General features: G+C 48.3%; 44 protein-coding genes and 4 tRNA genes (2 of these 48 cut by a window edge). 28 read left to right on the forward strand and 20 right to left on the reverse strand.

All coding sequences use genetic code 11. The annotated features are described in order from the left end of the window. A protein-coding gene (locus B153_RS0118110; RefSeq protein WP_020598157.1) for a hypothetical protein crosses the window boundary here: on the reverse strand, positions 1-187 show its 5' portion. Its footprint begins 185 nt before the window's first position; the window shows 187 of its 372 coding nt (coding positions 1-187); it begins with the start codon at positions 185-187; its stop codon lies off the left edge, out of view. 73 nt (positions 188-260) lie between these two features. Between B153_RS0118110 and B153_RS0118115 the strand changes: the two genes are divergently transcribed. Further along, positions 261-1337: a Gfo/Idh/MocA family protein gene (locus tag B153_RS0118115; RefSeq protein ID WP_020598158.1), complete on the forward strand. Its 1077-nt coding sequence runs from the start codon at positions 261-263 to the stop codon at positions 1335-1337. A 118-nt stretch (positions 1338-1455) separates the two neighbouring features. Here B153_RS0118115 and B153_RS0118120 read toward each other — a convergent pair whose 3' ends face one another. Continuing rightward, positions 1456-2760: a RagB/SusD family nutrient uptake outer membrane protein gene (locus tag B153_RS0118120; protein WP_020598159.1), complete on the reverse strand. Its 1305-nt coding sequence runs from the start codon at positions 2758-2760 to the stop codon at positions 1456-1458. A gap of 3 nt (positions 2761-2763) precedes the next feature. Beyond that, entirely contained in the window at positions 2764-5907 is a 3144-nt protein-coding gene (locus tag B153_RS0118125; protein ID WP_040761652.1) for a SusC/RagA family TonB-linked outer membrane protein, read from the reverse strand. Positions 5908-6123: 216 nt separating this feature from the next. Between B153_RS0118125 and B153_RS0118130 the strand changes: the two genes are divergently transcribed. Both B153_RS0118130 and B153_RS0118135 read left to right on the forward strand, forming a co-directional pair. Further along, positions 6124-8355 (forward strand): S9 family peptidase, encoded by a 2232-nt coding sequence (locus B153_RS0118130; RefSeq protein WP_020598161.1) that lies wholly within the window; start codon positions 6124-6126, stop codon positions 8353-8355. 181 nt (positions 8356-8536) lie between these two features. Beyond that, positions 8537-8857: a hypothetical protein gene (locus B153_RS0118135; protein ID WP_020598162.1), complete on the forward strand. Its 321-nt coding sequence runs from the start codon at positions 8537-8539 to the stop codon at positions 8855-8857. Positions 8858-8953: 96 nt separating this feature from the next. Here the strand turns inward: B153_RS0118135 and ruvA are convergent, their stop codons facing one another. The 5 genes from ruvA to B153_RS0118160 form a co-directional block, all read right to left on the reverse strand. Next, positions 8954-9547: a Holliday junction branch migration protein RuvA gene (gene ruvA, locus B153_RS0118140; protein WP_020598163.1), complete on the reverse strand. Its 594-nt coding sequence runs from the start codon at positions 9545-9547 to the stop codon at positions 8954-8956. Between the two features lie 112 nt (positions 9548-9659). Next, positions 9660-11231: a lytic transglycosylase domain-containing protein gene (locus B153_RS0118145; RefSeq protein ID WP_020598164.1), complete on the reverse strand. Its 1572-nt coding sequence runs from the start codon at positions 11229-11231 to the stop codon at positions 9660-9662. Positions 11232-11308: 77 nt separating this feature from the next. Further along, positions 11309-12733, reverse strand: coding sequence for an Asp-tRNA(Asn)/Glu-tRNA(Gln) amidotransferase subunit GatA (gatA, locus tag B153_RS0118150; RefSeq protein WP_020598165.1), 1425 nt, complete (start codon positions 12731-12733; stop codon positions 11309-11311). A 137-nt stretch (positions 12734-12870) separates the two neighbouring features. Next, positions 12871-13074 carry a Sec-independent protein translocase subunit TatA/TatB gene (locus B153_RS0118155; protein ID WP_020598166.1) on the reverse strand — a complete coding sequence of 68 codons (204 nt, stop codon included), beginning with the start codon at positions 13072-13074 and terminating at the stop codon, positions 12871-12873. Positions 13075-13207: 133 nt separating this feature from the next. Then, complete coding sequence (locus B153_RS0118160) at positions 13208-13669, reverse strand: YkvA family protein (RefSeq protein ID WP_040761661.1); 462 nt, start codon at positions 13667-13669, stop codon at positions 13208-13210. Positions 13670-13856: 187 nt separating this feature from the next. On the opposite strand from B153_RS0118160, the gene mdh reads away from it, so the two are divergent. Both mdh and B153_RS0118170 read left to right on the forward strand, forming a co-directional pair. Next, positions 13857-14798: a malate dehydrogenase gene (gene mdh, locus B153_RS0118165; RefSeq protein ID WP_020598168.1), complete on the forward strand. Its 942-nt coding sequence runs from the start codon at positions 13857-13859 to the stop codon at positions 14796-14798. 151 nt (positions 14799-14949) lie between these two features. After that, positions 14950-15609: a hypothetical protein gene (locus B153_RS0118170; RefSeq protein WP_020598169.1), complete on the forward strand. Its 660-nt coding sequence runs from the start codon at positions 14950-14952 to the stop codon at positions 15607-15609. Positions 15610-15672: 63 nt separating this feature from the next. On the opposite strand, the gene B153_RS0118175 is transcribed toward B153_RS0118170, so the two are convergent. The 4 genes from B153_RS0118175 to B153_RS0118190 form a co-directional block, all read right to left on the reverse strand. Beyond that, positions 15673-17058 carry a hypothetical protein gene (locus tag B153_RS0118175; protein WP_020598170.1) on the reverse strand — a complete coding sequence of 462 codons (1386 nt, stop codon included), beginning with the start codon at positions 17056-17058 and terminating at the stop codon, positions 15673-15675. Between the two features lie 177 nt (positions 17059-17235). Next, a complete protein-coding gene (locus tag B153_RS0118180; protein WP_020598171.1) occupies positions 17236-19737 on the reverse strand; it encodes a zinc-dependent metalloprotease in 2502 nt (833 codons plus the stop codon). A gap of 48 nt (positions 19738-19785) precedes the next feature. Further along, positions 19786-23085 (reverse strand): S41 family peptidase, encoded by a 3300-nt coding sequence (locus tag B153_RS0118185; RefSeq protein ID WP_020598172.1) that lies wholly within the window; start codon positions 23083-23085, stop codon positions 19786-19788. 389 nt (positions 23086-23474) lie between these two features. Continuing rightward, the gene (locus B153_RS0118190) at positions 23475-23948 is read right to left on the reverse strand and encodes a DUF4293 domain-containing protein (protein ID WP_020598173.1); all 474 of its coding nucleotides are present in this window, start codon (positions 23946-23948) and stop codon (positions 23475-23477) included. Between the two features lie 183 nt (positions 23949-24131). Between B153_RS0118190 and mnmC2 the strand changes: the two genes are divergently transcribed. From mnmC2 to B153_RS0118295, 21 genes are all read left to right on the forward strand, one after another. Next, entirely contained in the window at positions 24132-24806 is a 675-nt protein-coding gene (gene mnmC2 / locus B153_RS0118195; RefSeq protein WP_020598174.1) for a tRNA (5-methylaminomethyl-2-thiouridine)(34)-methyltransferase MnmC2, read from the forward strand. Between the two features lie 79 nt (positions 24807-24885). Beyond that, positions 24886-25476, forward strand: coding sequence for a thioredoxin family protein (locus B153_RS0118200; protein ID WP_020598175.1), 591 nt, complete (start codon positions 24886-24888; stop codon positions 25474-25476). 122 nt (positions 25477-25598) lie between these two features. Next, positions 25599-27620: a M13 family metallopeptidase gene (locus tag B153_RS0118205; RefSeq protein ID WP_020598176.1), complete on the forward strand. Its 2022-nt coding sequence runs from the start codon at positions 25599-25601 to the stop codon at positions 27618-27620. Positions 27621-27716: 96 nt separating this feature from the next. Further along, the gene (locus B153_RS0118210; RefSeq protein ID WP_020598177.1) at positions 27717-28265 is read left to right on the forward strand and encodes a hypothetical protein; all 549 of its coding nucleotides are present in this window, start codon (positions 27717-27719) and stop codon (positions 28263-28265) included. Between the two features lie 116 nt (positions 28266-28381). Continuing rightward, positions 28382-28464, forward strand: a tRNA-Tyr gene (locus tag B153_RS0118215). Between the two features lie 77 nt (positions 28465-28541). Next, positions 28542-28617: transfer RNA gene (locus tag B153_RS0118220), tRNA-Gly, on the forward strand. A 62-nt stretch (positions 28618-28679) separates the two neighbouring features. Further along, positions 28680-28751 (forward strand) — tRNA-Thr (locus tag B153_RS0118225). Between the two features lie 158 nt (positions 28752-28909). After that, positions 28910-30097 carry an elongation factor Tu gene (tuf, locus tag B153_RS0118230; RefSeq protein ID WP_020598178.1) on the forward strand — a complete coding sequence of 396 codons (1188 nt, stop codon included), beginning with the start codon at positions 28910-28912 and terminating at the stop codon, positions 30095-30097. Positions 30098-30287: 190 nt separating this feature from the next. Then, positions 30288-30361: transfer RNA gene (locus B153_RS0118235), tRNA-Trp, on the forward strand. A 13-nt stretch (positions 30362-30374) separates the two neighbouring features. Next, positions 30375-30566, forward strand: coding sequence for a preprotein translocase subunit SecE (gene secE / locus B153_RS0118240; protein ID WP_020598179.1), 192 nt, complete (start codon positions 30375-30377; stop codon positions 30564-30566). Between the two features lie 104 nt (positions 30567-30670). Beyond that, on the forward strand, positions 30671-31231 hold the full coding sequence (gene nusG, locus B153_RS0118245; RefSeq protein WP_020598180.1) for a transcription termination/antitermination protein NusG: 561 nt from the start codon (positions 30671-30673) through the stop codon (positions 31229-31231). 168 nt (positions 31232-31399) lie between these two features. After that, positions 31400-31843, forward strand: coding sequence for a 50S ribosomal protein L11 (rplK, locus tag B153_RS0118250; RefSeq protein ID WP_020598181.1), 444 nt, complete (start codon positions 31400-31402; stop codon positions 31841-31843). Between the two features lie 26 nt (positions 31844-31869). After that, positions 31870-32568, forward strand: a complete 699-nt coding sequence (gene rplA, locus B153_RS0118255) for a 50S ribosomal protein L1 (protein ID WP_020598182.1) — start codon at positions 31870-31872, stop codon at positions 32566-32568. Between the two features lie 3 nt (positions 32569-32571). Then, positions 32572-33102, forward strand: a complete 531-nt coding sequence (gene rplJ / locus B153_RS0118260) for a 50S ribosomal protein L10 (RefSeq protein ID WP_020598183.1) — start codon at positions 32572-32574, stop codon at positions 33100-33102. 127 nt (positions 33103-33229) lie between these two features. Then, positions 33230-33616 (forward strand): 50S ribosomal protein L7/L12, encoded by a 387-nt coding sequence (gene rplL, locus B153_RS0118265; protein ID WP_020598184.1) that lies wholly within the window; start codon positions 33230-33232, stop codon positions 33614-33616. A 328-nt stretch (positions 33617-33944) separates the two neighbouring features. Next, positions 33945-37814, forward strand: a complete 3870-nt coding sequence (gene rpoB, locus B153_RS0118270; protein WP_020598185.1) for a DNA-directed RNA polymerase subunit beta — start codon at positions 33945-33947, stop codon at positions 37812-37814. A 105-nt stretch (positions 37815-37919) separates the two neighbouring features. Further along, entirely contained in the window at positions 37920-42269 is a 4350-nt protein-coding gene (gene rpoC, locus B153_RS0118275) for a DNA-directed RNA polymerase subunit beta' (protein WP_020598186.1), read from the forward strand. A gap of 147 nt (positions 42270-42416) precedes the next feature. Further along, complete coding sequence (locus B153_RS0118280) at positions 42417-42773, forward strand: hypothetical protein (protein ID WP_020598187.1); 357 nt, start codon at positions 42417-42419, stop codon at positions 42771-42773. Positions 42774-42939: 166 nt separating this feature from the next. After that, positions 42940-43455 carry a restriction endonuclease gene (locus B153_RS36750; protein WP_281167742.1) on the forward strand — a complete coding sequence of 172 codons (516 nt, stop codon included), beginning with the start codon at positions 42940-42942 and terminating at the stop codon, positions 43453-43455. A gap of 87 nt (positions 43456-43542) precedes the next feature. Then, positions 43543-43857: a nucleotidyltransferase family protein gene (locus B153_RS0118290; protein WP_020598189.1), complete on the forward strand. Its 315-nt coding sequence runs from the start codon at positions 43543-43545 to the stop codon at positions 43855-43857. Continuing rightward, positions 43847-44209, forward strand: a complete 363-nt coding sequence (locus tag B153_RS0118295; protein ID WP_020598190.1) for a HepT-like ribonuclease domain-containing protein — start codon at positions 43847-43849, stop codon at positions 44207-44209. Before B153_RS0118290 ends, B153_RS0118295 begins: the two co-directional genes overlap by 11 nt. A 127-nt stretch (positions 44210-44336) precedes the next feature. Here the strand turns inward: B153_RS0118295 and B153_RS0118300 are convergent, their stop codons facing one another. Genes B153_RS0118300 through B153_RS0118310 form a run of 3 tightly spaced genes read right to left on the reverse strand, consistent with a single transcriptional unit; the run spans position 44337 to position 47106 of the window. Then, positions 44337-45239 (reverse strand): helix-turn-helix domain-containing protein, encoded by a 903-nt coding sequence (locus B153_RS0118300; RefSeq protein ID WP_020598191.1) that lies wholly within the window; start codon positions 45237-45239, stop codon positions 44337-44339. 13 nt (positions 45240-45252) lie between these two features. Beyond that, a complete protein-coding gene (locus B153_RS0118305) occupies positions 45253-46266 on the reverse strand; it encodes a zinc-binding alcohol dehydrogenase family protein (RefSeq protein WP_020598192.1) in 1014 nt (337 codons plus the stop codon). A 21-nt stretch (positions 46267-46287) separates the two neighbouring features. After that, the gene (locus B153_RS0118310; protein WP_020598193.1) at positions 46288-47106 is read right to left on the reverse strand and encodes an SDR family NAD(P)-dependent oxidoreductase; all 819 of its coding nucleotides are present in this window, start codon (positions 47104-47106) and stop codon (positions 46288-46290) included. Positions 47107-47436: 330 nt separating this feature from the next. On the opposite strand from B153_RS0118310, the gene B153_RS38265 reads away from it, so the two are divergent. Then, the gene (locus B153_RS38265) at positions 47437-47670 is read left to right on the forward strand and encodes a hypothetical protein (protein ID WP_020598194.1); all 234 of its coding nucleotides are present in this window, start codon (positions 47437-47439) and stop codon (positions 47668-47670) included. Between the two features lie 84 nt (positions 47671-47754). After that, entirely contained in the window at positions 47755-47997 is a 243-nt protein-coding gene (locus B153_RS38270) for a hypothetical protein (protein ID WP_211221690.1), read from the forward strand. Positions 47998-48122: 125 nt separating this feature from the next. On the opposite strand, the gene B153_RS0118325 is transcribed toward B153_RS38270, so the two are convergent. The 5 genes from B153_RS0118325 to B153_RS0118345 all read right to left on the reverse strand — a co-directional run. Further along, complete coding sequence (locus tag B153_RS0118325; protein ID WP_169518488.1) at positions 48123-49481, reverse strand: TolC family protein; 1359 nt, start codon at positions 49479-49481, stop codon at positions 48123-48125. Further along, positions 49456-50751, reverse strand: coding sequence for an HlyD family secretion protein (locus B153_RS0118330; protein ID WP_020598197.1), 1296 nt, complete (start codon positions 50749-50751; stop codon positions 49456-49458). Before B153_RS0118330 ends, B153_RS0118325 begins: the two co-directional genes overlap by 26 nt. Positions 50752-50756: 5 nt before the next feature. Further along, positions 50757-53033 carry a peptidase domain-containing ABC transporter gene (locus B153_RS0118335; protein WP_026262251.1) on the reverse strand — a complete coding sequence of 759 codons (2277 nt, stop codon included), beginning with the start codon at positions 53031-53033 and terminating at the stop codon, positions 50757-50759. A 315-nt stretch (positions 53034-53348) separates the two neighbouring features. Next, the gene (locus tag B153_RS0118340; protein WP_020598199.1) at positions 53349-56210 is read right to left on the reverse strand and encodes a TonB-dependent receptor; all 2862 of its coding nucleotides are present in this window, start codon (positions 56208-56210) and stop codon (positions 53349-53351) included. 334 nt (positions 56211-56544) lie between these two features. Beyond that, positions 56545-57671: the 3' end of a TonB-dependent receptor gene (locus tag B153_RS0118345; RefSeq protein ID WP_020598200.1), read on the reverse strand. Its footprint extends 1441 nt past the window's final position; the window shows 1127 of its 2568 coding nt (coding positions 1442-2568); the start codon falls outside the window, past its right edge — the gene reads right to left on this strand; its stop codon occupies positions 56545-56547.

Here is a 57671-nt window from a genome sequence, read left to right on the forward strand (position 1 = left end):
CTGCCCGAACGATATCAGCGTTGAATTGACTAATAACAGAACGCAGCCAGGGGAGATTCTGGGCAGGATTCAGCGCACCACAGGCCATCGTCGTGGTATAGGGGCCAATACCGCCGTCATTATCTTTCCTTTGGCAGGAAATTGTAACCAGATTCATCAGAATCAATCCAGTAAAGAGTTGTTTCATCCCACGCAAGTAGTTATCATGAGTAGAAGACCCTATTTTTGAGCATTTCGTTGGAATACGGTCTAATAGAATTATGCCAAACCCTCTTCGTATTGCCATCATTGGCCCCGGCAAAGTAGCGCATCTGCATGCCAAAGCAACTTTGCAAACCCCCGACACACAACTCGTAGCCGTTTATGGCCGCACCTACCAGAAAGCTGAAGATTTCGCCAATCAGTATGGCATTCGGGCCTACAGCGACATATACGACATGGTCGACCGGGAGAACGTCGATCTTTGTCTGGTCTGTACTACGCACCCGTCGCACCGGGAAGTTACGGTAGCCGCTCTGAATGCTGGTTCGCACGTACTGGTCGAAAAACCACTAGCCTCTACGCTGGAAGACTGCGACGCCATGATCGAAGCCGCCAATCGGAACAACCGCTACCTCGGCACCATTAGCCAGCGTCGTTTTTATGCCCCTTCCATGCGGATTCGGGAGGCTATCGACACCGGCAAAATCGGTAAACCTGTACTGGGAACGATTCAGATGCTTGGCTGGCGAAGCGAAGAATATTATCAAAGCGATGCCTGGCGGGGCACCTGGTCCGATGAAGGGGGTGGTGTACTGGTCAATCAGTCGCCCCATCAACTGGATTTGCTTCTGTGGTATATGGGCGATATTGAAGAAGTGTACGGGGTCTGGCGTAACCTGAATCACCCGTATATCGAAGTGGACGACACGGCACTGGCCATCGTCAAATTCAAGAATGGTGGATTAGGCAATATCATTGTCAGCAACAGTCAGAAACCGGGCATATTCGGAAAAGTGCACGTGCATGGCGAAAACGGTGCCTCGGTGGGTGTGCAGACGGATGGAGGAGCGTTATTTATTGCGGGGATGTCGAGTATTACCGATCCGCCTGTCAACGACCTCTGGACCGTACCGGGCGAGGAATCTAAACTCGCTGAATTTGTCGCTGAAGACACCGCTTTTTTCAATACCATCGATGCCACGGTGTATTATTTCGGTATCCAGATCGCCGAGTTTCGCGACGCCATCCGGGCGGGTCGTCCGCCGATGGTGACGGGCGAAGATGGTCGTAAAGTAGTGGCTTTGTTTCAGGCTATTTACGAATCAACCCGAACAGGGCTTCCTGTGAAGTTTTAAGTGGGAAGAAAGGGAATAAGGGGAGTAAAGGGAAGAAAGGGATGAGAGGGATGAGAGGAGCAAATTAAGTGTTCCTCTCATCCCTTTCTTCCCTTTACTCCCTTTACTGCGTTCTTTTTTAATTCGCCGGATCGGCAGGCGTACTGGTGTTATTGTTACGCTCCGTCAGCGGATAGGGGAAAAAGTTTCGGTTGCGTTCGGCCCCGGTAGCGCCCGGTCCTGGGCGGTTGAACCGACGGCTATCTTCAAGCCGGAATCCCTGATACGCCAACTCAATCTGCCGGTTCCGGTAGATTTCGGTCAGTATTGCATCGGCCGTTTGCGCACCTGAGTACGCAGGCAAAGCGGCACCTAATCCAAACGCATCCGTCGTTTTGGTCAGCACCTTATTCAACGACGCAACGGCATTGGTCAAATCCCCTTTGCGAGCATAGGCTTCGGCCTGAATCAGCAGAATCTCTCCAGGTAGGTAGACCGGTACAGCCGAATTATTGGCGGTGTAAAAAGCCGTCGCAATCACAGGCGCTACCGCTGTATTGGTACTCGGTTTCGATAAAAAGGCAAGCCGTTTATCAGCAGGATCAGGGGTTAGTGCCCCCGTAAGGCCAAGATTGGCATTCGTCGGCTGAAACACGTTCAGGTTTCCAAAGGTGGCTTCGAACAATGGATTGCGGGTATTATCGTCGAAGTTGAATACCGATTTTTTCGTCAGATCAACTTTAGCCGCAGCCGCCAGCGCCTTGTCGTAATCGCCCGAAAACAGGGCATACCGGGCAATCAATGCCTGAAGGGTATTCGCGATGTCGATACCGGGAACAATCTTACTGCTAAAATCCGCCGAAACAGGGGCAGAGGCCAATTGAGTGGCTGCTGTTTCAAGCGTCGTAATCGCTTCCTTAAACACCTGGGTACGTGGCACAAACGGAACATTGGTTCCTGTTGTCACGGGCGACTGTTCAAAAAACAAGCCCAGCGTGCCCAGCGATAAAGCCCGAAAAATCGATGCATACCCTATAATACCGCTCTTCGTACCAGCATCGCTGACAACGCCCGTATTGGCCAGAATCAATTCGGCATTCGAACGAACCAGATGGCTCTTCGTCCAGAGATTGACAACAACACTATTGATGTTACTGACATTCCCTGCGCCGACGGTCAGATTAGCTTCGTCCAGATTCCCGACATTCAGCACAAACTCCTCGCGCGTGGTCAATCCGGCACCGGCTGTGCTAGCGTATAGTACACTACCCGCCCCACCAGTGGTATATCGGTACTGGAGACCATTGGCCAGCGTCATCAACCCATCCGGTGAGCTAACGGCCTGCGACTGACTAATGGTACTTGGGTTCAAATATTCTTGATTACAGGCAAACTGTGTGAACACTATGCCCGTAATGAGTGTCAGTATGAGCGTCTTTTTCATGAGTTAAAATGTTGCTGAAAGTTTGAATTGATAGGTGCGCGGAATAGGCACGTTACCGAAATCAATACCTCGTACGAGGTCGTTATTACCACCGGCATTGGTCTCAGGATCAAACCCTGTGTATTTATCCCACGAGTACAGGTTCCGTCCTACCACAGATACGGTCAGCCGACTGATTGCCGGAATAAGCGCAGGAAGTGTATAGCTCAAGGCCACTTCCCGCAGTTTGGTATACGAACCAGGATCGACTCGAAACTCCTGGGTATTGTAGATGCCGAAAATATAGCCCCGCTTCAATGTTCCGCGAAGCTCCTGCTCAGCATAATCGCCCAGACCAACACCCTGGCGAGTCCGTTTATCAGCATTAAACACATCGACGCCCTGCACAGCATCCAACAGAATATGCAGGTTCAGCTTTTTGTAAGACACATTGGTGCTGAACGAGCCCGTCCATTTGGGGTTTGGATTACCAATAATCAGGTTCGCCGTTGGCTTCGAGGAATCAATGGTCCCATCACTGTTGTGACTGGCAGGTACATAGTCGATCGCACCATTAGCCTGCGAAATCGCCCGTTCCGACTGCGGAAAACCAGATGGGGATAAGAACAGCGAACCATCGGCATTACGAGCATAGCCCGTCCCATAGAATACCCCAACCGGCTGACCAACAATGATATACACGGGTGTTCCTGAGGCCGATGAAGCATCGGGGCTGATGATTGGTAACCCGCCCAGATCAAGCACCTTGTTCCGATTGTGGTTATAAATCACGGTGAAGTCCCAGTTGAAATCCTTGGTTTTGATAGGGTTAGCATCCAGCACAATCTCAAACCCTTTGTTCTCCATTGCCCCTACGTTGTTTACGATGCTGGTACCGCCCGTAGTAGGTGCCAAGGTGCGATTTACAACCAGATTGGAAATTTTCTGGTGATAGGCCGTTATGCCAAGGCCAAGTCGACCATTGAGGAAAGCCAGATCGATCCCCCCTTCGAGTTCAGCCATCCGTTCAGGTTGTACATCAGGATTAGCCAACTGCGTTCCGGGCACAACCGTGTTTTTACCCAGAAAACCCACCGGGCTGAACTGGTAGAAACGGGCGTATGAACCAATACCCGACAGGTTACCCGCTTCCCCATAACTAGCCCGTAATTTCAGGCTATTGAACCCATTGCTGAAAGACAGGTTTTTCCAGAAATCCAGATCCGATACAATAAACGAACCACTAACTTTGGGATAGTACTGATTGGTCTGGCTGGGCGAAAACTTCGAGGATTGATCACGACGAACCGCCCCTGTAATAAAGGCCAGGTTCCGATAGCCAAATGTGGCCTGGGCAAACATTCCACTCAGGCTAAACCGATCCAGATTGTACGCCAATCCATAAGTTGTATTGCTGGCCCCGCTCACAGTCTCGATAAAAGGAGATAGGTTCTGACCGCTGTTGTACGTATAATCGGATTGGAAGAACTGGTAGCTGTAGCCCACTGCGGCATTCAGTTTGAATTTGTCATTGAACTGACGTTCGTACTGGGCATTCAGATCGTTGTTGAACTGCACAACCTGGTTGGTGGCCGTTGCCGCAAATCCGCCTGGATACCGAGCCGCTGGCAAACCAGCAACGGCCTGATAGGGGTATGGACGGATATAGTTCTTACCAAACTGCGAGTAGGCATCAACCCCGACAATGTAATCGACACTCAACCCTTTGATAGGCGTCAGGTTTAATTGCAGGCTGTTGATCGTCCGGCTAACGGCCTGCGAGAATTTCATATCCTCAATCGTCGACAGGGGATTTACCCGCGTAGGTTCAACGGCCTGTAAGTTCCCGGCGGCATCCCGTTGCGTAATATCGTAGATATTGTTTGTGATGTTGACCGAGTTGATCGGGCTATAAAACACGTTGCCGTTGGCTTTCTCGTTGGACAAGCTGTTGATATAGCTCAATCCTACCGATAACTTGGCCCAATTGGTCAATCGCTGATCGACGCGGGCACGCAGGTTATACCGGGTAAAGTCGGTCTGCTTGATAATACCCTGATTTTTCAGATAGCCGAACGACACATAATATTGGGTGTTGTCGCGACCGCCCGAAACAGCAATGTTATTATCCGTTCCCGTTCCCGTCTGAAAAATCTGGTCGAAATAGTTGTACCGCTGTACATCGACCAGGTTATTGGCGAGGGCTGAGTAAGCACCATCCCGGTAAATGTTTACGGTAGTGGTTCCTGGATTAGCGGCCACCTGAGCGGCTGAAATTACGCCAATCGGGTATAAACGCAGGGAAGAAAAGCCAAACTGTTTGCCATACGTATTTACAGGCACACTTTTACGTAGCTCATTGATGTTGAACGACGTAGTAAATGTTACCTGTGGTTTACCGCTTTGCCCGCGCTTGGTAGTAATGATCACAACACCGTTGGCCGCGCGTGAACCGTACTGAGCGGCTGCCGCAGCTCCGTTGATCACATTGAGAGAGGCAATATCATCGGGGTTCAGGTCGGCCAGACGGTTCTGCCCAACGTTGGCATTCCCCACATCATTCGCCAGCGCCAGTTGCGATACGTTGGTACTGGCATTGCTCACGATGACCCCATCGACGACGTACAAGGGATCGGACGAGCCAACCAGCGACTTGATACCGCGTAAACGAATGCTGATACCCCCTGCCGGATCGCCTGAGTTTTGGGTAATCTGCGCACCTGGCATTTTCCCTTGTAGGGAGTTGATCAGGTTACCCGAGCCCGACTGCTGAATATCGGTCGCTTTAATGGTGCTGATGGCATTACCCAGTTCACGCTTGGGAGCCGATAAGGTAGAGCCTGTTACGACAACCTCATCCAGATTAGTAGGAGCGGCTACCATATCCGCATCCACCGTTACTTCAGTGGCATTTCCGAGGGTAATATCCTTACGTAGGGTTTCATACCCAATAATCGTAAACGCAACAGTAATAGGACCAGGTTTAAGGGTTACGGGCAGGGAGTAATTTCCTTCAGCATCGGTGGTAGTTCCGACTGTTGTACCAACGATCACAACGGTTGCTCCCGGAAGAGCCAGTTTATCAGGGTCAGTAACGCGGCCCCTGAGCGTATAGCGGGTGCTTTGTGCCAACACGCTTGTACAAAGCATTAAGGCTAAACAGAACATCCATAGCGAATGGATTGGTCTGTTAACCAGTACGTACCTGTTTGTCATAGGTCAGTAGGTAGTTTGTTATGGAAATAAAAATAAACGGTTAATTAATGGTGAAATATACTTATAAATGATTGCCTAAAGACACCGACAGCGCGGGAATCATTGCACCAACCCGAAAAGCCTTTTTTTGTAAATTTGAATCTTCGATAAGTCATACTCATTTCTTCAATGAACAACCGTAATCGACTCGGGCTACTTTTTGGAGCTGCTATCCTAAGTATACTTCTAAATCTGGAGCAGGTAGCAGCACAGTCCCGACAGCGCTATGCCAATCTTCAACAAGCCCTGTTTTCGGGTGGTCAATTAACTGGGTCGCCTGGCCCCCGCTCCGTAAACTGGATTGAAGGCGGCAGCAAGTTTTCGTTTATCGATGGGCAGAACACCATCAAGACCTTTTCGCCCAAAGACCAGAAAGAAGAGGTCATCTTTGATGGCGCTCAACTGAAATTCCCCAATTCTGACCGCCCGTTTGCGTACGGATCGTTTCAGTGGTCGAAAGACTCGAAGAATATCCTGTTTCAGAGCAACTTCCGCCCCGTTTATCGGCGTTCAGGCATTTCAGACTACTATGTGTATTCGGTAGCCGATAAAAGCCTGAAGTTGGTGGCTAAAGATGCCCAAACGGCCGAACTGTCGCCCGATGGACAGAAAATTGGTTACGAGCGCGGTGGTAATCTGTTTGTGTTCGATTTTGCTACCCAACAGGAAACCCAGCTTACCGACGATGCCAAACCAGCTTTTTTCAATGGTCGTTTCGGTTGGGTGTATGAGGAAGAATTTGGCCTGGCTCAGGCCTGGGAATGGTCGCCCGATAGTAAGTTCATTGCGTTCTGGCAGTCGGATGAGCGGCAGGTTCCTATGTATCGGCTGACCGATTACAAAGGATTCGACGAAAAATACGACTCGCTCCCCTACCCTCGTGTGGGCGACACCAATCCAATCGTCCGCATCGGGGTCATCGAAATTGCCAATAAGGCCAAACAATGGATGAACGTTGATCTTGGAGATGGCTACATTCCCCGCATTTACTGGACATCACTCGAAGGGCAACTGGCGCTCATGCACCTCAACCGCAAGCAGAACCACTTGCAGGTATACATGGCCAATGTTCGGACAGGTGATGCCCGCCAGATCATGGAAGAAACCTCCAATACCTGGGTCGATATCTTCGATTTCTTCGCAGGGATCAACCACCTGATGTATTTCCCGACAGGCGTTCAGGAGTTTTATTGGGTATCGGACCGGGATGGTTATTCACATCTGTATCGGTACAACTACTCGGGCAAGTTGCTCAATGCCGTTACGAGTGGCAAGTGGGAGGTAACGTATGTGCATTACATCGACCCCAAAACAAAGAAGGTTTATTTCACTTCCACCGAAGCGTCTCCCCTGGAACGGCAGCTATTTGTCGCTGATGTTGACGGCAAAAACAAACGGCGGCTGACCAGTGTAGCCGGACGACATGCGGTCAATTTTTCGCCTAACGGCCAATATTTTATCGACAAGTACTCAAACGTAACAACCCCTACTCAGGTTGAGCTGCGCGACACCAAAGGTCAGCTTATTAAGGCGCTGGAAACCAACAAACGCGTTTGGGATTATATCGCCAATCATGATTATGCCCATAAAGAACTGGCGAACTTCACTACCTCCGACGGCCAGCCTATCGACATTTCAATCATCAAACCCATCGATTTCGATCCGAGTCATAAGTATCCGGTCGTGCTTGACATTTATGGGGGGCCGGGTGCTCAGTCGGTATACAACGAATTTGCGACGACGGGCTGGCACCAATGGCTTGCCCAGACCGGCTATGTTGTCGTTAGCGTAAACAACCGGGGCAGCGGAGGCTATGGCCGCGACTTCGAGAAAATCGTTTATGAAAAACTTGGTAAATACGAGAGCCTCGACTTTGCCGAAACGGCTGCCTATCTGGCGAAACTTCCCTGGATCGATGCCAACCGGATGGCCATTCGCGGGCACAGCTACGGCGGGTACATGAGCAGCTACACCATGCTGACCCATCCGGGCGTATTTAAAGTCTCGATTGTGGGTGCCCCTGTTACCGACTGGCGGCTTTACGACTCGATTTACACCGAACGCTACATGGGCTTACTACCCGAAAATGAGGAGAAATATAAAGCCAGCGCTGTGACGACCTACGCCAAAAATCTGGCCGGAAAAATGTTCATTGCCCATTCTACAATGGACGAAAACGTACACGTTCGGAACACATTCCAGCTGATGAATGCTCTGGAAGATGCCGGTAAAGATGCCGACTTACGAATCTATCCACCCGGTGCCCACGGGGTTGCTTACAGTGCGAATACTCAGCTGCTCTTATATCAGCAATACACAACCTACCTGGAAAATTACTTAAAAAATACCCCAGTCAACTAATTCCAAAGCCCGGCCAGAAAGCTGGGCTTTTTTGATAAAAAGTGCGTTTAGGGCTCGTTAAAGGGATTTAAACAAATTCTAAATTAGACCGAAAGCAAACAAACGTAGACATGGGTGGTTAATACTGCATTCACGACACTAATTTGATTAATAAGTAAATTCACTAAAACCATCAAACGTTATGAAAAAGCTAATCATTGCTGCTTCTGTCTGCGCCATGCTGACAGCCGCACAAACCAGTTTCGCCCAGGCCGTACAGGAAGGCAAAGCGGTTAAAAAAGAAATGAAAGCTGAAAAGAAAATTTCGAAAGCGCATGAACTCAATGCCAACGCCCGTAGCGGTAAAGGCCTTGAGATAGCCGGTGTATCTGATCCTAAAACGCGGATGGCCAAAGCTGACCGCAAAATGGAAAAAGCCGAAAAGAAAGAACTGAAAAGCGACGCAAAAGAGCTAAAAGCGGTGGCAAAAGCCAAAACTAAGAAAGCCGCTGGCGTTGACTAAATTGGAACAACAAACGAGGATGCTTTCCTCCTCTGTCCATCATCATATAGGCAGGAAACGTAGTCAGATGAATCTGGCTACGTTTCCTGTTTCTGCTTAGCCCTGTCGCAACGCCCGTCGAATTACCTCTTCGACCGTTAGGTTCGGTTCTGCTTTCAACGCATCATCGACACTCTTTTCGGCCGTAGCTTTAGGAAACCCTAAGGCAACCAAAGCGGCTAGTGACTCCTCCCGAACCGGGTTAGTGGTTTGTTGGCGGTACGTCGGACCATCTGGTACAACGCCCGATTTCTTCATTTTGTCGCGCAGTTCCAGAATAATCCGTTGCGCGGTTTTGGCACCAATCCCCTTGATCGCCTGTACAGCCCGCACATTTTCACCGAGGATAGCGAGCCGTAAATCGCCCGGCTGCATAGCCGACAGCATACCGAGCGCCGTATTCGGCCCTACACCCGACACCCCAATCAGATCCAGAAAAAGCGATTTCTCGTCGGCGCTGGCAAAACCATACAACGACTGCGAATCTTCCCGAAACAGATGGTGAATGAATAATTTGATGCGGTCGCCACCGCCGGGTAAAACAGAATAGGTTTGCAGCGATATGTGTACCATATAGCCTACCCCATGAACATCGATAATGGTATGAGTAGGCTCTTTATAGGCAAGAATTCCGTCTAAATAAGCAATCATTCGTTAGGGACAAAGGCTTGTTTTTAAGCCTGTTATGTAGATATAAAGATACAAAAAACCGACGACTTTCTCATGAATAAGTCGCCGGTTTCAGAGTTAATGCTTGAACCAGTTACCCTACAATCAGCTTCTGTCCGGGCCGGAGCGAATTGCTGTGAATGTGGTTCATTTTCTTCAGCCGTTCAATGGTTAATCCATCATAGCGCTGGGCAATATTCCAGAGCGTATCGCCATCCTGTACACGATGATAACGAGGCTTATATCGCTTGGTTTTGGCAACAACTTCGGCTTTCTTAACGGCTTTAGCCGTCCCCTGATGGGCCAGTCGCTCTGTATGGGTTTCGGCCACTTCTTTCAGAATCGTCAACTTTTGCCCTCGCTGGATTTTGGTCGAACGCAAATGATTCCAGCGTTTTAGGTCATACAGTTCAACGTTGAACCGATCCGCAATATCTGTCAGATTATCACCTTTTTTAACCACATACGTTTGCTTGCGGGGTTTCCGCATCACAATCGTTTCGATGTCTTCTTCAGGCTCATCTTCCGATTCAGCGATCACCTGCTTCGCGCCCGCCGATGTTTCGTCTAGCGTGATGTTGGCTAAGGCGTTCTGACTACGAGCCGCCCAGAGGCCCATCGAGTCAGCCCCATAGCGAACATCTTCGGCACTGGCTAGTAAAATGTGCTCCATACGGCCCGGTATTTTGCTGGCCGAATCCAGAATAGCCCGCCGACGACTGGCAAAATAACCGTATTGCTGATGAGGAATACGCAATGGGTACCGCTTTGTGTAATCAGGCAAAATTGTCGTAGTAATAGCCGGGTTCATCTTCTGCAAATCGGTCAGCGGCATTGTGCTATGCTTAGCGAACGTTTCGAGGTTAAAATAGCCCGTCACATGAATCGTATCGTGGGGAATTGGATACTCGTAATTTTCGGCCACGATTCCGTGGTCGTTGGCGTAGTTCATCAGATAGGTAAAAGCCACAAATTGAGGCACATACCCGCGTGTTTCTTTAGGCAGGGCATCATAAATTGAATAGAATGAGTCGCCACCCGTCCGACGCATCGCCCGCTTCACCGCTCCGGGTCCGCAGTTGTAGGCAGCCATAGTCAACTCCCAGTCACCAAAGATGTTGTACAGATCACGCAGGTATTTACAGGCCGCTTCTGTCGCTTTGACCGGGTCCATTCGTTCGTCTACAAAATCGTCCTGATAAAGACGTAAATCACGGCCAGTACCAGGCATAATTTGCCAGAGCCCACCCGCACCTGCCCGTGAGATCGCTCGCGGATTCAGCGCCGATTCAACGATAGAAAGGTATTTTAATTCGCTCGGCAACCCATATTCGGCCAGTACCCGCTCGTAGAGAGGAAAGAACAGGGGCATTCGCTCCAGCATGGTTTGGGTATAACTCGCCCGTCGGAAGGTAAAATAATCGACGTAAGCCTGTACCGCCTTGTGGTAATTCAGCGGAATATCTTTCTGCAACTTTGCCAGCCGTTCGCGAATCAAACTGTCGGGAACAGTCGGCACATACGCGATGGTGTCTTTCTTAACGATCGTACTGTCCAGTTGAATCGTAGTCTCGGCGTGGGCTCTGTTTGCCGACCCAATAAAGATCGACCCCACTACCGCACTCAACAGCCCCAGTCTTAACAGGCTACGGTTCAGGTAGTTCATATAGATTACGTTACGTTTGTAATACGGCTGGAAAGCCGCTAGCTATAAAAAATAAGAAGAACGGCTCTCCAGCCGTATTACAAATTTTTTGCCAATGCTACTAGTGATCCTTCAGCAAAAGGCGGAGCCATGAGTTGTATACCTATGGGCAGTCCATTTGCGTCGGTACCATTCGGAATCGATATAGCCGGATAACCCACTACGTTTGCCTGAACCGTAAATATGTCGGTCAGGTACATTTGCAGGGGATCTTCCGTTTTTTCGCCCAACCGAAAGGCAGGTGTGGGTGTGGCGGGCGACAGTAAAAAATCGTATTGTTCAAAAAGCCGCTCGGTTTCCTGACGAATCAGCCGTCGAACCTGCTGCGCTTTGGTATAATAGGCGTCGTAATAGCTGGCACTCAGCGCAAAGGTACCCAGCAAAATCCGCCGACGTACTTCAGCACCAAACCCTTCTGTCCGACTTTTCTTGTACAACGTCAAAAGGTCCATTCCTGATGTACCCGTCGATAAACTTCTGTATCCGTACCGGACGCCATCAAAACGGGAGAGGTTCGATGAGGCTTCGGCCGTTGTCAGGATGTAATAGGTAGGTAGCAGATACTGTAAGAGTGAAATCTCAACGGGCTCAACCGTATGACCTGCCGCTTTCAATTGATCGATGGTACGCTGGGTAGCTTCACGAATGCTTTGATCGACTCCCTCACTTTCGACGCCATCACGCAGGTAGGCAATTCGTAAAGGCCGTTCAGGGAGCAAGGCCTGGCTATAGGCAGAAACCGGCTGGCTCGAAACGGTACTATCAAATTCGTCGGGGCCAGCCATAATTTCGAGCAGGAGAGCCACATCGTCGGGCGTGTTGGCGATTGGCCCAATGCAATCGAAGGAAGATGCATAGGCAATCAATCCCCAGCGACTTACACGGCCATACGTAGGCTTCAGGCCCACAACGCCACAGAATGCAGCCGGTTGGCGAACTGAGCCTCCTGTATCGGAACCAATACTGGCCAGACAAAGACCAGCCTGTACAGCTACTGCCGACCCTCCACTCGATCCGCCAGGCACCCGACTGGTATCTGCCGCATTTCGAACGGGGCCGAACGCAGAGTTTTCGTTCGATGAGCCCATAGCAAACTCATCGCAGTTTTGCCTTCCAATGATGATCACATCCTCATCGAGCAGTCGCTGAACGGCCGTAGCGGTAAACTGAGCTACAAAGTTATCGAGTATGCGACTACCAGCCCGTACCCCATGATGGGCATAACTAAGTACATCTTTGATACCAATCACCATGCCCGCCAATCGACCCGCCGTACCGGCGGCCAGTTTCTGATCGACCCGACCAGCCTCCTGACGGGCTTCATCAGCGTAAACTTCGGTAAAAACGTTAAGGTGCTGAGTATCCTGAATGCGGTCGAGGTACTGCTCTACCAATTGGCGGCAGGTAATCTGGCCTGTTTTTAGATCGGCCTGTACTGAAGAAAAGCTACGGTATAGCGTCACAAGGAAATGGCTTATCACTACCTACACAGAAGAACATTTCATCGCTCGCTTGATGTAGGTAGCCAAACTAATAAAAACAGACAATCAGACGGCTCCATAGTGAAACCGCCTGATTGTCTGCCCTGAATAATACATGCTTAGTGTTTATCCGACTCTTTCAGACCTTCTTCGATATTTTCGCGAACGTCTTTCGTAGCGTCTTTGAATTCTTTGATGCCTTTACCGAGGCCCCGTGCGAGTTCGGGAATTTTCTTAGCGCCGAACAACAGGAGCAACGCCAGGAAGATAAAAATCATTTCCTGACCGCCCAAACCCATAATTGCAAAAATGCTTGAAACCATGATTCCTGGAATTTGAATGTATGCAAAATTAATGAATTACGAAGTACGATTTACGATTTACGATATAAAAGTTACGAACTAGGATTGGACTTTTGCCGAATCACTCATCGCAAGTCATACATCGCTCATCCATTTATCCGATCTTAATCGTTGCGGTCCGGCGAGGAGCCTCACTTTGCTGATTAACAATCGGATTTTCCCACTGCCTGAACTTTTCTATATCATCTTTTATGCCACTAAACAACCAGAGCATCAGTGCAATATCGTCGGTCAGACCAACAACAGGCAGAAAATCCGGTAAGAAATCCAGTGGCGATACAAAATAAATGAGCACGGCAATCATTCTGAGCAGGGTTTTCCAGGGCACTTCCCGGTAATCGCCCGACGCATACGCCTTCAGCAAACGGGTAACTACGCCTAACTGGTCACGAAAGGTTGAAAAGTTAGCGCCTGTCAGCCCACCACTTTTTTCAACGGCTTCCCGAATCAATTCAAACAAACTACGACTGTTGCGGGCGTAACGGGATGCGCCAGCGTTGGCCCGCTTGAAGAAAATAGAGGACAGTACTCTGGATATTAGATTACTATTTTTCATGGACATATCCATTCCAAAGAATGGCTGATTAACAAAGCAGATGGTAGTGAATGTCTAACAACTTTTTTCGAATAATTTATTAACGTTGGAACTGAACCATAAGTTTTATTCCTATTCCTATTGGTTTGTCTAGAACCAGGACTGTACTTTTGCGGTCTCGTGTTAACCCTTTAATTCCGAATACCGTATGAAAGTTACAGTAGTAGGTGCCGGGGCCGTTGGAGCCACATGCGCCGATAACATTGCCCGCCGGGAGCTTGCCCACGAAGTTGTGCTGTTAGACATCAAAGACGGGCTTAGCGAAGGTAAATCCCTCGATATGCTTCAGGCGTCGACGTTGCTCGATTGCGACGTTAAACTAATCGGTTCTACCAATAATTACGAAAAAACGGCGGGTTCGGATGTCGTCGTTATTACATCGGGGATTCCACGGAAACCAGGCATGACCCGCGAAGACCTTATCGGCATCAATGCGGGCATCGTAAAAGGCGTTACCGAAAACATTCTGAAACACTCGCCCGACGCTATTTTCATCATCATCTCGAACCCAATGGATACTATGACGTATCTGGCCCTGAAAGCGTCTGGTCTGCCCAAAAACCGGGTAATTGGGCTGGGTGGTGCCTTGGATTCGGCTCGTTTTAAAACCTATCTGTCGCTGGCGCTGAACTGCTCGCCAAACGACTTGCAGGCGTCAGTAATTGGTGGTCATGGCGATACAACCATGATTCCGCTGACCCGTCTGGCAACGAAAGCGGGGGTTCCGGTTGGCAATTTCCTGGACGAAGACACCCTGAAAAAAGTAGCGGCTGATACGATGGTTGGTGGTGCTACCTTAACGGGTCTGATCGGCACATCGGCCTGGTATGCGCCGGGAGCGGCTGGTGCCTATATGGTCGAAAGCATTCTGCGCGATCAGAAACGCGTAATTCCCTCCTGCGTACTGCTCGAAGGCGAGTATGGTCAGTCGGATATTTGCCTGGGCGTGCCGGTTGTGCTGGGCCGCAATGGTTGGGAAGAAATCATTGATTACAATTTGAATGAAGAAGAACAGGCAGCCTTCAACAAATCGGCCGATGCCGTTCGGAACATGAACAGCGTATTGAGTACGCTGAACATCGGTATCTAATCATTCCGACTGCTCATTCTTAAAAAGCCGGTCCTGACGACCGGCTTTTTATTTTCTCCAGTTCATCCCTTATTCATGCCGTTTTATTCAAACTTACGTTTCCAACAAACAGGGTTTTTCGTAACTATGCAGTGTTTAACATCCTCTTTTCATGAAAGCCTTATTAACCACTGGACTTATTCTTAGCGTGCTGATTAGCGGTTTTGCGCAAACGCGTGAGATCTATACAAACCCCAATTTTAAAACGCTGGCCAAAGATCATAAAGTACTGGCTATCCTCCCATTTAAAACCACCTTGCAGCTACGGCCAAAAGACGTCGAAAAAAACGGCGGTCCAGCTGGCGTTGCTGCTCTCGAAAAACGTGAAGGACTCGGTGTACAAAGCGCCGTTCATTCCTACTTCCTAAAACGGAAAGCAAGCAACGACATCTCTATTGACTTTCAGGACCCGGCCCGGACAAACGCCTTGCTGGAGCGTAATGCCGTCACCTACGAAACCTTATCCAGCTTTACACCAGAAGAACTGGCCAAAATCCTAAACGTTGATGGCATTGTATCGGGAACGTTCGAAAGTACACAGCCCATGTCAGACGGAGCCGCTATTGCCATGACCCTGGCCGTTGGTTTTGGCGGGGCTACCAACACGGGAAAAACAACCATCAGCATCAACGATGGTAAAACGGGCGACCTTCTCTGGAAATACGACAAGACACTATCCCGTGGGCTTGGCAGTAACACGGGCAGTATCATTACCACCATCATGCGCAAGGCATCCCGCCAATTCCCCTACGACAAAGACTTTAAAGAGTAAGACCGAACATGTAGGGGCATGCTCTATGTGGTGTCAGATGCGCCTATCTGACACCACATACTATTATATAAAAACCTGATACTGGAGGGTCAACTGCCCCCGACGACCACTGGGTGTATATTGATTGCCCGATGCCTGATAAGAAGGTCGATTCTGATAATCGAGGGTAAACTTGCCGCTATGGCCTTTGATCAGGTAGTTGATACCAATATTATAAACGCTCAGCGTTTGCGTTACGCGCTGATAATCCGCAATCTGTGCCTGAACATATGGCATGAGTGTCCCCTTACCGGCACCGAACAGATCACGTTTCAGCAGATAGCCAAACTGACCATATAGCACATTACCTGTACCAAACATTGGAAACGCATTCCCCTGCGTGTTGGCAGGATAACCAGCCGCAAGCCCACTACCGGGGTTCATGATGCCGTTGAAACGTAAATAATTCGTGCCATAATCGGTATGAAAGTAGCCCAGATAGGCATTCATGGCCGTACCTTTCTCTTTGTTGAGAGGCATATCCAGAAAGGATGCAATCGACCAGAGATTCAGGTTGTGGTACACCGTATCGCCCGCAGCCGGAACGCTCACCGTTGCGTTCTTTTGGGTAATGAAACCTGCTTCGAGATTGAAAATTTTCTTTGAACCAAGATAGGTTCCGGTAGTATACCCCGGTGTCTGATGCGCTTCTTTATCGAAAAATTGCCACATCAACAGGCACTGGTACTGCTTGGTATGGCCTTTCAAGGCAAAAATGGCATTCGGTCCATAAACGGGCAAAGCTGCCCCATTGGTTTGAATCGGGAAAGGGTCACTCAGGGCAATCCGGTAATCCAGATGCCCAATTTGCCCGCGCGCATAGAGACTCAGCTTTCGCGAAAACTCATCCGTCTGATCTACAGTGGCCTGCGCAAAAACCGGCACATCCATACTCATAATGTTACTTACTCCCGGTGCCGAAAAGCGTGACAGCCCATTTACAATCGTCAGGCCGTAGCCGATTTTCAGGTAGTCTTTGTTCTTCCAGACTATGTATTCACCCAAAGCGTCGTGAAAAAAGGGTTGTATTTTTCGGTTCGATGTTGCAGTTGGATTAAAGCCCCCGTTGAGGTAATTGAAATTATTCAGGCCAAACTGGAGGTATAAAAAAACGTGGTCGCTGATCTGTCCAAATAACTGGATACGCGTCCGGCGAAGGCCAATATCGAGTGTGTTGTCTTTAGGTTCACTTATGACCGTCGTACCCGGATTGCTCTGGTTGAACCGCAGCCAGCTTTGGTTTAGAAAGGTAACCTTAAAAAAATGGGAACCGGATGGATTCAGATTATACTTCAGTTCGTTCGATTGGGGCGGTTTTATGGAATCAGGTGCAGCATAGTGTTGAGCAATTGTAAACTGGCTGAGCATTAGTAAAGCGATCAACCAGACCGTTTTTAAGGCAGAATTCATACAGATACTGGTTTTTGATCGAAACGAGAAAGAAACAGGTGCTATCTGAAAACGATCAACAAGATTAAAAAGAGATTAAAATTAGACTATAGAATTCTACCAATGCAATAGCCACCTTGAGAAAAGGGCAAAATAAAACCGCCTGCTTTGAAAACAGGCGGCTTTTTCGATCTATAGCTACTTCCAGTCGCAGTCGGGAGCGAGCCATTCCTGCCCCGTGTCAATGGGCATACCGTCGGGTGGGGTTTGCGAATTGGTAGGCTTCAAATCAGCAATATTACCTTCGGCCCGACGTATCTGATCCAGTGCCAGCAGGTGATGAGCGGCTGTTTTCGGATTGGCCGCTGGGGCCGATATTTTTGCCTTCAACTGGCTAAGTTTCAATAAAGCAATTCCTCGTGCCTGTGAGGCTGCTTCCTGTCCATTGGCCAAATCGAGTAGCTTCTGTAAAAATAATTTATCGGTCAGTCGCTTCACTTCGGCCTGATAGCCATCAGCCGGGTCAGCTCTGTACCAGGTAGCGGCCAAGAGTTGATCAAGCATACCTTCCAGACTCAATTGGGCCGGATCGATAGCCGATTGAGCTACCAGTCGGCTTACCCGTTCCGAATTGAACAGCATTTGAAGGGTCATACCAGCGGCTGCTTCGGGTGCTGCCAGTGGATCGAACGAAAGCCCCGTACGACGCTTAAATACTTCCCGTGGGTTTGGGTCATATCGGAATGGATGAGGAGGAATCAGAGCCAGCACGGGTTTAGGAACTGCCAGAAACGCCGGATCTATCGTAGTCAGGAGAGCCTCCAGCGCCCGTTTCTGCTCCTGAACCGGCACCGTCGATACCACGGGCTGTCCGTCGCCCCGCAGTGCATTGGTATATACTTGCCCCGCTACAACCTTAGCAGCCGCTTCGACCTGATACCGATGGAACATATACATGGGCACCAAGACTTCTTCCAGGGTAGCCATGGGCGTTCCGGCCGGAATCTTCTTCTCTGTAAAGTTGGCCAGGGCTATTCGTCGAACCTCACTCACTCGCTTCAGTTCATCGACCGCATTGCTGCCATTGTCCCAAAGGTGCGTACCCGGATGGACTGAACCTTCCGGGCGAGCATCTTTATCGGTCAGGAACGTCAACCCCGACTTATGCATATCATTTACGATTTTATCGAGCGCCTGCTTCTCGTCGGCCCCACTCGGAAACTGTTCATATCCGTAACGAATGCTCCATTTATCATATACGCCAATTCCTTTGGCATACGCATCCGACAGGTCAATACTGGCACCTTTCACTTTGGCAACCATCGTCGGATAATCCATTACCGACGCCCGGCCAAACTGCCCGCCCCCCTGCGTACTGGCAATGTAGTTGTGGGGTAAACCAAGTGTATGGCCTACTTCATGAGCCGCCAGTTGCCGAAGTCGTTCAATGGACATTTTCATCATGGGGTCCGAATTGGGATCGGGTGCGGTTGCTCCGGCATAATCCCCCACCAATCCCTGGGCAATCAGGTAATCCTGTCGAACCCGCAACGAGCCTAGTGTCACTTTGCCTTTGATAATTTCACCCGTTCGTGGATCACTGATGCTTCCGCCATAACTCCAGCCGCGCGTTGAGCGGTGTACCCATTGCACGAGATTATACCGAATATCCATCGGATCAGCATCGGCGGGCAGCAATTTTACCTGAAAGGCATCTTTATAACCAGCCGCTTCGAATGCCTGATTCCACCAGGCTGTTCCTTCCATCAGGGCCGACCGAATTGGTTCGGGGGTACCGGGGTCGATGTAATAAATGATGGGCTTAACAGCTTCACTAACAGCCGCCGACGGGTCTTTTTTCTCCAGCCGATGCCGCGAAATATACCGTTTCATGATCGGCTGGCTAACGGGCGTTGCGTAATCGAAGTACTCAATACCCCCATAGCCGATGCGTGGATCAAAAACCCGTGGCTTGTAATTATTATCGGGCAACTGCACAAACGAATAGTGCTGATGAATCGTGACAGCCGTTGGCGTGGGCACCACCTCGCGCAGGTAAGCACCGGGGTTCTCACCCGTAAGTGTCAGGATGGCCTCCAGCTCGGTATTCTGAGGAAATGCTTTTGTATTCGGCAGATAGATGGCGCAACGGGCCGGGTCTAACCGAAAAGTACCCTGTCGCGTGCGGCTGATCGCCTGAATAGCGCCCACCAGATCCTGCATCATAAATGGCGTCAGATCGACCAGTACCCTGCCACTCTCTTCAGCAGCTACATCAAAACCCGCATGCACCGATTTGGCAAACGATTCTTCTACCGCCCGGCGTTCCAGCGGATCATTGCTAATGGCGCGGTACGAATAGTTTGGCTCAATCATCAGCACTTTTGGACCGCTCCGCTGAAACTTGATAACGTGTTCCTGGCCCAGCCGCCCCCGATCAAGCCCAATATCATTCGATCCAACACCCTGTGCCAGCGAAGGATAAAACAGAAGCTCCGTATCGAACTTGTCGATTTCGAGCCAGATTTTACCCTTTTTAGCGTCCCAATAGTAGGTGAGATAGCCCGGATGCTTCTCCATGCCGTTCGTAAAACTGGCAATAGTGGCCGAACCACCTGTCCCTCCAGCGGGGGCCTGGGCGAACAGTTGATAAACGGGAATAAGTACAAGTGAGAGAAAGGTAACGAAACGCTTTTTCATGTATTTACAGGTTGTCTTTTGCTGTTGACGTTAATTAAAAATGGCCATTTATTTGCCCGCACTGACTTTGCTGGATTTGGCTTCGTCTAACTGCCGGATAAGTTCTTTTACGGCTACATCGAGTTGGGTATTCTGATCGGTATAACTTTCACCAATTGGGCGTGATACGGGAATGTCGACTGGGCGCGGATTCAATTCCATGTTTTTCCCCGTATTGTCAGTAATGCGAATAAATGGCAAACGAATGGATGAACCGTCGATCAGTTGGGCGGCTGATGTATAAATGATCCAGCCACCCGTTGGTTCGCCTACCACCTTACCCAGTTTAAGTGCCCGATACCCTTCCGTAAAATCTTCAGCATCGGAAAGCGAGTGCTGATTGGTGACCAGAATGGTCGGTTTTTCCAGTGACCGCTGCCCCAGTTGCGTACGCGCTGGTGAGGCTGGAAGCCCACGGGGCGTCATGGTCATATAGCCCTTCCGGGCAAATACATCGAGAGCGTAGGCATTCACAAAGCCCCCATTATTGTTGCGCACATCGACCACAACCCCTTCACGAGCGTGGTTATCCGCATCCAGATCGACATACAACTGATTCAATGATTCGGCCGACATATCGAACATATGCACGTAACCAAGTCGTCCACCACTTGCTTTTGCGACATACTCACGCTGCTGTTCGACCCATTGCTTGTACAACAAGCCTTTTTCCGTAGCCAGACTGATAGGGAGTACACTCACCTCACGGGGAGTTGCATTCGGAGCCGATACGATCGCAAGGTTGACCCGACGGTTAATTTTATTATTCAGTAACTCATCCAGATTGGTACTGGCATCGATTGTTTTTCCATCAACGGCCTGTAGGTAATCTCCGGGTTTAACCGTACCTACCAACGCCACTGGTCCTTGCGACACGACTTCCGTTATCAGTAACTTACCTGTATTCTCGTACGTGATCCGGTCAAAACGAAGCCCCAGTCGCCCCGTGGTGATATCCGTCGAGCCCTGCGGTCCCGATACACCCGAATGCGATGCGTTCAATTCGCCGACCATCAGGCTCAATAATCGGCGCAGTTCGTCGGGTGTGCGGGCTCCAGCGGCCAGGGGTTCGTAACTCTTTCGAATCGCCTGCCAGTCCGTTCCATGAAATTCTGGATCGTAGAAGCCTTTGTTCTGCACATCCCAGGCCTGCTGAAACACCTGAAGTTTTTCGCTGGAGAAATCAATATCCATTTCGGCCGTTACAGCCAGCGGTTTGGGTTCCCGCTTTTCGAGCGAAATCGATTGGATACGCCCCTGTTCCAGATAGAACACTTCCTTGCCATCGGCTGTAAACTGAGCATTGCTTTTGGGGCCGGGAGTTGTGGTGAGTTGGCGCGCAACACTTCGCTCTGGTCCCGTTTCGTCGAGTGAGTAGGTGTATAAGTTTTGCCGTCCGGCCACGCTCGCCACCAACAGCAGTGTTTTCCCATCTTTACTGATCGACTGTGCATCGACTTCCATACCGATAGGTAGCAAACTTAACCGTTGGCGTATTCCCTCAAACACAATATTGGTTGTCTCTTTACCCGTGCTTTTTGCTTTTGCGGAAGGCAACGTACTGGCAACCGAATCGCGGGATGCTGCTTTGTCGGGTACGGTTGGGGCTATAGGCGCTGTAGTGGGCCGAATCGTCCGGGGCACTTCTTCATTGAACAAATCGCGAAACTGATCTTCCCGGAACTTGGGTAATCGGGGCACCAGATCAACGCGGGCAATCTGCGCCATCTCCGTTCGCTGATTTGTACCAAACAGAATGTACTTTCCGTCGGGACTCCAGTTTACATTGCCCCCAAAGGTGTTGGCCAGAAAACTCACCGGACGACTTTCGCCACCCGTTGCGGGTACGACCGAAATATTCCGAAATGTTTTCGTTCCATAGGCAGCAAACGCCAGCCATTTGCTATCGGGCGACCAGGCGACCGAACCCGTACCGGCAAAGGGTGGACGGCCCAGAAATCCTTTATACACCACCCGATCTTTCTTGTTGGTCAACTCCATTATATGTAACTCCTGCCCATTTCGCAGGAAGGCTACAGACTGCCCATCGGGCGAAACAACTGGAGCGGCATCATCCTGTTGAGAGTCAGTCAGGCGGGTTTCTTCCCGAGTCGAAAAATCATACTGGTAGAGATTGGCAATCCCATTTCGTGTACTGATATACAGCAGGTTTCGGCTGTTGGGCGTCCACGCCAGTTGTGATTCTAAAGCGGGCGTGTTACTAACCCGAACGGCATCGCCCCCCTCTTTTGCCGAAGCGGCAAATACTTCCCCATGAGCCGTAAACGCTACTTTTTTCCCATCGGGCGAAACGACTAGATCCCGAAATTGACTCGCCAGCTTTACATGATCGACCGCAGGGCCAGCCGCAGCTCCCCGCAGACGAACAGTTACAGGAGCGGCTTGTTTCGTAGTGATGTCATATTTCCAGATTTGAAAATCCCGCTCAAAAACAATGGACTTTCCATCCAGACTGATGGATGGCCAGATAACCCGCCCATCTTTAAATGCCGTGAGCATCGCCGGCTGCCCTTTTAGTGGTTTGGCCCATAAATTCTGTGCCCCCCCCTTATCCGACATGTAATAGAGTGTCTGTCCATCGGGGCTCCACATGGGCCATAGTTTCTTAGCGCCCCCCTCCGTCAATCGCTCATAACTCGGTTTATCTCCCTTTTTTGTCCCGATCTTACAGGTCCAGATTTCGGATTGGTCGAGATGGCTGCTCCCCTTCCGCCACCATTGAGCCGCAGCAATACCCCGCGCCGAAAACGCCAGCGTACTGCCATCGGGTGAGGGTGATCCAAAAAATTCGCTGGCATACCGATCGGCCGTAACGGGCATAGGCGTACCGCCCGTAATGGGCATCCGGTAGATGTCGTTCATCCCCGAAATATCCCGGCTGGTCGACTGGAAGTACACCATTTTGCTATCGCTCGACCAGGCCGTAAGGCTTTCGGCTCCATCATCGAAGGTTAGTCGGCGCAAGGCCCCCGTTTCCAGTGTTAGCAGATAAATATCGCCATTGCCCGAGCGAGTTGAGCCAAATGCCAGGTATTTGCCATCGGGCGAATACAGGGGTCGGGTTTCGTTATCGGTATGCGCCACCAGAAGTCGGGCTTCTCCACCCGAAGCGGGCACGGTCCAGATGTCACCCCCGGAAACAAACGCGATTTCCCGTCCGTCGGGCGATAAAGCAGGCTCTGCAAAGGCGAATTTTGGAGTTGGGCTAGTTGTCTGTGCAATACCTAGTTGGCTGAGCCCCATGAAAGCTGCTAACCCAATACGTGTTACACGGGTAAACGTGTTCATAAAAAAGAGGTCTGTTGATAACGTGTAGAAGTCGAGCCAGTCGGCAAAATACTAGTCAGTACATACGGCCAATTGAGTAGTGATGACAATACGCTTACCCCCTAAAACCATACCGGCCTGGTACAATAAGATTTCAATATGCCCTTACTCAAAGTCTGGTAATGATCATCCAAAAGCACTTCCTGTCCACTACTAAGGTTCTTATTTCCAAAAAAACGAAATAAGATTAAGGCTTTTTCATAGAAAAGACAACTTCCTTCTGTATGTTAACCAAAAAAGAATAAAAAATCTTAAAACGATACCTGTTACTCCCAAAAAATAAAGCCTGCTGCCCGACGATAACATAATCATCAAACAACAGGCTTTAGCCAATTTAATCGAATGCAGGTTTAGCGTAACCGATCGGAATCCCGCACTAATTTTTCATCCCGACGAATGAAGCGATTAGCTAATGCGTTAAATACAAGAGCGGCAATAATCGCGTAGAAACCTATCAGGAAATCCCCCTGGTCAGCCGGATTACCGTATAATTTACCCAGGTAAAGCGTCCGATACAGGATAATCCCCATAATAGCCGTAAGCATCAAGGCATTAACCGCACATAAAGCGGTTTGTGTCAGACGGTTTCGATATTGAAAAATGGCGTAAAGTGATACTACCCCCACCAGGGCAATCAATAGAGCCAAATACCATACGGTATCGGCATAGGTAGTAACCCCTTGTTGCTGAGTATATTGCAAGGCCGATAAATGGGCCATCTCGGGTGATTTTGTCCCTGATTTCTCCCATAAGGGTGTGGCTAATGCTGTCCCCATTGCAACGGCAATAAGAAATAAAAATATGGTTTGAACGCGTTGAATCATTGGATTTACTGACTGATAGACTATGAATGGCTGCTGCTGGCTCAATAACGAGTCCGTCTCCGATTTACGTTACTAAGTCTACAGAAACCGGGTGCAAAATTAGCCCAAAAACGAACAGATTAAGATGAGGTTAAGGTTGTTTCTGTAGAATATTTAAAATCTGTACTACTAGCTTGTTTTTGCATGAATGCTGATGTCCGCTTACTGATTACAGCCGATGGGTCTCATACAGCCATCAACCAAACCCTTGACAAAACCTATCACTCTATTCACGGAGCCTACCAGGAATCCCAACGGGTTTACATTGAATTAGGGCTATTGGAAGCGTTTAATCGATTTGCGGATCACCCTTTATACGTTTTCGAGATGGGCTTTGGAACGGGGCTGAATGCCCTTCTGACCGCCCAACAAGCCCTCATTCATCAGCGTCCGGTTGTTTATACGGCAATTGAAGCCTACCCTATGGCACTCGATGATACAAAACAGTTAAACTACGATAATTTTTTGGGAACCGACTTTTTAGCCAGCTTACACCAATCGCCCTGGAATAGTCCGGTATCCATTAATCCGTATTTCAGCCTGCTAAAAATTCATAGTCAACTCCAGAACTGGAGCCCATCGGACGCCTTCCATCTAGTGTATTATGATGCCTTTGCGCCTACGGCCCAGCCTGAGCTTTGGGAGCCAGAAATTTTCGCAAAACTGGCTCACTTATTGCTCCCAAATGGACTACTGACTACCTACTGTTCGAAGAGTTATGTACAGCGGAATCTGCGTTTGGCGGGCCTTATCGTTGAAAAACACCCCGGTCCTCCACATAAACGGGATATTTTACGGGCCGTTCGCCCTGCGTCGTAAGTTACTTTTTTAGCAGATCCTGTACCAATTCGCTAATTTTATTATCCCCCGTACGTTATTAACCAAAACAATAGCCTGTATGAACCGCGTGTTTCTCTTCTTTGCGGCCTTCGTTCTTCTAACGATCAGCGCATTCCGAACCTCCTTACCTGCCGATTCATCGACCGTAAAGCCAACTGACGAGCGCAAGCACATTAAATGGTTGACCATTCAGGAAGCCTATGCGCTTACCCAGAAGAAACCCAGGAAATTTGTCATTGATGTATACACCGACTGGTGCGGCTGGTGTAAGGTAATGGACCGTAAAACCTTCTCAGAGCCCGCCATTGTCGATTACGTGAACGAAAACTTTTACCCGGTCCGGTTCAACGCTGAACAGACCGCCGATATAACCCTGGGCAAGCAGACATTTAAGTACATCAGTAGCGGCAGCAATGGTGTTCATGAATTGGCAGCCGCCTTGATGCGCAATCAGATGAGCTATCCGACAACGGTATTTATGGATGAAAAATTCAATCTGATTCAACCGATTGCCGGCTATCTGGAGGCTCGTACATTCCACCAGATTATCACCTATTTTGGAAAGAATTATCACCAGAAAGAGCCATTTGACCAATTCAAAGCGGGTACTTACACGCGCGAGTTCCAGGCTTCGCTGGCTGGTAAGTAAGCAGTTAGACAGATAACGCGGGTGGAAACCTACGATTGATGCCATTAGCAGCCTCTCAATCGCGGGTTTCCACCCGCGTTGCGTATTTTTGTACCCTTTCGATACCCAACTCACTCTATAAAATGAACAAGCAATTGGCTTTTCTGTCGGCGGTTGTCTCAATTGGCCTGATAGCAACCGTAGCCCCTCGTAAATTTATCGATCCGGCCAATATGGATTTATCGGTAAAACCGGGTGATAATTTCTATCAGTATGCTAATGGCAACTGGCTGCGCGAGAATACTATTCCAGCCTCAAAAACATCGTGGGGTACCTTTCAGGAATTACGGGAAAAAAGCCTGGATGCAATGAAAACGTTGCTGGAAGATGCCACAAAAACCACAACCAAAGGTCGGCTTTATCAAATGGTTGGCGATTATTATGCCAGCGGTATGGACAGTCTTACCATCGAGAAACGTGGATTTGACCCGATCAAGCCCGATCTGGCCCGCATCGAAAAAGTAAATAATAAAGCCGCTTTTCTGGATGAGCTTGCTTATCAGCGCACCCAAAGTAATGGCATGTTATTTGGCTTCAGCATTACGCAGGATCGCAAGAATGTGGCAAAATATTTACCACAACTAAGTCAGGGGGGGACTACCCTTCCCGATCGCGATTATTACCTGAAAACCGATGCGCGTAGTGTAAAAATTCGGGATGCCTACCGGGAGCATCTGAACAAAATGCTGGCCCTCATTGGCGAAGAGCCTACCCAGGCCTCGCAGGATGCGGATGTCATCATTCGGTTGGAAACCGCACTGGCAAAAGCTCAGATGCCCCGCGTTGAGCTTCGTGATCCTTATAAAACATACAACAAACTAGCCGCCACGACATTCAATCAGCTTACGCCTACCATCAACTGGACCGATCAGCTAACTAAGTTTGGGGCAAAAGGTCAGGATACGGTATTGGTACAAAGTCCGGCATTTTTCCACTCGCTCGATAGCCTGATAGCCGTTACTCCTATTGAAGACTGGCGTACGTATATGCGCTGGAATATTGTGAAAGGCGCAGCCCCCTATCTGAGCGATGCGTTTGTAAAGCAGAACTTCGCCTTTTCCAAAACGTTGACTGGCCAGAAACAACAAACCCCTCGCTGGCAACGGATTAGTAGCCTCATCGACGGCTCACTAAGTGATCTACTTGGCCAATTATATGTGCAGAAGTATTTCAAGCCTGAAGCGAAACAACGGATGTTAACACTGGTCGACAATCTGGAAGCCTCCTTCAAAGAGCACATCAAATCCCTCGACTGGATGAGCAACGATACCAAAACGAAAGCACTGGCTAAACTAGTCGCTTTCCGGCGGAAAATAGGGTATCCCGACAAGTGGAAAAGCTATGATGGCATACTCATCAATCGGAACGATTTCTATGGCAATGTACAGGCAGCCGACAAATGGCAGTATACCTACATGATCAGTCGGTTAGGCAAACCTGTCGACCGAACCGAGTGGCGGATGACACCCCCTACCATCAACGCTTCTTACAGTCCTGTCAACAACGAAATCACTTTCCCGGCTGCCATTCTCCAGTTTCCTTTCTTTGATTTTGAGGCTGATGATGCCATTAACTATGGTGGAATCGGAGCCGTGATTGGCCATGAAATGACCCACGGATTTGATGATTCAGGGCGGCAATATGATGCAGACGGTACGCTCCGCGACTGGTGGTCGAAAGCAGACGCGGATAATTTCAAAAAACGGGCCGATCAGGTAAAAGAGCAGTTTTTCGGCTTCAAGGTTCTTGATTCGATCAAAGTCAACGGTCAGTTAACGCTGGGTGAGAACCTGGCCGACCTCGGTGGATTAGCCATTGCCTACGATGCCTTCAAAAAAACTCCCCAAGGTAAATCGAGCGGCAAGAAAAGCCTGATTGATGGCTTCTCACCCGATCAACGGTTTTTCCTGTCATGGGCTCAGATCTGGCGAACAAATGTCCTTCCCGAAACCCAGGCTCAACTGATTCTAACGGACCCACATGCCCCCGGACTATATCGATGCAACGGTCCTGTCGCCAATATTGATGCCTGGTATAAGGCCTTTAACGTTCAGCCCGGCGACAAAATGTATAAGAAGCCTGATGACCGCATTAAGGTCTGGTAAAGCAGAAAGGCCTATAGCAACGGTCCAGATTCTTTCCCGGCAGGTAGGAAGCTGGACCGTTACACTTTAATCCGAATAGCCTAAAACCGTTCGCCTATGCATACCCTTCGATGGTGTATAGCCAGCCTGTTTGTCATCATGCTGGCCTGTCAAACCAAACCCAAACAGGAAAAAGAAACTGCCGTAACAACCGGAGCCATTCAGGAGGATAGTATCCTGGCCCTGGCAACTCGACCTGGCCCCGATGCGCCCCGCTCGGCTGCGGATCGCCTGGTTCGTGCGCTCTATTTTGAACATAGCACCAAAGAGAACCCACTCCGCGAAACCAAAGACCGAAGCCTGATCGACCAATTTTTTGCGAAATCCACTGCCGACCTGATCTGGAACGATGCGCAAAAATCTTCAGGTAAAGTAAATCGTTCAAAAATAAACCTCCTATTCAAGGCACCTGATGCCGCCATCAAAAAAACCTGGGTTGAGCCAGCCGCAATAGGGGGCTCGAAATCAGTTGTATACGTTACTTTTTTGAACAACAACAAACCCGGCGACATTCGTATTGAACTTAGCCAGATCGCTGGAAATCGCTGGCGAATTACCGAAATGACCTACCCTGATAGCACCCGATTGACCGAATTATTGAAGTAAGATTCACACTTATCTAAATTATTTTTAAATCACCTGTTGACAACACCGCAAAAACATGTAATTTTGCAACTCCAAACCGGAAACGGGGCGGAAAATGTTCTTTAACAGTGATTTTTGGGGAGTTTCCAGAGTGGCCAAATGGATCAGACTGTAAATCTGCTGGCGTACGCCTTCGGAGGTTCGAATCCTCCACTCCCCACAACAAAAGTTTATAGTTTTCGGCATCCGATTTGCAGTTAAGTTTAAAAAAACTGTTGCAGGCCAGAAACTAGAATTGCGGAAGTAGCTCAATTGGTAGAGCGATAGCCTTCCAAGCTATAGGTTGCGGGTTCGAGACCCGTCTTCCGCTCCAGAAAGTTTACGGTTCACAGTTTGTTATTCTTGTAAGAGCAAACCGAAAACTGAAACTTTTTTGCCGTTATAGCTCAGCGGTAGAGCACTTCCTTGGTAAGGAAGAGGTCCGGGGTTCAAGTCCCCGTAACGGCTCAAGGCTTCTTTCGGGAAGTCTTTTTGATGGGACCGCCCAAGCGGTTTTAAGCCCAAATGGCGTCAGACCTCAAATGGTATGATTTCGCTGGGTTTAATTTTGTTCAGCGAATTCATTCAATAACAAACAACAGTTCACAATAGCGTTTTAAAAAAACATGGCAAAAGAGAATTTTGACCGCTCGAAACCGCACGTAAACATCGGTACGATTGGTCACGTTGACCACGGTAAAACGACGCTGACGGCTGCCATTACGAAAGTGCTGGCCGAAAAGGGTCTGGCCGCAATTCGGGACTTCTCCTCGATTGACAACGCCCCAGAAGAAAAAGAGCGGGGTATCACCATTAATACATCGCACGTTGAGTACGCAACGGCTAACCGCCACTATGCGCACGTTGACTGCCCAGGCCACGCTGACTATGTGAAAAACATGGTAACGGGTGCTGCCCAAATGGATGGAGCTATTCTTGTAGTAGCTGCAACCGACGGTCCAATGCCACAAACTCGGGAACACATCCTGCTTGCTCGTCAGGTAGGTGTACCTCAGCTGGTTGTGTTCATGAACAAAGTGGACATGGTTGACGACCCAGAACTGCTCGAACTCGTTGAGATGGAAATCCGCGAATTGCTGAGCTTCTATCAATTCGACGGTGACAATATCCCTGTTATTCAAGGTTCGGCTCTTGGTGGTCTGAACGGCGATGCCAAATGGGTAAAAACCATCGAAGAACTGATGGATAACGTCGATAGCTGGATCCCACTTCCTCCTCGTCAGACGGATCTGCCGTTCCTGATGCCGGTCGAAGACGTATTCTCGATCACGGGTCGTGGTACAGTAGCAACGGGCCGTATCGAACGGGGTGTTATCAACTCGGGCGATCCAGTTGAAATCCTGGGCATGGGTGCTGAAAACCTGAAATCAGTTGTAACGGGTGTTGAAATGTTCCGGAAAATTCTGGACCGTGGTGAAGCTGGTGACAACGTAGGTCTGCTGCTCCGTGGTATTGAAAAAACCGATATCCGTCGTGGTATGGTTATTTGCAAACCCGGTTCGGTCAAACCACACTCGAAATTCAAAGCTGAAGTTTACGTATTGTCGAAAGAAGAAGGTGGTCGTCACACCCCATTCTTCAACAAGTACCGTCCTCAGTTCTATTTCCGTACCACGGACGTAACGGGCGAAATCACGCTGCCTGCTAACGTTGAGATGGTAATGCCAGGCGATAACATCACGATTGATGTAACGCTGATCAACAAAATCGCTATGGAAAAAGGTCTCCGTTTCGCTATCCGCGAAGGTGGTCGTACCGTAGGGGCTGGTCAGGTAACGGAAATCCTCGACTAATATTCGAATAAGTCAAAACAAGTGCATTTCTTAGCGGGAATGCACTTGTTTTTTGAGATTATTTCGTAATTTTGCAGTCCGATTCGGCACGAGCGGATTTTCTTGTCAAGAATCGTCAAGCCTAGGCAAAAGTATTGTTTGTTAAAAACAATACTTGACAAAGCCTGACCAGTTCTGACCAATAACGAATACGGGTGTAGTTCAAGGGTAGAATAGCGGTCTCCAAAACCGTTGATGGGAGTTCGAATCTCTCCACCCGTGCCAATCCTTACAAAAGATGGACAAGTTTATCTCGTTTCTGAAAGCCTCCTGGGAGGAAGTTCAGCATAACGTGACTTGGCCTAAATTCAGCGACCTCCAGGGTAGTTCAACACTCGTACTGGTAGCTTCGCTGATTTTTGCGCTACTGGTCGGGTTAATTGATTTAGTGTTCGAGAACGGACTGAATGCATTTTATCAGTCGTTTTAATCTAACGTCAGCTATTGTCATTTGTGGTTGAGTATAGTTAAGTATCGTAAAAAAAACGATGTCTGACAGACCCTGACAACATTTGACCAAAAATGACAACAACTATGAGCGGCATACAATGGTACGTCATTCGGGCGGTGTCGGGTCAGGAGAAAAAGATCAAATCTTATCTCGATAACGAAATTATCCGGCAAAAACTCGATGAAGTGATTCCGCAGGTTCTTATTCCAGCGGAAAAGGTGTACGAAATGCGTAATGGAAAGAAACGCGTTCGGGAAAAATCATTTTTCCCTGGTTACATCCTCATTTCTGCCGATTTAAGCAACAACCGGGCCCTCGACATGATTTTGAACATGCCAGGTGTATTAGGTTTTCTAGGTAATTCGCAGGCAGGTACAACCTCCAAGGTGCCCGTTCCCCTTCGGCAGGCCGAAGTAAATCGGATTCTGGGAAAGGTGGATGAAGAAACGCAGGAAGTTGTTGCGCCAACCGCTACGTACCTGAAAGGTGAAAATGTTAAGGTAGTTGATGGTCCTTTTGGTGGATTCATCGGCACTGTAGAAGAAGTATTCGACGACCGGAAGAAATTGAACGTCGTTGTAAAAATATTTGGCCGGAATACTCCGGTAGAACTCAGTTACGCACAAGTAGAAAAGGAGAGCTGATTAATCTAATCCGTTATCCGTGGTTCGGCATCCTATGCTTCCCTCAGAGGGTGACCAGCCAAAACCAGTTGATTTGTTATGAACGGTGTGCGGATTGGTTATGTGGCTAACCAATTAGAACCTAAGTAGTAACGGGGCCGCTCGGGCGGTCGTAACTCAATTACCACAATGGCAAAAGAAGTAGGTGGCTACGTTAAGCTGCAAGTCAAAGGCGGGCAGGCCAACCCCTCACCTCCGATCGGTCCAGCGCTTGGTTCCAAGGGTTTAAATATCATGGAATTCTGCAAGCAGTTCAATGGCCGAACCCAGGACAAAATGGGTATGGTATTGCCAGTTTTGATTACGTATTATAAGGATAAATCCTTTGATTTCGTCATCAAAACGCCACCCGCACCGATTCTGCTGATGGAAGCAGCGAAGCTGAAAGGCGGATCTGCTCAGCCCAACCGCAAAAAAGTCGGCTCAGTAACGTGGGATCAGGTTCGGACCATCGCAGAAACAAAGATGCCCGATCTGAACTCATTCACCGTTGAGTCGGCAATGAAGCAGGTGGCTGGTACAGCCCGCAGCATGGGTATTACGGTGACGGGTACATCGCCGTTTGAGAATTAATCAGACTTGCCGAAGCAAACAAAGACATGGCTAAGTTAACGAAAAAACAAAAAGAAGCTCAATCAAAGTACGATGCTTCCAAAGAATACTCGCTCCAGCAGGCAGCCGAGATCCTGAAGGAAATTTCGTACACAAAGTTTGACGCTTCTGTGGATATTGACGTTCGGTTAGGCGTTGATCCGCGTAAAGCCGACCAGATGGTTCGTGGTGTTGCCACGCTGCCCCACGGTACGGGTAAAACGGTTCGCGTTCTGGTGCTTTGCACCCCGGACAAGGAAGCCGAAGCGAAAGAAGCAGGTGCTGACTACGTAGGTCTGGATGATTATATTCAGAAGATTGAACAAGGCTGGACGGACGTTGACGTGATCATCACGATGCCGAACGTAATGGCTAAAGTAGGTCGTCTGGGTAAAGTTCTTGGTCCACGTGGTCTGATGCCAAACCCCAAGTCGGGTACAGTAACCCCCGAAGTTGGCAAAGCTGTTCGCGAAGTGAAAGCCGGTAAAATCGACTTTAAAGTTGATAAGCAAGGGGCTATTCATACCAGCATTGGTAAAGTATCGTTTGCGCCAGAAAAACTGGCCGAAAACGCGCAGGAGATTATTAGCACGTTGTTGAAACTGAAGCCTTCATCGGCCAAAGGTACGTACGTGAAAGCGATCAACCTGTCGAGCACGATGAGTCCAGGAGTAACGATTGATAAAGGCACGGTAGCTGGAATTTAAGCCATGAAACGCGAAGAAAAAGGAGCAATTATTGAGGAATTGGCTGAAAAGTTTCAGACCGTTCCCTTCTTCTATATCACGGAAGCGAATGGCATGACGGTTGCTGAAGTCAACCAGTTACGTCGGATGTGTTTTGAGCGGGGTATTGAGTACAAAGTGGTGAAGAACAGCTTCATCAAGAAAGCACTCGAACCGCTTGCAACGGATTATACGCCGTTCAACGAGACGGTGCTGCATGGTCAGTCGGCGGTGATGTTCCACCCCGAAAATGGCAAAGCACCTGCGCAGCTTATCAAAGAGTTTCGTAAGACAAGTGATAAACTGAAATTGAAGGCTGCTTCTATTGATTACAGCCTGTTTATTGGCGCTGACCAGCTTGACACGCTCATCGCACTGAAGAGCAAGCAAGAGCTTATTGGCGAAATCATCGGTCTGCTGCAATCACCTGCCAAGAATGTTATCTCGGCACTGCAAGGTGGTGGCAACAAACTGGCCGGTATCCTCAAAACGCTGTCGGAGCGCGAGGAAGCATAGCAATGTGGCCGGGCTGGTGTACCAGCATCTTGTCCGCGTTTGCTGATCCGATATTTTTATTACCATACGGACAAGATGTCCGTATTACTAACAAATTGTATCACAATCAAATTAAGAAAATACTACAATGGCAGATTTGAAAGCGTTCGCTGAGCAGCTTGTAGGCCTTACGGTTAAAGAAGTAAACGAACTGGCTGCTATCCTGAAGGATGAATACGGAATTGAGCCAGCAGCCGCTGCTCCCGTAATGGTAGCTGGTGGTGCCGCAGGTGGTGGCGATGCTGCTCCGGCAGTGGCTGAGAAAACGTCGTTCGACGTAATTCTGAAGTCGGCTGGTGCTGCTAAACTGGCTGTCGTGAAACTGGTTAAAGACCTGACCGGTCTGGGCCTGAAAGAAGCTAAAGAACTGGTAGACGGTGCTCCGAAACCAGTGAAAGAAGGTGTTGCTAAAGATGAAGCTGAAGCACTCCGTAAGCAATTGGAAGAAGCTGGTGCTGAAGTAGAAGTTAAGTAAGCCAAAGGCTCTTTCGCATATCACTCCAGACAGGGGAGGCCAGACCAACGTCTGGTCTTTTCCTGTTTGGAGCTATTTTTGTCTAAAAGCACTTGCAAAAGACAAACTTATTTTTATTGCCTTATGTTATCTATTGACTCTCCAAGGGTTGGGTGACAACCTGGAGAGTACTGATCGATGACTTATAGGTTACAATTTACGAGTTTTTTGGTAAACAGCCTAATTAATAAATTGTAATCCTGTAAATCGTTAATCAAATTCTGTGCCGTGGCAGCTCTACGCCACGCACCCATTTTAGAATCGGTTACGCACTAAACGAAGCACAATCTTGGCGACAAACGCGAAAATCAGTACACGCAAAAATTTTGCGACGATTCAGCCAGTGATTGGGTACCCAGATTTTCTGGATATCCAGGTAAAATCCTTTAAAGATTTTTTCCAGCTTGATACGCCTTCCAACCAACGCTCAGAAGAGGGTTTGTTCAAGGTATTTCAGGAAAATTTCCCTATTACCGACTCCCGCGAAAACTTTAAGCTGGAGTTTATTGATTACTCGGTCGATCCACCAAAATATTCCGTTGATGAATCGATTGACCGGGGATTGACCTATTCGGTGCCTCTGAAAGCCAAACTGCGTTTGTCGAACAGTGATCCTGACAACGAGGATTTCGAAACGATTGAGCAGGAAGTGTTCTTAGGCAATATCCCTTACATGACCGAGAAAGGCTCGTTTGTCATAAACGGAGCCGAGCGGGTCATTGTTTCGCAGTTGCATCGTTCGCCGGGTGTATTCTTCTCGATGAGTAAGCATACCAACGGTACGAAACTGTATTCAGCCCGGATTATTCCATTTAAGGGTTCCTGGATCGAATTCTCGACCGACGTAAATAACGTCATGTATGCCTACATCGACCGGAAAAAGAAATTCCCGGTAACGACGTTGCTACGTGCCATTGGTTTCGGCTCCGATAAAGACATTCTTGACCTATTCGGTCTGTCGGAAGAAATTTCGGCAACACCCGCAAACTTGAAGAAGGCGATTGGTCGTCGGTTAGCCGCCCGGGTATTACGTACCTGGACGGAAGACTTTGTGGATGAAGATACGGGTGAAGTGGTGTCGATCAGCCGGAACGAGGTGCTTTTAGAGCGCGATTCGGTGGTTTCGGCCGACGATATTGATGTGATTATGGATTCAGGCCAAAGTTCGGTTATCCTGCACAAGGAAGACATGAACATGGCCGATTACAATATCATTTATAACACACTGCAGAAAGATAGCTCGAACTCTGAAAAAGAAGCGGTTGAGCAAATCTATCGGCAGTTGCGGAATGCGGATGCACCCGATGAACAAACAGCTCGGGAAATTATCCAGAGTCTGTTCTTCTCAGATAAACGGTACGATTTGGGCGACGTTGGCCGATATCGGATCAATAAAAAACTGCAACTCGACATTTCGTCTGAGATGCGGGTACTGACCACCGAAGACATCGTCTCGATTGTGAAGTACCTGATTGGCCTGATAAACTCGAAAGCCGTTGTCGATGATATTGACCACCTGAGCAACCGACGTGTTCGGACGGTAGGTGAACAATTATACGCTCAGTTTGGCGTAGGTCTGGCCCGTATGGCCCGGACGATCAAAGAACGGATGAACGTTCGGGATAACGAGGATTTCAAACCTGTTGACCTGATCAACGCCCGTACCCTGTCGTCGGTTATCAACTCGTTCTTCGGTACAAACCAGCTATCGCAGTTCATGGACCAAACCAACCCACTGGCCGAGGTGACGCACAAGCGTCGTATGTCGGCACTGGGACCGGGTGGTCTGTCGCGCGAGCGGGCAGGTTTCGAGGTACGTGACGTACACTACACGCACTATGGCCGTCTGTGTACCATCGAAACCCCGGAAGGCCCGAACATCGGTCTGATTTCGTCGCTTTGCGTATACGCAAAAATCAACAGCATGGGCTTCATCGAAACCCCATACCGGATCATTGAAAACGGTAAGGTGGCGATGGATAAGCCTGTAATGTACCTGACTGCTGAAGAAGAAGATACCCACTACATTGCTCAGGCCAATGCGGGTATCGACGCAAAAGGGAACTTCCAGGTTGATCGGCTGAAGGCTCGTTTCGAAGGTGATTTCCCGATGGCAGAACCAGCCAACGTAACCTTTATGGATATTGCCCCGAACCAGATTGTATCGGTGGCGGCCTCCATGATTCCGTTCCTTGAGCACGACGATGCTAACCGGGCTCTGATGGGTTCGAACATGCAACGTCAGGCGGTACCACTGCTGCGCCCAGAGGCCCCCATTGTGGGTACAGGTCTGGAAGGTCGTGTTGCTGTTGACTCACGAACGCTGGTTATTGCCGAAGCTGATGGTATGATTGAGTTTGTTGATTCGACCAAGATTGTGGTTAAATACGATCTGGAAGAAGAAGAACTCGCTGTTTCGTTCGACGACGACCGGAAAACCTACAACCTCATCAAGTTCCGCCGGACTAACCAGGATACCTGCATCAACCTCAAGCCTACCGTTCTGAAAGGACAAAAGGTGAAGAAGGGTGACGTGCTGTGCGAAGGTTATGCCACCCAGGCTGGTGAACTGGCACTTGGTCGGAACATGAAAGTAGCCTTCATGCCATGGCAGGGGTACAACTTCGAGGATGCTATTGTGATTTCGGAACGAGTAGTTCGCGAAGATATTTTCACCTCCATCCACATTGAGGAGTTTGAGCTGGAAGTTCGGGATACCAAACGCGGTGAAGAAGAGTTAACCTCCGAAATCCCGAACGTATCGGAAGAAACCGTTCGTAACCTTGACGAAAACGGTATCGTTCGCGTCGGTACGGAAGTGAAGGAAGGGGATATTCTGATTGGTAAGATCACACCAAAAGGTGAAAGCGATCCAACCCCAGAAGAAAAACTGCTTCGCGCCATCTTCGGTGATAAAGCGGGCGACGTGAAAGATGCGTCGAAGAAAGCACCACCGTCTCTGAAAGGAGTCGTTATCGATACCAAATTGTTTGCTCGTCCGGCCAAGGAAGAACGCGGTAAGCATAAGGACGAAGTGAAGGCCCTGATGAAGAAATACAGCCGTGAGTTGAATGACTTCCGCGCTCGTATGATCGAAAAAACAGTGGCTTTGCTCGAGGGTAAAACCAGCGCTGGTGTCAAACACAAGTTCGGTGACGAAATTGTCAGCAAAGGCGTAAAATTCAGCCGAAAAAACATCGTCGACAACCTGTTCCCTGACAAGAACGCGTACCGCGATGAAAGTGGGTATGCTGTACCGGAAGAAGCCAATCTTCTGGCCGACATGAACCTGAACGACTGGACGGACGATGAAAAAACCAACGAGCTGATTACGGCACTGGTGAAAAACTACAACACCCGTCGTAGTGAGATCACCGGCCGATTCAAACGCGAACGGTTTACGCTTGAAGTAGGCGACGAGTTACCAGCAGGTATCGTGAAACTGGCCAAAGTGTACATTGCCAAAAAGCGGAAGCTGAAAGTAGGTGATAAAATGGCTGGTCGTCACGGAAACAAAGGGGTTGTTGCCCGGATCGTTCGCGATGAAGACATGCCGTTCCTCGAAGATGGAACCAAAGTCGACATCGTACTGAACCCACTAGGCGTACCATCCCGGATGAACCTTGGTCAGATTTACGAAACCGTACTTGCCTGGGCAGGTCAGAAACTGGATCGTAAATATGCCACACCTATTTTTGACGGAGCCACTGAGCAGCAGGTAGCCGACGAATTGAACGAAGCTGGTTTACCTTCGTTCGGCCGGACATACCTCTACAACGGTTTGACAGGTGAGCGTTTCGATCAGCCCGTTACGGTTGGTATCATCTATATGCTGAAACTAGGTCACCTGGTCGACGATAAGATGCACGCCCGTTCGATTGGGCCCTACTCGCTTATTACCCAGCAACCGCTGGGTGGTAAGGCACAGTTTGGGGGTCAGCGATTCGGTGAGATGGAAGTATGGGCGTTGGAGGCATTCGGTGCATCGAACATCCTGCAGGAAATCCTGACCGTTAAATCGGATGACGTGGTTGGCCGTGCGAAGGCTTATGAGGCTATTGTGAAAGGTGAAAACCTGCCCAAGCCAAATATCCCTGAGTCGTTCAACGTACTCGTGCATGAGTTACGTGGCCTGGCCCTTGAAATTACATTAGAGTAAAGTATTAGGAGTGAGTATTAGGAGTGAGAATGTGCTTCAGCCGTTTTTACTCCTAATACTAACTACTCGCTCCCAATACCCATTTTAACCTATAATCTCCAACCAATGTCGTTCAAAAAGAACAAAAAACTCAATAGCGACTTCCAGAGCGTGACCATCAGCCTGGCATCGCCGGAGTCTATTTTGGAGAGTTCCTACGGCGAAGTGACACAGCCGGAGACTATCAATTACCGGACCTACAAACCCGAAATGGGCGGCTTGTTCTGCGAGCGCATCTTCGGGCCTGTGAAGGACTGGGAGTGTCATTGCGGGAAATACAAGCGGATTCGCTATAAAGGCATTATCTGCGACCGTTGCGGGGTTGAAGTAACCGAGAAAAAGGTTCGCCGGGAGCGCATGGGCCACATCGAACTGGTGGTGCCTGTTGCTCACATCTGGTATTTCCGCAGCTTACCCAACAAAATTGGTTATCTTCTGGGCCTTTCTACCAAGAAACTCGACCAGGTTATCTACTATGAGCGCTATGTAGTGGTTCAACCCGGTGTGAAAGCAGAAGATGGCATCAACCAACTTGACTTCCTGACCGAAGACGAGTACTTAGACATCATTGACAAACTGCCCAGCAGCAACCAATATCTCGACGATAAAGACCCAAATAAATTCATCGCCAAGATGGGGGCCGAAGCGTTAGAGATGCTGCTGTCGCGTCTGAACCTGGACGAACTATCGTACTCGCTACGCCACTCTGCCGCTACAGATACCTCACAGCAACGGAAAGCCGAAGCTCTGAAACGCCTGAAAGTGGTAGAAGCGTTCCGGGAAGCCAACGGCCATATTGAGAATCGCCCTGAGTGGATGGTGATCAAAATGGTACCCGTGATTCCCCCCGAACTGCGTCCTCTCGTTCCTCTGGATGGTGGTCGGTTCGCTACGTCCGATTTGAATGACCTGTATCGTCGGGTAATCATTCGGAACAACCGTTTGAAGCGGCTCATCGAAATCAAAGCTCCTGAAGTGATTCTGCGGAACGAAAAGCGGATGTTGCAGGAAGCAGTCGATTCGCTGTTCGACAACTCCCGTAAAGTGAACGCCGTTCGTTCGGAAGGCAACCGGGCACTGAAGTCGCTGTCCGACATGCTGAAAGGGAAACAAGGGCGTTTCCGTCAAAACCTGCTTGGTAAACGTGTCGACTATTCAGGTCGTTCGGTTATCGTAGTAGGCCCTGAGCTGAAACTGCACGAGTGTGGTCTGCCGAAAGATATGGCGGCTGAATTGTTCAAGCCGTTTGTTATCCGCAAACTTATTGAGCGGGGCATTGTCAAAACGGTGAAATCAGCGAAGAAAATCGTTGACCGGAAAGATCCTGTGATCTGGGATATTCTGGAAAACGTTCTGAAAGGTCACCCTGTTCTGCTGAACCGGGCTCCAACGCTGCACCGTCTGGGTATCCAGGCTTTCCAGCCAAAACTGATCGAAGGTAAAGCGATCCAGTTGCACCCACTCGTCTGTACGGCCTTCAACGCTGACTTCGACGGTGACCAGATGGCCGTTCACGTGCCACTGGGCCAGGAAGCCATTCTGGAAGCCTCTCTGTTGATGCTGGCTTCGCACAATATCCTGAACCCTGCCAACGGTGCGCCAATTACGGTACCATCGCAGGACATGGTGTTGGGCCTGTACTATGTAACGAAAGGTCGTAAGAGCACCCCAGAGTATCCAATTCCGGGTGAAGGCATGACATTCTATGGTGCTGAAGAAGTAATCATTGGTATCAACGAAGGTCGGATTTCGAAGCACGCTAACATTAAGTGCCGGGTTAAAGTCCGGGACGAAAATGGGGAGATCGTGTCGAAAGTAATTGATACCGTCGCTGGTCGATTGTTATTCAATCAGGCTGTTCCAGAAGAAGTTGGCTACATCAACGAACTGCTTACGAAGAAGAAACTGCAACAAATCATTGCATTGATCTTCAAAATTTCGGGCGGTGCGCGGACAGCTCAGTTCCTCGACGAGATCAAAGAACTTGGTTTCCAGATGGCCTTCAAAGGCGGTCTGTCAATTGGTCTGAGCGACGTAATGATTCCAGAAGCCAAGCAAGGTCTGGTAGAAGAAGCCAAGGCTGAAGTACAGGGTGTTTGGGACAACTACCTGATGGGTCTGATTACGGAGAACGAACGGTATAACCAGGTTATCGACATCTGGACACGCGTAAACTCTCGTCTGACCGAAACGCTGATGAAGCAGCTCGAAGCCGATCAGGGTGGTTTTAACTCGATCTTCATGATGATGCACTCGGGAGCCCGTGGTTCGCGTGAGCAGATTCGTCAGTTGGGTGGTATGCGGGGTCTGATGGCGAAGCCACAGAAAAACCTGCAGGGCTCAGTTGGTGAGATCATTGAGAACCCGATCCTGTCGAACTTTAAAGAAGGTCTCGACGTGTTGGAGTACTTCATCTCGACACACGGTGCCCGGAAAGGTCTGGCCGATACAGCTTTGAAAACGGCCGATGCCGGTTACCTGACCCGCCGTTTGCACGACGTAGCCCAGGATGTAATCATCAGTGAAGAAGACTGTGGCACATTGCGCGGTCTGCAGGTATCAGCCCTGAAAGACAACGAAGATATAGTTGAGCCCCTGTCCGAACGGATTCTGGGCCGAACAACGGTTCATGACATCTACGACCCGCTTACCAAAGACCTGATTATCGGTGCTGGTGAGCTGATTACGGAAGAAGTAGCCGCACAGATCGACGAAACCAGTATTGAAACGGTTGAAATCCGGTCGGTACTGACCTGCGAATCGCGTCAGGGTGTTTGTGCTAAATGTTATGGACGTAACCTGGCATCGGGTCGTATGGTCGACATTGGTGAAGCGGTGGGTGTTATCGCATCGCAATCCATCGGTGAACCAGGTACCCAGCTTACCCTTCGTACTTTCCACGTGGGTGGTACAGCGTCGAACATTGCTGTCGATGCATCGATCAAGGCGAAATTCGATGGTCTGATCGAGTTTGAAGAAATGCGTACGGTTGAATCGGAAGATGCCGAAGGGAATCCGCAAACGGTCGTAATGGGTCGTTCGGGCGAAGTTCGGATCGTGAATCCTGACGACCGCAACCAAGTCCTGATCAGCAATAACGTACCATACGGTGCATTCCTGCGGGTGAAAGAAGGCGACATCGTGAAGAAGGGCGACGACATCTGCGCCTGGGATCCTTACAACGCCGTTATTCTTTCTGAACTGACGGGTACGCTGAGCTTCGACGCGATCGAAGATGGTATCACCTATCGTGAAGAGTTCGACGAACAGACGGGCTTCCAGGAGATGGTAATCATCGAAAGCCGCGACAAAGCGAAGAACCCGGCCATTGTGGTACAGGGAACGACAACGCTGACGTTGCACCTGCCTGATAATGACGGCGGTCCGCTTCAGAAGAGTTATAACCTGCCTGTTGGTTCGCGTCTGGTTGTAAAAGCCGGGCAGAAAATCAAAGCAGGTCAGCCACTGGCGAAAATTCCACGTAACGTTGGTAAAACCCGCGACATCACGGGTGGTCTGCCACGGGTAACGGAATTATTCGAAGCCCGGAACCCATCGAACCCAGCCGTGGTGAGCGAAATCGACGGGGTAGTAACCTACGGTACAATCAAGCGGGGTAACCGCGAAATCTTCATCGAGTCGAAAGACGGCACGAAGAAGAAATACCTTGTACCACTGTCGAAGTTCATCCTCGTTCAGGACAACGACTTCGTACGGGCTGGTGCTCCGCTATCGGATGGTGCTATTACGCCAAGTGATATTCTGGCCATCAAAGGGCCAACGGCTGTTCAGGAATATCTGGTAAATGAAATTCAGGAAGTATACCGTCTGCAAGGGGTAAAAATCAACGATAAACACATCGAAGCCATCGTGCGTCAGATGATGCAGAAAGTTGAGATCATCGACTCAGGCGACACTAACTTCCTTGAAGGACAGGTTGTCGATAAATGGGCTTTCCGTGAGGAAAACGATAAGGTTCTCGACGCCAAAGTGGTTATGGACGCTGGCGACTCCGTCAACTTCAAACCAGGTATGATCGTAACAAGCCGTCAGCTTCGCGACGAGAATTCCAGCCTGAAACGTCGTGATATGGCCCTTGTGACCGTTCGTGACGCTATGGCGGCCGTTTCGCAACCAACGCTGATGGGTATTACGCAATCATCGCTGGGTACTGACAGCTTCATCTCGGCGGCTTCCTTCCAGGAAACCACGAAAGTACTGAGCGAAGCGTCGATCCGTGGAAAGCGTGATACACTTGAAGGCTTGAAAGAGAACGTGATTGTAGGTCACCTGATTCCAGCGGGTACAGGTATTCGTCGTTACCAGAACGCGATTGTCGGCTCGAAGGAAGAACTGGAAACCATTACCGAATCGCGCGATCAGTTCGCCCGCAGCAAAAAACGGGCGACCGTCTAAGTGTCGATTGACAGTACCAACTAACAAAAAGCCCCGATCATTTCTGATCGGGGCTTTTTATTGTTTGATTTAAATAATATTCATTCTAACTTACAATTAGTTACTAGCTATCATAAATATATAATTTTTCAAAAATTCACTTATAGTATGAGAAATGCATATACTAATGATAGTGACGGATGTGGATTAATATTATGGTCCATTGGATTAGTAGTGGTACTTTCACTAATAATAATCACTATTAATTCATATCCGATCTTATTCTTCTCGTCATTATTGTTTGCCATATTTTATTACATATACAGACATGATATTCAATATGTTTTTCTAAGTAAAGAGAAGAAAATAATATTGGCTAAAGAAAATAAAGAAAGAGAGGAGCGAGAAAAAATTAGAATTAAAAAAAACGAAATAAGGAAATCACTTATAGAGATTAAAAAAGAGTTTAAAGAGGAATTAAGTGATTTGTATAGACAAAGAAATAAAATTTTAGAAAAATATTAGGCAATTAAAAAGCGATATGACCAGGATACAAAGCGAGGCTTTAGATTATTACAGGTGGAATTATTATAATTCGATTAAATCTGAATTTTGTAAAATTGACAATTATGATGGTAAAAATTTTGAAAATTTTATCGCTAGATTATTCACAAAGTTGTGATACAAAATTATACATACGTCAAAGAGCAGTGATCAGGAAGGGGACTTGGTTGTAAAAAAAGGAAACATAAAAATTGCTATTCAAGCTAAACGCTGGAAAAGTAAGATAGGCAATTCTGCAGTACAAGAAGTTTTAGGTGCAATGCATTATTATAGTTGCCAAGAGGGAGTAGTATTAACTAATTCATATTTTACAAAGGAAGCGATTATCCTAGCAAAGGCCGCAAATATTAGTTTGATAGATAGGAATGATTTAGGTAAAATGTGTCAAAAATTCTTTTCACAAAAGAATCTACCTTTCGATAGAATTAGACACGAAAAAATATCAGTTTTAGTAAAGCATATTCAAGCTGATGAAGATGAGTTAGAGTATATAGTCTGGGATGTAATTATGAAAGGCGGTGAATTACATTATTTGTATGAGTTACATATGGCTGGGCAGCAAAAGTACGATAATTTAAAGAAAAAGCTTGATGAGAAATTAATCAAAATTAGCTATATTGACGATGAATTAAAACTCTTATAGCTAACTAAAAAAAATACTTTATACTTTTGGTTGATGTCTAACAAAGACCTAAGTCGCTTTTCTTGATTGGATTTATCTTTCACTATTATGATGCATTCATATCTACAATCCTATACTGACAAAATAAATGCTTTATGTAGGCATCATAACGTTGTCCGGTTATATGCATTTGGATCAGTTACTTCAGAAGAGTTTGACGAAGAGAAGAGTGATGTCGATTTACTGGTTGAATTGTCGGACGAATTAGCTCCGGAAGTAAAAGGTGAGACTTATTTTACACTTCTGTTTGAACTAGAAAAGTTGTTTCATCGCCCCGTCGATCTACTGCTGGGTCAATCGTTTCGTAATCCTTATTTTGCTCGCGCTGTTGAGCAATCTAAACAATTATTGTATGCAGCATGATGTGCGAAAATATTTGACTGATATTGCGATACAGATCAATCATATTGATGCTTTTCTACAGCATTCCCGCGATTTTGCAATCTATGATGCTGATTTGATCGTTCAATACGCTGTTGAAAGAGCACTGGGTATTATTGGCGAAGCGGCCAACCAGGTACGAAAAATGGAACCAGGTATTCCTATTAGCAGTCTACACCAGATTATTAGCTTACGCAATATACTGATCCATGCCTACGATGGTGTAAATAATACAATTATCTGGAGTATCATTATTAACCACCTTCCTACCCTTCAAATAGAAGTTAACGCCTTACTTAGTCAATTAGATACTGAGACCAAACCAGATAAATAATCATTACCGAATCGCGCGATCAGTTCGCCCGCAGCAAAAAACGGGCAACGGTCTAAGGATCGTTATAAAGTCGAAATGCAAAAGCCCCGCTCAAGTTTGAGCGGGGCTTTTTATTGATGCAGAGCGCTTAATTGAGGTGTTGCTCTTTGTATTGCAAAGGCGTGATACCCACCATCTTCTTGAATAGCCGAGAGAAATAAGGTGGGTTTTCAAAGCCCAGTTGATACGCAATCCCAGCAATGTTATCATCAGAACTGAGGAGCCTGTTTTTAGCTTCATCGACCAGCAATAGGTGAATGTGCTCGAGGGCTGTCTTGCCTGTTTCCAGCTTTAATACGTCGCTCAGGTAACGTGGAGACAAGTTCAGTTGCTCGGCCAGATAATGAACCGAAGGCAGTCCAAGGGCTTGAAGCTGCCCTTGTTCAACATACCGATCCAATAGCTCATGAAACTTTTTGATGGTCGTTCCAGAAAGATTGTTGCTTCGATTCAAAAATTGCCGTTTATAAAACCGCTCCGCATATTTCAGAATGGAGTCGAGATGTGAGAGAATAATCTCCCGACTGAACTCATCCTGGTTGGCCTTGTATTCAAGCCCTATTTTATTATAAAGCTCCCAAATGATGTTTTCCTCTGCTGGCGACAGATGCAGGGCTTCGTTGGTTTCGTATTCGAAGTAGGCGTATTTTTTGATCTGGCTGTACAGAGGATGCCCTACGAGGTAATCCTCATGGATAAACATGACAAACGCTTTTTCGGTCAGTTCCACATCAGTAACTTCGACTACCTGCCTGGGCTTTACAAACGACATAGAGCCATTATCGTGATCATATCTGGTTTTGCCATACAGGAAGTTCCCCGCCTTAATCTTCTTTATGGCAATCATATAGAAGTCGCCCGTAAACTTCTGATTTTGTCCCCATGAGCATACTGACAGCTCAGAACAGGTCAGCAGACTAAGCATAGGATGCTCTGGTGCCGGAAAACCGCTATCCAGATGGAGTTCGGTAAGCGTTTTGTAGTGTTTCATTCGCTCAGACTCATTAGAAGGTTATCACCCACTTTCCTATCGTTTTTCCCGATTCCAACTGAGCGTGAGCCTGCTTAAAATTGTCGGCAGTTAGGCCATGCAGCGTATGGGTATGCGTGGTTTCCAGTACACCTTCATCGAGCAATTCTGCCACTCGGTCAAGAATAAAATGCTGTTCAATCATATCGTCGGTCTGATAGGTCGAGCGGGTGTACATAAACTCCCAGGAAAAACTAGCACTCTTGTTTTTCAGCTTGTTTAGCAACACCGGAACGGAACTCCCTGTGATGGATGCAATATGGCCCTGTGGCTTGATCAAGTCAACCATAGCCTCCCAATAGAGGTTGGTATCCACAAAATCAACAATGTAGTCCACATAGTGAAAGCCTGCATTCCGAACCTCTGCTACGAGATCTCGGTGATTGACAACAACATCGGCTCCCATTTTTTTGCACCAGTCGATCGTTTCAGGGCGCGAAGCTGTGGCTATTACAGTTAAACCCAACAGTTTTTTAGCCAACTGAATGGCAATCGATCCTACCCCCCCTGCCCCACCAATAATGAGCAAAGTCTTATTTCGATCCCGGTCCACGGAAAGGCGCATCCGATCGAATAGGATTTCCCAGGCAGTTAAAGCCGTCAGCGGAATGGCGGCAGCGGCCTCCGCCGACAGGGAATAGGGTTTACGCCCTACAATGCGCTCATCGATCAGTTGATATTCCGCGTTACTACCAGGTTTGGTCAGATCACCAGCGTAATATACCTCATCCCCTACTTTGAACAGGCTTACAGCTCCACCAACTGCTTCTACAATACCTACTGCATCCCAGCCAATAATTTTGGGCTGCTCGAGGACGGTATCTTTCGCCGAATTCTGTCTGATCTTAAAATCAACCGGATTTACGGATACAGCCTGAATTTTCACCAGCAAATCATGACCACTGGCTACTGGCTTAGGTGTATCAAATTCGATGAAACTCTCGGTTTCAGAAATGGGGAGCGATGTTTTAAATCCTACTGCTTTCATATGCATCAAACCGTTTCAATACTATTTACCATGTGCCAACGCACTTACTTCTTTCCAGGATTCCCAGGTAGCCAGCCGTTGTTGATAAGTAGCTTTTACACCCGGATAACCAATTTTTCCTAAAATTAATCGAAGTGGCGGTTGAGGAGCATCAATCAGTTTCAGAATCGCATCTGTAGTGGCAGCTGGAATCCCATAATTATCTGGATTATTGGCGTTTCGGAAAGCATTTTTCAGATTTGTATACGCTTCCAGTGGTTCGGCATGGCTTGCCGATGAGCCCGCCCAGTCCGTTTCGTAGCCATTCGGCTCAACCAGCGTAACATGAATACCAAATTCGTTCACTTCTGTTGCCAGGGTTTCGAATAGGCCTTCGACGGCGAATTTAGAGGCATTATATACACCTAAGGTAGGCAGGGTAAACAAGCCCAATACACTCGAAATCTGGATAATGTGTCCACTTTGCTGCTCCCGCATATAGGGCAGTACGGCCTGAGTGATCCAGAGCGAGCCAAATACATTAACATCCATTTGTCTACGCGCTTCTTCTTCCGACACCTCTTCTACCGCACCAAATACGCCATAGCCAGCATTGTTGATCAATACATCCAGTTTGCCAAAGCGATCATAAACCTGCTTTGCAGCCGCGAATGACTGGCCTCTATCCGTAACGTCTAATTGAATCGGAAATACATTATCACCGAATTCCTCTACCAAATCATTTAAATCATCCAGGTTGCGGGCGGTAGCAGCAACCTGATCCCCACGCTGTAAGAGAGCTTTCGCCCAAATTTTACCAAAACCACGGGACGCCCCGGTTATTAAAATTGTCTTTGCCATTGTTGTAAGCGTTTACGCCTGTTGTTTGTTTGACAAGGCAAAGTTGGCGTACAGGCTCCGCTAAAGGCTTATACAAAAAGCGGCATTTATGATACGAATTTACGATTGGCTTTATAGCATGAATATCGTGCCAATGAGTTTTACAGGTTTCTCTTACAAAACGAGCCAATAGACCTTAGCCTTATCTCTGGAGTGATCTAGATTATTCACTATCCATAAGCCCATAAGAAATCGACTGATTATCAGTAAATTACATATTCTCACTAAAAATATATGTGACTTTTTAAGCGCTTTTAGTCCTAAAGACCTAATCTAACATTTTACATACCCATGAGATCACTCACCACATTTGCTCAGGAAGAAAGTCTTTCACAGCAGGAAATGAAACAAATTGTTGGCGGAGCCGCAGGACAAATTCCTCCCGTTGCAACAATCCCTCCTCCAGTCGTTACCTACATACGTAGACCTTCTATCATTGGTACCTACAGAGGTAAACAGTATGAAATTCCGGATACGACGGTCATCACAACTAACGCTGACGGGTCAAGATGGGCAATCCTTTAATTGATTCGAGTCGGTCTGTGCCCTTTTTTCGATGAGGTTGTAAAGATCAGATTCGTCAGTTTTTTCACTTTAATTCCAAAACTCATGAAATCCTTAATTGCTTTTACTCAAGAGGAGATGCTTTCTCAAGGGGAAATGAAGGAAGTTGTTGGGGGAGCCCAAACCTCGATCATACCCAAGGTTGTTAGACCATCAATTATACCAAAAGTTGTTAGTCCCCCCATAATTGATAACGGTGGTGTTCTGGGATTCAGAAGTACTGCGAGTCCATCCGTTCCAGTAGTTTCCCCAGGCCCTCCTCCGGGCTTCACAGGTTTATGGATGTAACAAAAAGGGTAGCTTTTTGCTACCTTTTTGTTTAGGATAAAGTTGTCCAAACGACTGTGTCAGTAGTTGGCTGTTATACTCCTAGCACTCTAACAGACTGAATCTAGATTGGGAAAGCCAAAAAGTTATCTGTCAACGAATTGGTCTAACAGTAGTTTCCGAAAATGCCACTCATACCGGGCCTGAACCTGGTTCGACAAGGCTTTAACCAGATTGGCCTGTATCAGCGCCAGTTCAACAGATTGTAACAAGCCTTCGTCATACCGGGCTTTGGCAGCTTTGACGGCTCTTTGCTGGGCCTCTACCTGCTTTTGAGCTTGTTGCCATTTCTCGTAAGCTGACAGCAGTAATGCTTTCCCTTGTTCGAGTGTTTGGTTTACCTGCAAGCGCGCTTTTTGAATATCCAGGGCTGTACTTTTTCGGTTCACTTCAGCCAGAGCCATTTGCAATTGGGTAGTTCGGAAACTGGTTGTAGGAAAACTCACGTTTAACCGTATGTACTGCCCTAAATTATACTGCAATTGCCTACCAAAGGCGATCAGATCGGGAGGAGCTACGCTCGAATACGCCGTATTGATTCCGATGCCTAATGCTATGGATGGGTACAAACCACTCTTAGCTATAGCATAGCCTGTCTGAGCGCTTTTGAGCTGCCATTCGGCAGATTGCACGGCCGGATGGCGGCTTATACGGCTGGGCAGTTCGTCGATCCATGTAGTCAGGGCCGTTGGTGGCTGAGGTTCAGGAACAGCGATAGATTCTATGGATAAGTCCGACGACTCCCGCCAGTTCATCACCCATTGCAGGGCCAGTCGATTTTGCTGTAAATTTGCCCGGGCCGTCAGCACTTCATAATCGGCTGTAGCCAATTGAGCCTCCCAGTCGGTTAGTCCAATTTTGGGTAAAACGCCCTCCTGAACCAATGCTTTTGCCCGATTGAGTTGAACAACTACAAACTGGCGTTGCTCGGTTGCCAGTTGGAGAAGCTCCTGACTCAGTAATAGCTGCATATAGGCAGCGGTAACCTGTCGGCGCAGTTCCAGCTTTTGCTGTTGTAGGGTTGCTTCGTCGGCACGCCGGGTAAATAGTTGCTGCTGCTCCTGATACTTTTGGCGAAACCCATTGAATAGCATAACACTACTACTCAGGCCCAGTGTACCAGAGTGAATGGTTTCCTGTAAAAATGTATTGCTGAACGGGTCGATTGTATGCCCCAAATTTACACCCTCGGACAGGCTTAAACCCCACGAGGGTAGCCCAGCCTGATGGGTCAGTTGCGCGTTGATCCGGTCGGTTTCGACCCGTAAGCCAGCTTTTTGTACATCGAGGCTACTCCGAATGGCGTATTCCTGACATTGGACCAGACTGAGCGACTGCCCTAGAAGTACCGCCCGGTTCAGCCCCCCAATCAGCAACTGGATTACCAGCAAGCCGAAGAAGCTGTGTTTCGAGTGGGAATTAGCGCACTGCTTTCTCCATTTCATAAAATAGCCGTTTGAGCAGACTAACATCCTGAGTCACAATTTCGGCGTTGGCCAACATTCCGTTTCGGAAGGGCAATCGCCGATGGGTAGATGTAACCAGACCCTGCGGAAACTCAACCACCACGCGCCAGGCCGTATCGCTGGCCACATCGGCAATCTGTTGCACACGTCCGGCTACCGTACCAAATTCCTGATACGGATACGCAGCAAATTTGACAATGACCCGCTGCTGGGGATGCACCTTACCGAAATTGTATTGTCCCACATACATTTCACCCACATAACCCGCTCCTGGAGGCAACACATATACCAATTCCTGACCGTCGTGGATGGGCTGTCCTTCTTGCAGAAGCCTTGGAAACGAAACCCGACCTGTGGCCGGGGCAACCACCACAAAGCGTTGCTTCCAGGCTTCGAGTTCGCTCTTCAGCGTATGAAGTGCCTGCACAATCCCATTGGCGCCTTCGAGGGTTGTCTGACTTAGAGAGACCAGTTCCTGCTTCTTCTGATTCTGCTGAATCTGGTTGTTGTTCAGCGCACTGCGAGCCTGCGTAATGGCCTGTTTTTTAGCAAGGTAACGACTCAGTGTTTGCCGATAATCGTTGCGGGAAACGTAACCCTGTTTCAGCAAACGCTCCTGACTTTGCACTTCAGCTTCGATCAGACTGAGTTCATTTTCTTCCAGGTCGAGTTGAGTCCGGTCGTTATTGGCCAGTGCCTGAAGCTGCTGAATGTCATTTTCCAACGCCTGGCGTTTCTGATTATATACGCCCCGGTTACTCAGCGAATTGGCCGAGACACGGCTCTCGGCAAAACGCTGATATGCCTGCTGCAACTCACCCAGTTGAAAATAAGATGGGACCGAAGCAGCCGAAATAACCTGAATATGCCCTTGTTGCTCCTGCCGAATCATCGAATCGACTACAGCCTCCAGGGCAAATACCTCATCGGGATTGGCCGTACTTTCAATAATTGCTAGTCGTTCGCCTGCCCGTACGGCCTGTTGGTCATGTACAAACAATCGCATAAGTCGTCCGGCAGTCCGGGCAGTAACCGATTTAGGCCATTGTCGGGCTATTACTTTCAGGTTTCCGCGAACCAAATCGGGGTACTTCACCCAATAGGCTACAGCCACTAACAAGAGTAATACCAACGCCGAAACCGTACTTCCCCACCTCACCAGCCAACCCGGTGGGCGGCTCAATACGTCCTGAGCTTCGGGGCTACGGAGTTCAATACCTGCCGCGTCGGGCTGTTCTACTGTTGGCATATCGCTTAGGAGCCTAGTTCTAACTGATTTCGAACAAGTTGATAATACAACCCGTAGCGTTGTGTCAATTCGATATGAGTACCGACTTCAGCAATCTGCCCTTTATCCATAACCACAATCTGATCGGCATTTTTTACGGTGCTGAGCCGGTGGGCTACCACAATAACCGTCCGCTGATGCCCATTCGGGTTACGATAAAATGACTCCAGGTTTTTCAGGATCACACTTTCATTCGTTGAATCGAGCGCGTTGGTGGCCTCGTCCAGAAACAGGTAATCGGGGTTTTTATAGATAGCCCGTGCCATCAGAATGCGCTGACGCTGCCCCTGACTGATTCCGTTTCCATCGGCCCCGATCAGGGTATTAAATTTCAGCGGGAGCCCCTGAACGAATGGGTAAATGTTAGCCATCTGTACGGCATATAGCAACCGTTGCAGATCGGGCGTTTCGTCGCATAGGGTAATATTGTTGGCAATGGTATCTGAAAAAATAAACCCATCCTGCAACACCGTACCACATCGCGCACGCCATGCATGGTGTGACACAGCCGATAGATTAGTTACAAATTGCATACCAATACCCTCATCAGAAGGAGTGTTGAGGGTGATTTCGCCTTCAGTTGGTTCATAAAACCGGAGCAGGAGTTTAAGCAGAGTTGTTTTCCCACTCCCACTGGTCCCAACAATAGCCGTTACTTTACCCGACGGGATGTGCAGATTGATGTTTTTTAATACGGGCACATTACCAGCACCCGGATAGGTAAATCCAACCTGTTGAAGCCAGATATCGGCTTCCTGCGGAATGGTATTGCGCTGAACCCCTCCACCCGCTCCAGTAAGGTACGATTCTTCTTCGCGTTGTTCATGGATTTCATTTAAACGTTCAAGGCTAATCTGAGCGTCCTGATAGTGTTGCAAAAAGCCGATCAATTGCTCCACCGGACTGTTTAGCTGACCAATAATATATTGGAGGGCCAGCATACCACCCAGCGTCATTTGCCCGTTTACGACGGCCGTAGCTGCCAGAAACGTGATGACAATATTTTTGCCTTCGTTAATAAACAGCGCTCCAGCCTGCTGGTATTGCTCAATGGACAGACCAGACAGACTCAGTTTAAATTGTTTTACCTGTAGGTTTTCCCACTCCCACCGTTTAAACTGCTCGGCATTGTTCAGTTTTATTTCCGAAACGCCCTGCACCAACTGAATCAGACTACTCTGGTTTTGGGAAGCCAGCGCAAAACGTTTAAAGTCGAGTTGTTTCCGATAGCGCAGGAAAAAAATAATCCAGCCAACATACAGCAGATTCGCTCCGATAAATATGGCAAACACAACTGGACTGTAGAAAAGAGCGGCTATACCGAAAATCAGCAGATTGAACAGCGAAAATAAAGTAGCCAACGAGGTGCCGGTCAGAAACTGTTCGATGCGTCCGTGGTCTTCTATCCGTTGTAGAATATCGCCGGTAAGTTTGGTATCAAAAAACGAAATAGGGAGTTTTAGTAGCTTAATCAGAAAATCGGACAGAATACTCAGATTGATGCGGGTACTGATGTGGAGCAACATCCGATTTCGTATAAACTCGATGGTCATCCGACCGATAAAAAGGGCCAGTTGCGCAGTCAGTACGAGATAAATGAAGTTAAGATTATGCGTCTGGATACCCGTATCGACAACCGACTGCGCCAAAATCGGCATTACCAATTGTAGAATAGAACTTACAGCCAGCCCCAAACCTAACTGAATCAGCAACTGTTTGTACGACCACAGATAACGAAACAACCGCCCAAAACCGACCCGTTTTGAGCTTATCTCAGGACTTTCGTAGAAATTGGGAGTTGGTTCGAGCAACAAGACAACCCCCACTCGCTGGTCGTTTATTTTGGTCGACGCCCATTGACTTTCAAACTCTTCGCGAGAGAATGTCAACAATCCTGAAGCCGGGTCGGCAACATATACTTTGGTAGCCGACCGAACTCGGAACTTCCGGGTTTTGATGGCATACACGACCACAAAGTGATTTTGTCCCCAATGTACAATACAAGGTAGCGGGGCTTCGGCCGCCAGCCTAGCAAAGGGAATACGGACAGATACTGTTCGCATTCCCATTTGTTCGGCAGCTTGTGCAATACCCAAAAGGGAGACTCCTTCTTTGCCGACAGCTACTTTTTCCCGCAAAAAAGGCATGGTAAACGAACGTCCGTAGTATTTGGCTACCATCCGCAGGCAGGTAGGCCCGCAATCCATTGAATCGGGTTGCGTAAAATGAGGAAAGCGCTGCACTGAAGTACGTTATCGAATGAACCAACGATAAACTTACCTTAGACGCAGAATTTTGAGAAAGCAACATGATCAACGCGAATCTACCTTACCGATGTTCTAATTCAGCTAATCGATCCTGCTGGTTGACAGGCTTAAAGGGAGCGGATAGGTTTTAGAGGTTTTTCTTCTAAACCGAGTGAGAAATCGTTAGCCCTATAGTTCAGGGTCGATTGGATTATGACCCTTCACAACTCTATATGGCTCTACTAAAATACCCCAGACATTACAGACCGCTTTCAGGTGAGCGAATGTCAAACAGAAATCTATTACACAGATCTATCGCATCAATTCATCGAAGGTCAGGCTAATGTAATACATGCCGCCGATGCGGGCCAATCCGTAGCCCTGGGTGTAATAAGTATTGAGCAGGTTAGTACCGCCTACTTTAACGACCGTTTTATAGGCAGGCACTTTATACGATACCTGCGCATCCAGGCTCGACCAGGCTGGCAACCAAGTATCTCCGGCCGTAATCCCCTGCTCCCACCATACGCGATCGGTCCATCGGTAAGTCAGCGTTGCGCCCATCCGGTCGGTAATATGAGGGTTATTCAGGCTGATGTTGTAGCGATTTTCGGGCGTATTGAAATAATTCCTTCCTTTTTGAGCGACTTCGGGCTTACTCATTTTACGCTTGATGATCGGAACCCCTACGTTATCGTCCACTAAATTTCCCTGGAGGTCACGCAAGGTAATTAAACCCACCTGATGAACATAGTTGCCCATCAGGGTAAAATTTCGTCCCAGATTATATTCCAGCCCTGCTCCCCAGCCATCGACAATGATGTCGCTACGGGTATTCAAATTAACCTGTACGATTCGATACGCTTCTTTGCTCAGATCCGCGATTTGCCCGGTATTGGGCTGGTAAACGGTTTGCGTTGTTATGAAGTCGGTGTATTTGCTGTGAAAGTAGAAAGCATCAATAGCAAATTTATTCTGAATCAGCGTTTTGTATCCAATTTCCCAGGTTCTTAGTTTCTCGGTTTTAAAGATACCAGGCGTAAATGCACGGGCCTGAAGCTGGGATTCGGTAATACGGCCAGCCGCAAAATCGACAACGTCGCTCTCCAGATAAGACGGTTTCGACACGAAGCCAGCCGTTTCAAGAGTAGAGGCCAATCCGCCAACTTCGCCAGATCGCCCGGCTATCGGCACCGAAAACAACTGACCTGGTGTCGGATTGTGAAAGGCCATCTGCCATGAGGCCCGGAAGTTATGCGGACCAAGACTGGCTACTGCCGATGCACGGGGCGAAAACCCGCCCGTCAGGTACTGGTTCTTGTCATACCGAACGGCAAGCGTGGGTTTAAGAGTTAATTTATCCCCAACCGACAGTTCTTTGGACGCCTGGATATAGGCGCCATACTCATTTAGGGTATATTCCGAACTATCGGGTTTCAGTGCCAACAGCGTACCTCCCGTGTTGAGGGCATACTGACGAACACTGGCTCCAACAATGATCTCGGCAACATCCGTCAGTTCTTTAAGATTATACATGCCTTCATAATGCCATAACGCCGAGTTGTCACGGAAACGGGTACCTCTGGCTCCTCGATAACCCGGTATGGTATCCGTATTGTACGTGTTTGCAAAGGCATCGCGTGCCGCATCGAACCGATCCGTACCAGGCAAAAAACGACTTCGGTCGGCTGTAATCCGGGATTGCCCAATGGTCACTTTATTTTCTACATAAGCCTGCCCAAATTCCGTAGCCCATTGCGCAAGTGATTTCCAGCTCGTATTGATCCCCAGTGCCGTTTGGCCCAGATTCCAGGCTTCGGCCCTCTGCTGGGTTGTATATGCCCGTAGAAAAAAGTTTTCACCACGCAATTCAGCTTTGATCTGGTGTTGCTGATAATCTGGAAAATACTCCCGGAAATTGGCCGTGCGCATAAAATTCCCATTCCCATACTGCCAGCTTACAGAAGCTTCTATAGCATCGGTCAGTTTGTAATGAAGGGCCAGATTGGCCCGGTTATTGACTACCTTACCCGCATTGCCCAGCAATTCCAGTTCTGTGTACCCTGTACGCGTCACTAACTTATTTTGTAATAATACGTTGGCATAATTAGCAGGAAACTGATAAGCACTCCCATTACCACTTACTTCGTCACCATAGATGTTAACCCCATCGTATTGAAAATTGGTATCGGGGTTATTGTTCGGTGCATACCCTACGCCTGTGGCAATCCCGCCCTGATTACGGTCGGTGGCAAAGAAACCCGGTCGGGAGCGGGTCAGTCGATCACTGTAGTCGTCGGCGATGAAGTCTGTTCCCATAAACCGCTGAATATTCACCTTAAACGCAAAGCGATCCCCAATTTGCCGGGCGTACCGAATGGCCAGATCGCCGAAAGCTTTAGGTCCGAAATCTGCCTTACCGACATTATTTACGCCCCCTTTTAGCTGAACACTCAGGCCCTGATTCGTAAATGGGTTCTTGCTGTTCGTTATCATAAGTCCCTGCAGGGCATCGGGTCCGTACAGTGCCGACGAAGCGCCCGGAACCAGTTCAATATGCTCAACGTCCAGGTCAGGAATACCCGTCACATTCCCGAACCCGAAACCTAAACCGGGCGACCGATTGTCCATGCCATCATTCAGTTGCACAAACCGGGCGTTGTTGTTCGCCCCAAAACCACGAAGGTTAACGGATTTAAAGGTCAGACTTTGGGTGATCAAATCAACCCCTTTTACATTTTGAAGTGCGTCGAATGGGCTGAAAGCGGGCGATTGGCTAAACAACTTATTGTCAATCGGTTCTATACTTACGGAAGCTTTTTGAATGTCTTCAGGAATGCGGCTTGCTGCCTGTACCAATTCAGCCTTGATTACAGTCTCTTCAACCAGTTTTACCTGAATCCGTCGAAAATTATTACCTCGTACCTGTACGTCTTTCCGTTGATAGCCAATCGATGATACGGTAATGACCAATGGCAATTCGCTGCTGGTTTGTAGGGAAAACCGCCCGTCTGGCTGCGAAGTGGTTCCGTTTGTAGTGCCCTGAACAAGGATGGTTACGCCTGCCAGCGGATGCTCTTTTTCATCAGTGACGATACCGGCAAGGTTTAGCTGCGCATAAGCTGTAGCTAGTCCCTGTAGCATAAATCCCAGTAAAAGAAAGAGGTGTCTCATAGGCTACCGTTTTGAGGAAGTAGTTAGTTGGTAATTTACGTTTGAACTACTTACGTGAGTTGATGTTTCATGACGGCTCATTCTTCATTTGTCTCACTCGTATCAGATGTCTGTTTTTTGATTAACAAAATCATCTTTTCGCATCCTTACCGATTACGCAAACCCATACACGTTACCAATGACGTCGCCAGAAGTAACCACAAATATCATAAAAACAGAAAAGCTGTTTGCGTTATTTGATACATAACGCAAACAGCTTCCGTAAAGTGAAAAAATTTATGCTCTGGTTGCCGAAATAGTCAACACTACATTAACCAGGGCCTTACTACCCGCTTTAGAAGGTATAGCGGAAGGTGATCCCGTAGGTTCGGGGATCGCCCACAATACCAGCATAATGCCCGGCACTTCCAGGAGCGGCTAACAATTGCTCGAAATAGTTCGTATTAAACAGGTTTCTGCCCCAAATGAAAACCGAAACGCCCGTCGATGCCCGGAAACCGAGCCGGCCGTTGACTAAGCTATACCCATCGATATTCAAATACTGAGACGGCGAAGGGCTCGATGAGAACGATGACCGATAGAAGGCGTCCAGGCCCAAAAAGTAATTGCCTTTCAGGTTAAAAAGCTCTCCTCTGGCCGTTGCTTCTCCACCTAATGAACCTGACCATTTGGAAATACCGGGCAACACCCCACCCGAAATATCCTTGAATGCCTGCTCACCACCCGTTTCTTCGAGCGGCACGGGCGCGTTCTTAAACGATACGTAAATACCGTCGGTATAGGCCAGAGCCGTGTTCAGGGTCAGATGACTACCTACCCGAACGCTTCCATCCAGCTCAACGCCCAGTACACGCACTTTCTCGGCATTGGCCAGATAGCCTCTGTTTACACCCGGCTCTGGGGTCTGAACCTGAGTTTGATAATCTTTGATTTCTGTATCATAAAAAACAAGATTCAGGGTAGAGTTGGGAGATGGCTTTGTCTTTAACCCAAACTCAATGTGATTGACCGACTCAGGCTTTACTTTAGCCAGATCGAGTAATACCTGACCATTGGCCGTTGGTAGTCCACCGATGTTAATCCCAACAGGCTTATAGCTTAGCGCATAGGTTCCAAAGGCATTGATGGCGTTACCGACTTTGTATTGCAGGGTAACCTGTCCGGAAAAATTAGCCTCCGATGCATCGGTATCAAACGCCTGATTGGTATAGACACCATTTTTCAAGGCGATGAGGGCAGCATCTGTGGTTTGCAACCCACCGTACGTTTCCCGCTTGTAATTGGCAACTTTCTTATCGTAGTTATAGCGAATGCCCGGCAAAACGTGCAGGTTATCGGTAATGGCCCAGTCGAGCTGACCAAATACCGCTAAACTCGTGCTCTGAATCCGGTTTGTGGTACGAATGCCAAAGTTATCGAACAAACCGGGTGTTTTCCAGAGTGCGCTGGTAGAGCTCTGGG

This window comes from Spirosoma panaciterrae DSM 21099 (genome assembly GCF_000374025.1).
Lineage (GTDB): Bacteria > Bacteroidota > Bacteroidia > Cytophagales > Spirosomataceae > Spirosoma > Spirosoma panaciterrae.

Bases quoted from the DNA above. Each gene is read 5' to 3' on its own strand.
- B153_RS0118340 (WP_020598199.1), bottom strand. From the start codon at position 56,210: ATGAGACACCTCTTTCTTTTACTGGGATTTATGCTACAGGGACTAGCT.
- B153_RS0118120 (WP_020598159.1), bottom strand. From the start codon at position 2,760: ATGAAAAAGACGCTCATACTGACACTCATTACGGGCATAGTGTTCACA.
- B153_RS0118290 (WP_020598189.1), top strand. From the start codon at position 43,543: ATGATGCATTCATATCTACAATCCTATACTGACAAAATAAATGCTTTA.
- B153_RS0118205 (WP_020598176.1), top strand. From the start codon at position 25,599: ATGAACAAGCAATTGGCTTTTCTGTCGGCGGTTGTCTCAATTGGCCTG.
- B153_RS0118325 (WP_169518488.1), bottom strand. From the start codon at position 49,481: ATGAAATGGAGAAAGCAGTGCGCTAATTCCCACTCGAAACACAGCTTC.
- B153_RS0118135 (WP_020598162.1), top strand. From the start codon at position 8,537: ATGAAAAAGCTAATCATTGCTGCTTCTGTCTGCGCCATGCTGACAGCC.
- mnmC2 (WP_020598174.1), top strand. From the start codon at position 24,132: ATGAATGCTGATGTCCGCTTACTGATTACAGCCGATGGGTCTCATACA.
- B153_RS0118300 (WP_020598191.1), bottom strand. From the start codon at position 45,239: ATGAAACACTACAAAACGCTTACCGAACTCCATCTGGATAGCGGTTTT.
- rpoC (WP_020598186.1), top strand. From the start codon at position 37,920: ATGTCGTTCAAAAAGAACAAAAAACTCAATAGCGACTTCCAGAGCGTG.
- secE (WP_020598179.1), top strand. From the start codon at position 30,375: ATGGACAAGTTTATCTCGTTTCTGAAAGCCTCCTGGGAGGAAGTTCAG.
- B153_RS0118330 (WP_020598197.1), bottom strand. From the start codon at position 50,751: ATGCCAACAGTAGAACAGCCCGACGCGGCAGGTATTGAACTCCGTAGC.
- tuf (WP_020598178.1), top strand. From the start codon at position 28,910: ATGGCAAAAGAGAATTTTGACCGCTCGAAACCGCACGTAAACATCGGT.
- B153_RS38270 (WP_211221690.1), top strand. From the start codon at position 47,755: ATGAAATCCTTAATTGCTTTTACTCAAGAGGAGATGCTTTCTCAAGGG.
- B153_RS0118170 (WP_020598169.1), top strand. From the start codon at position 14,950: ATGAAAGCCTTATTAACCACTGGACTTATTCTTAGCGTGCTGATTAGC.
- B153_RS0118115 (WP_020598158.1), top strand. From the start codon at position 261: ATGCCAAACCCTCTTCGTATTGCCATCATTGGCCCCGGCAAAGTAGCG.
- B153_RS0118125 (WP_040761652.1), bottom strand. From the start codon at position 5,907: ATGTTCTGTTTAGCCTTAATGCTTTGTACAAGCGTGTTGGCACAAAGC.
- B153_RS0118180 (WP_020598171.1), bottom strand. From the start codon at position 19,737: ATGAAAAAGCGTTTCGTTACCTTTCTCTCACTTGTACTTATTCCCGTT.
- B153_RS0118130 (WP_020598161.1), top strand. From the start codon at position 6,124: ATGAACAACCGTAATCGACTCGGGCTACTTTTTGGAGCTGCTATCCTA.
- B153_RS0118210 (WP_020598177.1), top strand. From the start codon at position 27,717: ATGCATACCCTTCGATGGTGTATAGCCAGCCTGTTTGTCATCATGCTG.
- B153_RS0118305 (WP_020598192.1), bottom strand. From the start codon at position 46,266: ATGAAAGCAGTAGGATTTAAAACATCGCTCCCCATTTCTGAAACCGAG.
- B153_RS0118175 (WP_020598170.1), bottom strand. From the start codon at position 17,058: ATGAATTCTGCCTTAAAAACGGTCTGGTTGATCGCTTTACTAATGCTC.
- B153_RS0118310 (WP_020598193.1), bottom strand. From the start codon at position 47,106: ATGGCAAAGACAATTTTAATAACCGGGGCGTCCCGTGGTTTTGGTAAA.
- B153_RS38265 (WP_020598194.1), top strand. From the start codon at position 47,437: ATGAGATCACTCACCACATTTGCTCAGGAAGAAAGTCTTTCACAGCAG.
- B153_RS0118280 (WP_020598187.1), top strand. From the start codon at position 42,417: ATGAGAAATGCATATACTAATGATAGTGACGGATGTGGATTAATATTA.
- rplA (WP_020598182.1), top strand. From the start codon at position 31,870: ATGGCTAAGTTAACGAAAAAACAAAAAGAAGCTCAATCAAAGTACGAT.
- B153_RS0118155 (WP_020598166.1), bottom strand. From the start codon at position 13,074: ATGGTTTCAAGCATTTTTGCAATTATGGGTTTGGGCGGTCAGGAAATG.
- rplJ (WP_020598183.1), top strand. From the start codon at position 32,572: ATGAAACGCGAAGAAAAAGGAGCAATTATTGAGGAATTGGCTGAAAAG.
- B153_RS0118200 (WP_020598175.1), top strand. From the start codon at position 24,886: ATGAACCGCGTGTTTCTCTTCTTTGCGGCCTTCGTTCTTCTAACGATC.
- B153_RS0118185 (WP_020598172.1), bottom strand. From the start codon at position 23,085: ATGAACACGTTTACCCGTGTAACACGTATTGGGTTAGCAGCTTTCATG.
- rplL (WP_020598184.1), top strand. From the start codon at position 33,230: ATGGCAGATTTGAAAGCGTTCGCTGAGCAGCTTGTAGGCCTTACGGTT.
- nusG (WP_020598180.1), top strand. From the start codon at position 30,671: ATGAGCGGCATACAATGGTACGTCATTCGGGCGGTGTCGGGTCAGGAG.
- mdh (WP_020598168.1), top strand. From the start codon at position 13,857: ATGAAAGTTACAGTAGTAGGTGCCGGGGCCGTTGGAGCCACATGCGCC.
- B153_RS0118295 (WP_020598190.1), top strand. From the start codon at position 43,847: ATGCAGCATGATGTGCGAAAATATTTGACTGATATTGCGATACAGATC.
- rplK (WP_020598181.1), top strand. From the start codon at position 31,400: ATGGCAAAAGAAGTAGGTGGCTACGTTAAGCTGCAAGTCAAAGGCGGG.
- B153_RS0118190 (WP_020598173.1), bottom strand. From the start codon at position 23,948: ATGATTCAACGCGTTCAAACCATATTTTTATTTCTTATTGCCGTTGCA.
- B153_RS0118160 (WP_040761661.1), bottom strand. From the start codon at position 13,669: ATGAAAAATAGTAATCTAATATCCAGAGTACTGTCCTCTATTTTCTTC.
- B153_RS0118145 (WP_020598164.1), bottom strand. From the start codon at position 11,231: ATGAACTACCTGAACCGTAGCCTGTTAAGACTGGGGCTGTTGAGTGCG.
- ruvA (WP_020598163.1), bottom strand. From the start codon at position 9,547: ATGATTGCTTATTTAGACGGAATTCTTGCCTATAAAGAGCCTACTCAT.